The organism is Siphonobacter sp. BAB-5385 (assembly GCF_002261125.1).
Taxonomy (GTDB): Bacteria; Bacteroidota; Bacteroidia; order Cytophagales; family Spirosomataceae; genus Siphonobacter.
Genome location: NZ_NMPS01000147.1, coordinates 1 through 57,671, shown reverse-complemented (window position 1 = coordinate 57,671; position 57,671 = coordinate 1). Strand labels below are relative to the sequence as shown.

Sequence of the window (57,671 nt, the reverse complement as noted above, 5' to 3'; positions counted from 1 at the left end):
CGCCATCGACTAAATAACGGAATTGATATTCTTTGCCAGTTGTTAATTCAACAGTGCCTTTAAAAGAACCATCTTTTTGTTTTTTCAAAGGAGTAGCATCGGCATCCCATCCGTTGAATTCACCTACAACGGCAACTGCTTTAGCTCCATTGCAATGCTCAGAAGGAACAGTGAATGTGACCTTTGTAACAGGCTTACTCTTGAGTGTTTGCTTAGACAGACTCATGGTTGGATTATTCCATTTGATTTACAGAGGCAAATATGCAATTAACGACAATACAAAGCAACTGATTATCAGAAATTTAAATTACACTAAACACCGGAATATACTATTTAAAATTTTTTATTGGTAAAGTTCAATTGTCCGATCGAAGCGGTAGGCTACAAAAACCTCTCCGTTTCTTCCCTTGTTTCGTACTATTTTTCCTAATAAGCTAGTACACAAAACTTATTCAAGCCGGAACGCGATAGGTAGATTAAACCGACACTTAACCGCTCGACCCTGTTGGCGGCCGGGTTTCCAGCGGGGCATTGCCTGTAATACCCGCTGAGCCTCTTCATCACAGCCGAAACCTAATCCTTTCAGAATCTGGAGCTGCGTAATGCTTCCATCTTTTTCAACCACAAACGAGAGATACACATTGCCACTTACGTTGGCCTGCTCAGCCTGCGTGGGGTAACGAAGATTCTTTCGTAAATACTGATTGAACGCTTCCATTCCACCCGGATATTCTGGCTGGATTTCGACTGTTAGCATCACTTCATTGCTTTTCTTAGGACTGACTTCTACGATCAGATCCTCCTTTTTCCCGGAACTTTCCGTGACATCTACAATAGCAGGCAGGTCATTACCCTCCAGAAATGTCCGCGAACCAGCCTGATGGACCTGCAACTGCTCTTGGGTTGCCAGAAATGAATCGTCAGGGACCTGCTCATCAGCGACTACAACCGGGGGTTTAAGTTCATACGTGTTCGTTTGAGGAACGTCAGGAGCGGGTGGTGGAGGCAGAGTAGGTGGTGTTTGGGGAATCTCAGGCGTTTCAAGTTCTACTTTCACCGGCGTAAGATGAGCAGAAACCGAACTTTTGGAGGGAGATAAACGAGCAAAAAGTACGGGAGCTAAAGCTAGTACCAGAAACAGGCTGATACTGATTACGGTTGCCCAACGGAGGTACTGGCTTATACTCTGGCGTAGTTCATAAGCTCCGTAGGCCTGATTGCGGTTCGCAAAAACATAGTCTTCGAGGGTTTGATACGTTTCCATGGGTGTATAAGTTTAAACTAAGTTTTTAGTTATAAAAATGGAGAAAAAAGCCCGAATGAACGGGCCATAAAGGGTTTAGTGGAAAATGATTAATCGTTTTTGGTAGTATCGGCTATTACCTGAACACTATCCTGAGCCAGCGGAGCAGTAGCGTTGGGAGTTAACTTATTGAGTTCAGCCAGTCGATTTGCTGCCAGCGTTGCATACGTGCAATCTAGCATTTCCATGGGTCTGGCGTTCCGGGGATTACTCACAATGACTTTACAGGTTTTGATGAGTTCCTGATAATACGTCTTTGCCAGTTCCATATCTACCTGATAGGTATCGTGCAACTGAGCCAGTCGGTACAGAGCCTTCGGACGTTCGGACAGGTTAAAGGTTTCCTGGTAGATTTTAATAGCCCGTTTGATGGATGCAGGTTTGCCTTCCAGCTCATAGACATCTCCCAGGCCCATCTGGTAGTCAGGCACCCGGGTTTGTGCCAGTTGAATGGCCTGTTTGAAATTACGGAAGGCATTGAGATCAAAATGAGCCGAATCTTTTTTAGCCTTTAGGAGATACGCCGTACCTAAACCACCGTATACGTATTCCGTTTCTTCCCCCGCATTCAGTAATCGCCGGAACGTAAAAATGGATTGATCCAGACTATCAATTTCGTAATAGGCCCGCCCTAACATTCGCTGGTAAAAAGCCGAAGAATCACCCTGAGCCATGGTTTTCTGAAGACTGGTGACTACTTCGGCAAATCGCCCCAACCGGAAATCAACCCGGCTATTCTGTAGCAACAGCCGTATGGAATTGGGATCAATAGTCAGGCCTTTCTCAACGCATTCACCCGCTAGTTTCAGATGAGCGGCATCATTTATATCCAGATGGATCCGCGTCAACTCTCCCCAGGATTCAATATCCTGTGGGTTGAGAGCCACCGCCTTATTGTAAAAAGCAATGGCCTGACCCAATTGCTCCAGACGACTATACTGGACAGCAGCCTGTTTAAACAGATATGCATTCGTCGTGTCGAGTTGGATAAGACGTTGGTAATAGTGCAGGGCCCGGCGATACTGAGCGTTTTTTTCTGACAATATTGCCAGTTGATTCAACGCCTCGATCTGGCTCGTATCACGTCGCAGTACGGTTTCATACGTTTTACGGGCCGCTGGTAACTGGCCCAATCGCTGTTGTACGAAGCCTAATTGGAGGGCGGCTTCTACTTGCGTACTATCCGTTTCCAGAATCTTCTGCAAGACTGGAATCGACTGGACATACTCCCCGCGACGGATCTGCTCCTGGGCCTGTAACCAGGAATCATTCTGCGATTGGGCCATACCTGTCAGGCACTCCAGTAGTAACAGGAGTAGAGGTAAAAATCGGAAAATCATAGCGATAAGTGAGTTGAAGTGTTACGCTAAGGGTACCAATTACAGAAAAGAGAATAGTATTGGATGAAATCGTATGCTACGCCAAATGGTATACGTCGCGGGGAGCAAGTTTGTACTTAAGAGCGGAAATCCAGGAAGCGTCCCGTAGAAGTTGCCGCTGATCCTTTACTTGGAAGTTTTAGCTGTTTTCTTTTTGTCCAGCATAAAGGTAATCGGCAAGTTGTAGTAGCTACGAACGGCTTCTCCCTTAGCTACACCCGGTTCCCACTTCGGCATGGCGTTTAAGACCCGCATGGCTTCTTCGTCACAACCAAAACCCAGGCCTTTTGCAATCTCAATATTACTAAGCGAGCCATCTTTTTCAACCACGAATCGGGCGAACACTTTTCCCTGGACATTGGCTCGTGCCGCAGGCTTCGGATATTGAACGGTTTTAGCCAGAAAGTCATACATAGCCCTCTGACCACCCGGGAACCCAGCTGCTTTATCAACAACGGTATACACCTCAGGGTCAGGAACGGGCTGGCTGGTTTTTGCGGGCTTTTGCGAAGGAGCCGCGGGCGTAGCGGGTTTGGCTTGAGCCGTTACTTGCTCCGAAAAAGCGGTTGAAAGAAAGAGCATGGTCCCAAAGACGGGTAAAATCAATCCATACTTACCCAAAGCCGCAGTGCTGGAAGGCGTTTTCTGTAACATACTGATTCGAGGTTTAAGAAGCGATTTATTAAAAAAAGGATGAACTAAATCCGTTGTATTGACCCCAAACTGCTGGGAAAATAGCAGCATGGCGTAATCGGCCCGACTGGGTTCGCACTTACTGGCCACTTCGTCAGCCAGGTATTCGTGCAAGAGACGAATGTCCTGCTTCATTAAATAAACCAGTGGATTGAACCAGTTGATAATGGCTACTAATTCAAAAAAGATCACGTCTGCGGAGTGAAGCTGCCGTACATGGACGCGTTCGTGGGCTTCAATCGTTTGTCGGTTAGGTAAATTTTTACCGACGAAAAAGTGATTGAAAAACGCAAAAGCCGTATTCGCTTTACGGTGGTACCGGTACCGAATCAGATCGCTCAGTCGCATGAGCTGGAAGGCGAACTTGCCTAACAGAAAAAGCATCCCACACATGTAAACGACCGCCAGCACGTGTCCCCAGGCGAGTGGATGAACCGATTCGTGGTTGTCCAGGTAATCAGGCCGAATGAATACCACCCCTGGATTATAATAGGCGTAAATCGATTCATTGACCTGCTGCGTTACAAACCAGCTCCGTACCCAGTCGGACTGGATGGCGGGAATAAAGAAAGCCAGTGCTGTACCTGCCAGCAAAAAGCTGCGATTAAGCTGGTGAAAGGTTTCCCGCCGGAGCAGGATACAGTAAAACCCATAAAAACCAGCCAAATACAGATTTACTTGCAGGAGATAGTGCAACCAATTCATACCGTTGGAGTGGCCTTTCGGTCGTTTAAAGGTGGATAGAGGGTGTGGGCTGCCCTTACCTGTGTAGGGTAGAAGCGGAACGGACGCAAAGCAACGTTTACTGCTTCTTCATCTGCTCAATCATTTTCAGAATATCGTCAGCTTCGTTAAGCTCTACTTTCTTCTTCTTCACGAAAAACGAAAACAAACTGCCGATGGAATTGCCGAAATACCCTTCCATTAATTTTTCGGTGGCAAACGTCCGGTACTGTTCCTTCGTAATAAGGGGATGGTACTGGTGCGATTTGCCATAGGCCGTATGCCCTGCGAAGCCTTTCTGTTCCAGAATCCGGATAATGGTAGAAACGGTATTGTAGGCCGGTTTCGGCTCAGGTAATTGATCTAGAACGTCTTTGACAAAACCTTTTTCCAGTGTCCAGAGTACGTGCATGATCTGCTCCTCGGCCCGGGTAAGTTCTTTTTCAACCATAATTGTGCATCGTTTAATGGATACTTCAATGATCAAAACTATAGACCTTTCCGTTTTGCAGAAGTATCCTTGCTTCAAAGGTTAAACTAATATTTTAGTTTAACAACTATTTTTTTCGTTTTTTTCGATAAATAGTTTTAGGAAATCGGGTGGGGCTGAAAATGAGTGAGATCCTTCGGGGAGAGTAAGTAAAGAACTGCTTACAAAGTTCCGTCCAGCTATCCTTGAACGGATAGAAAAACTGCCAGCCTTGTGGGCTGGCAGCTGATCAGTGAAAGGCTCGTTTTTTAATCATTCCGCCTTTGGTATCCTGGATGCTGTGCTGCACGATAAAGGCTTGATTATCGATTTTGGCGACGGCATTTTTAAGTCGCGTAATTTCCAGTCGTGTAATTACGGTATACACAATGTCAATATCGCCGTCGCGTTCGCCGCGTTTGCCGAATCCCCGTTGTCCTTTGAACATGGTTACGCCGCGACCCATCTCATTCACAATCATTCGCCGGATGTACTCACTCTTTTCCGAAACGATGGTGATGGCCGTATATTCTTCCAGACCCGTAATAATGAATTCAATGGTACGGGAAGCCGAGAAGTAGGTAAGCATGGCGTAGAGAGCCGTTTCAACGTTAATCAGGATCGCTGAGACGCTAAAAATGCAGACGTTAATCGCCATGATGATGTCGCCTACCGTAAACCCTGTCTTACGGCTCAGGTACAGAGCCAGAATTTCAGTACCGTCAAGTACGCAGCCACCTCGAATAGACATACCGATACCCGCCCCGAGAAAGAATCCGCCGAAGACGGCAATCAATAGCTTATCGTGCGTGAAGACGGGCAACTGCAGAAAAGCGAGACACAAGGCCAGGCAGATAATGGCTACCAGCGTACGTATCGCAAAACCCAGAGAAATCTGTCGATAACCCAGAACGATAAACGGAATATTAAAGGCAATCAAAAGAATGGAAAGATCCCAGCCCGTCAGTGCCCGAACCAGCAGCGAAATACCCGTTACTCCGCCGTCCAGAAATTCGCTGGGAAGAAGAAAGCCGCGAAGCCCAATGGCAGCGGTGAAAATTCCCATCGCGATAAGCAGATTATCCTTAATGATTTGTCGGGGGGACGTTTGACGAAAGACCCGGATCTGACTACGTAGAAAACGTTGTACCGGGCCTCGGCTAGTCGAGGCGATAGCTGCTTGTAAAAGAGGCGGAGACGTGTGATGCATAAAGCTAGTATGAGGAAGGAATATATGTAAAATAAAAGCTACCCTGAAATGGGCAATCAGTAAATATAAGGATTTTGACTCATGTTTTCGGCAGAAACAAGAGTTATCCACATCAGATTAGTAAATTCTAATGCGGAATATTTTTTTGTAAGAAAAGTTAACGAACTAAAGGAAGGGTGGGCCTGAGTTAAGATCGTCGAAGGATGGCTTCGGCCATCCATAAATCTTCGGGTGTCGTAATTTTGATATTTTCGTACGAACCTTCCACGAGGAAAATCGGAAATCCGGCCGCTTCGGCTACGCTGGCATCGTCGGTGAACAATGGACTTTCGGATTGTTCGAAAGCCTGCTTTAGTACGGCCACCTGAAACGTTTGCGGTGTTTGTACCAGTCGTAATCGCGAACGATCGAGGGCCTGATTTTCCGTTTCGTTTTGCACCAGTCGGATTGAATCTTTCGCGGCTACGGATACTACCGCCGTACCCTTCTGAGCGGCCGTACGAAAACTTTCGGCGATGACCTCTACCGGAACGAAGGGACGTACCCCGTCGTGCACAGCTACGAGTCCTTCGCTTCCCTCAATACGCTGCAGGCCATTCCGCACGGATTGGAAGCGACTCGCTCCTCCGGGCGTTTCGATGATAGGGTGCCTAAAGGGAAGGGGGTACGCTTGTTTGAGCTCCTGCCAGTAGGCCAGCTGATCGGCCGGGAGACAAAGAATAATCTGAAGATCGGCAGAATAGGCCAGAAACCGTTCGAGCGTATGAACCAGAATAGGCTTACCCGCAACGGATAGAAATTGCTTGGGCAGGGCAACACCCATACGGCTGCCACTTCCGCCCGCCACCAGAATGGCGTATTGCTTCATGCAGAGAAAAACGCAAAAACCGGACGTATGGCTAGTACACGTCCGGTTTTGGCTATAAAATCAACATTAGATCACCGTAACTAAAGAACTTATATTTCTCCTTCATCGCAATCTCATAGGCCTGCATGACGAGATCATAACCACCGAAGGCACAAACGCCCATCAGTAGTACGGACTCGGGCAAGTGTAGATTAGTCAGCAGGGCATTACTGATTTTGAAGTCGTACGGAGGAAAAATGAACCGATCGGTCCAGCCTTCACTCGGTTTCAGGCGGGAATTCGCCGATACGGATGATTCCAGCGTTTTCAGTACGGTATTTCCAACAGAACAAACGCGTTTATTGGCGTCGAGCGAAGCATTAACCACCTCAGCCGTAACGGGTGGAATGAAATACGGCTCGGAATCCGTTTTGTGTTTAGTCAAATCTTCCACGTCAACCTGACGGAACGTACCCAATCCCACATGCAGAGTGATGGGCGTAAATTGCGTTCCGTTGATTTCCATTCGCTTGACGATGTTCTTGGTAAAGTGCAAGCCTGCCGTTGGGGCAGCTACGGCTCCTACCTTATTATCATCGGCAAAAATCGTCTGGTAACGTTCGCGATCTTCATCGGTCGTTTTACGACGGTTTTTGATTTCCTCCGGTAGCGGCGTTTCACCCAGTTCGTGGATGGCCTTCATCAGGGCACTGTGATCACCGTCGTACAGGAACCGAATGGTACGGCCCCGGGAAGTCGTGTTATCAATCACCTCGGCTACCAGATCACTGTCGCCAAAGTATAACTTATTGCCCACCCGAATTTTACGGGCTGGGTCAACGAGTACGTCCCAGAGGCGATGCTCACGGTTCAGCTCCCGCAACAGGAAAACTTCAATTTGAGCACCGGTTTTTTCCTTGCTTCCGTAGAGACGGGCCGGAAAAACTTTCGTATCGTTGACTACCATGGTATCTCCGTCGCCGAAGTATGATACAATGTCACCGAATTTTCGATGTTCAATTTGCTTGGTTTGCCGGTTAACTACCATCAGCCGGGAATCGCCGCGTTCGGCCGGGTGAAGAGCGATAAGATTTTGCGGCAAATCAAATTTAAATTCGGATAACTTCATGGAATTCAGCTAGATACCAGATAGTTTTGGCTAAATATGCAATTTCTTACTACCGAATGTCAAGCTTTTTTGGATTTTTTGTGAAAATCTTTTAAATGCTGGGTGCCGTTTAACCCAGAAAAACAGGCCTTTCCTCCACATTTTGCTTGCACCCGACGGGGCGATCGTTCTACTTTAGATTTTCCCTAATGACGAGAAGAATTCCCGGTATGAAATTTCTTCGACAAGTGTTCGAAAGTCTCCGTTTCGCCTGGCAGGCCCTGCGGTCAAACCTCCTGCGTACCATCCTTTCGCTATTGGGTGTAACGGTTGGGATTTTTTCCATCATTGCCGTTTTTACAATGGTCGATTCCCTGGAAAACAGCATCCGGGAAAGCCTGAGTTTTACGGGCAGTAATACGCTGTTTGTATCCAAATGGTCCTGGGATTACAGCGAGCCGAATTACGCCTGGTGGAAATTCTTCCGTCGCCCTGCTCCGAGTTTTTCTGAATATCGTTTTCTGGAACGTAATCTGGAGAATGCCCAGTACATCGCCATTTCGGACGGGCGGGGTGGACAAACGCTTAAACACGGGAATAATTCAATGACGGCGGGTGTGCGGGGAATCACCTATCAGTACAATCAGATTTCGGATTTACCCGTCGAAAAAGGACGTTACTTCAGCCCCATGGAAGAAGAGGCCGCCCGTAATGTGGCGGTGATCGGAGCCGACATTGCGGCTAATTTGTTTCCTTACGAAGAAGCCGTCGGTAATTACATCCAAATTAAAGGCTTGCGTTTTCAGGTAATCGGCGTCATTGAACGGATCGGTACGGGTATGTTTGAGATTGGCGGTAAGCCCGACATTCGTTGCTATATCCCGTACCTGGCCTTTTCAAAACTTTTTCATACCAAGTATTCCGAACCGAATATTTCCATCAAAGGATACGACCGCGACGAGAAACTTCAGGAACTTGAGGGCGAGCTAATGGGCCTGATGCGAACCAAACGCGGCCTTAAACCCTACCAGGAAGATAACTTTTCCATCAACCGTCCCGAAGCCATTCAGAACATTGTCGAGACGATCTTTAGTGCCTTACGCGGAGCAGGCCTCATTATTGCCTTGTTTTCGTTGCTTATTGGGGGATTCGGGATTGCCAACATCATGTTCGTATCCGTAAAAGAACGCACAAACCTGATTGGCATTCAGAAATCGCTGGGAGCGAAAACTTACTTTATACTATTTCAATTCCTGTTTGAAGCCATCTTCTTAAGCCTGATTGGCGGTCTGGTGGGGATCGTGCTCGTCTGGCTACTGACTTTTTATCCGCAGGAACCCTAACCATCGAACTTTCGCTGCGAAACATCCTGATTGGGTTGGGCGTATCCAGTACAATCGGACTCCTTTCGGGCATCGTACCCGCCTGGATTGCCGCCCGGATGGATCCGGTACTGGCGATTCGTTCCAAGTAATTTTGCTGGCAATATTTTTTAAGCCGATAGCTAGGAAAAAAACACGAAGCATAAGCAAAATTCAATAAACGTACTTTTCTTTGGCCCCGCACCAGGCCCTGAACTATCGCACAACAACCCTGCGGAGAAAAGGCTGGTAACACCCACACCTGGTGCTCCAAACGTAATTAAACAACCTATCATGAAAACCTTTGGTAAAGTTTTACTCGGCTTACTTGTCGTAACCATTCTTGTATTCTGGGTATTGACGCTCATTAATTACTCAGAAGGCGAACGAGCCGGAACGATCACTCGATTCAGCAAACGCGGTTACGTATTCAAAACCTGGGAAGGCGAGTTGCTACTGGGCGGTTTTTCTGAAGGTACAGGCCAGATGAATGCTGAAAAATGGGAATTTAGCGTAGATTCGGGCAAAGATTCAACGATCAATACCATCAATGAAGCGTTACGCTCTGGCCGCCGGGTAACGCTTTATTACGAAGAAAAACTCTTTCAGTTTGACTTTGACGGCGAAACCAAGTTCTTTGTAGTACGGGCTGCGTTCGCTGACGGACGGCCCTAGGCTGCCAGGGATGAGGGGGTTGGTACCCTGGCTCGCCGGAATCGTGTTGAATCCCCTTATCCCTATATACTCATTCGATGATGACCGCTGCTACCCACTTTCGGCAGGAAGCCCTTTCGCTGACAAGTGTCAGTTCGTATATTCTTACACTTGGACTGGGATCGCAGGAACTTCAAATCAGTATCATCGATCCTGCTCGGAATCGTTGCCTCTGGCTTGACGAATATGCTCTGATGGAAGTCAACACGGAAGAAGAGTACCTGACGGCCATTCAACGTCTGCTCAGCGAGCACGAATTGACGCAAAAGACGTTCTGGAAAGCCGTACGGGTCATTATTTCCAATCAGTCCTTTACCCTGGTGCCTACTTCGTTGTTTCGGAAGGAATATGCGGCCCGGGCTCTGTCGCTGGCACGTGGACTGGTAACCAGTCACGAATCCGTACAACACACCGTACATCCAGCGTGGGAAGCCGTCACCGTTTTTCCCTACCAGTCAGCTGGACGGAATGGCTGCTGGAAGTATACCCGTTTGAAACCATTCAGATCGTTCACCAGGTCGATATTTTACTGCAACTCAGTACAAAAATTACGGAAGAAGGCCTGTTGCTGTACGTAGAAAAACAGGCTGCTACGCTAATTTATTTACAGAACGGAAGGCTGCATTATTGCAACCGCTTTGTATACCGGGCCTCTGCTGATTTAATTTACTACATCCTGTTCGTGTTGCACGAGCTTAAAGTCAATACGGAAGTGGTACAGGCCTGGGCTTTCGGAGAGATTACCGAAGCATCCGATGTATACCAGGGCTTACTGCCCTACCTGGCTCAGTTAACGCTGGGTCTGCCGGAGTCTGTTGCTATTCCCGAGCTATCCGCCGATCAGGTCCCGTCTCACCGGATGGTTACTTTAATCAGTTAAATTTTCTTCCTGACAAGCTTAACGTCAATCGCCCGAATGCCTCGTATTGCCTTTTTCCCCGGTTCGTTTGATCCTTTTACGAAAGGACACGAAGACATTGTTCGGCGGGGTCTGAAACTGTTCGACGAAATCATCATTGGCATTGGCCACAATTCCAACAAAAAACGTCATTTCCCGCTGGAGCCCATGACTCGCTCTATCCAGCGGACGTTCATCAATGATCCGGTCCAGGTCGTGCCGTACCAGGATCTAACGGCCCGCGTTGCCCGCGACAACGGAGCCACTTTTCTGTTACGCGGCTTACGAAATACAACGGATTTTGAGTATGAAAACAGCATTGCTCAGGTAAACCGTGATTTATACGAAGGCGTAGAAACGGTTTTCCTGATCTGTTCGCCGGAACTGGCTCCCATTTCCAGTACCATCATCCGTGACCTGCACCGCTACGGGGCCAGGGTAGATCAGTATTTGCCCTATCCCGTCAGTGAATTGGAGTAAATGTATACGCGGCTTGCCGAGAGAGGAATGCTGAACCTTTTTCGGGCGTATTTTTTTTAGTGACAGATCTTTCTTCGGATTTTAAAACATTGGAAATATGTCACGTTTGTTTGCTCCATTAACGCTAAAAAAAATTACGCTTCGCAATCGGATTGCCATTTCACCCATGTGCCAGTACTCGGCCGTCGATGGTTTTGCTAACGACTGGCATTTGGTGCATCTGGGAGCCCGGGCTATCGGCGGAGCCGGATTGATTATCCAGGAAGCTACGGCCGTTTCACCCGAGGGGCGTATTTCACCCCAGGATCTGGGCATCTGGCAGGATGAGCATCTCGATAAACTTCAGCAGATTACCACTTTTATTCGCCAGCAGGGAGCAGTACCGGGGATTCAGCTGGCTCATGCCGGTCGGAAAGCCAGTGGGCGTCGTCCCTGGGAAGGAGAAGGCAAGGTCCCTGTGGAAGAGGGCGGCTGGACAACCGTAGCCCCCAGTGCTATTCCGTTTCGGGAAGAAGAACCCGTTCCCACGGTCTTGGACGAAGCGGGTATTGCGAAAGTGATCAACGATTTTAAAGAAGCCGCCGGCCGTTCTTTTCGGGCAGGGTATGAACTGATCGAGATTCACGCGGCTCACGGCTATCTGATTCATCAGTTTCTTTCGCCCTTAAGTAACCAGCGAACGGACGATTACGGTGGAAGTTTTGAAAACCGGATTCGCTTGTTACTCGAAGTACTGGAAGCCGTGCATACGGTCTGGCCGCAGGAATTACCCGTATTTGTCCGGATTTCGGCGAGTGACTGGGCCGAAGGCGGTTGGGATGTGGAGCAGTCCGTCCAACTAGCGAAAGTACTGAAAACGAAAGGAGTGGACCTAATCGATTCCTCTTCGGGCGGTTTAGTATCCTACGCCCGCATTCAGGCTGGACCGAATTATCAGGTACCTTTTGCTGAGCAAATCAAAAAAGAGTCCGGTATGCTGACCGGAGCGGTAGGCATCATTACGAAAGCGGAACAAGCCGAGGCTATTCTCGAAAACGGGCAGGCCGATCTTATTTTAATCGCCCGCGAATCGCTCCGTGATCCAAATTTCCCCCTGCATGCCGCTAAAGTGTTAGGGGACGATATAGCCTGGGTTCCACAGTATGAACGGGCCAAACGCTAAAGATGTAAATCGAGCTTATTCTCAGATAAAGAAATCGAAAAAAAAGTCCCGAAAGCCATGCTGCCTTCGGGACTTTTACCTTGTATGTGCTTCGGTACCAGTTATTAAACCGATACGCTATTCCAAAGCCGGTCAAAAACGTAGCGAATGGAGCTGTAAGAATCGACCATGGCGTTCTGGACTTCTTTTTTCGTCATCCAGGCAATTTTTTCAATGTGCTCCTCCTCCTGAGGCTGCATGTGCTGGTCGTCCAGGCAAGTCATTCGGTACCACTTCGTACGCTTTAGGATTCGGTTGCCGTTGTGCGTATAGGTATGCCAGGTGGTGCAGATTTTCTCGCCCAGTTCTGCCTGTAAGCCCGTTTCTTCTTCCACTTCGCGTAAGGAAGCTTCTTTCGATTTCTCGCCCGGATCAAGTTTTCCTTTCGGTAAGTCCCAGCGTTTGAGGCGGTAGATCAACAGCATTTTGTCGTCTTTGAAGACTACGCCACCAGCTGCCTTTACCACTTTGAAGTAATTTTTCAATCTTCCTTCGGCGGCCTTCTGATCGGCTACCTGTAACAGAATGCTTTGCAGAGCTGCCGGGTGTTCGTCGTGAAGAAGATCCATTAAACGCTCCGTAGTGGCCAGCGAAGCGTTGAGAATAAGTACATGACCGTGTAAATTTTCGGTTTTAATAACTTCAAGACGGGTGTCAATCACCACGTCAAAGTCACGTTTTTCCCGTAGTAAATCAGATCGCTGAGCATCAGTCAGCTTAACGGGACGGTCGTTGATAAACAGGACCATGCAGGAGTTCTCTAATGGTTAATGGTACAAAAGTAAGCGATGTTGCGAAAGTCTCTATCCTCGAATCTACAAAGTATCGCCTGGATACGACGAAAACCGGAGACCCGCCTACAACGCGGAAGGAATAGTCTGCGTTCCGGTATGGATTATTTTTAGAAGCCAACGCTGGTTGCTGGAACCCCGCAACTTCCTTTTATTTTTGTGCCATGGAATCAACTGTAGCGGCCCGCGTGGCTGAAATGCTTTTGGAAGTAAAAGCTGTACGTCTAAGTCCTGAATCGCCTTTTACCTGGGCTTCGGGCTGGAAATCACCCATTTATTGCGACAACCGGGTTACGCTTTCTTCGGCTCCGGTTCGTACGTACATCAAAGAAGCACTCGCTGAGGCAATCAAAACCCAGTTTGCGGGTGTCGAAGCCATTGCTGGGGTTGCCACAGCGGGTATTCCGCAGGGAGCTTTGGTGGCTGATGTGCTGGGCTTACCCTTTCTATACGTTCGTCCGAAACCGAAAGAACATGGCATGGGCAATCAGATTGAAGGTCGTCTGGAAGCGGGTCAGAAAGTCGTCGTGATTGAAGATTTGATTTCGACGGGTGGAAGTTCGCTGAAAGCCGTAGATGCGTTACGAAACGCCGGAGCTGAAATCGTGGGTATGGCGGCTATTTTCACCTACGGTTTTCCCGTTGCCGAACAAAATTTCCAGCAGGCAGGCGTTACGCTTCACTGTTTGAGTAACTATAATGCCCTAGTAGAAGCTGCCGTACCTCTGGGTTATATTACCGACGATCAGGTAGATACACTCAAGGAGTGGCGACAATCGCCTGATACGTGGCGGCAGTAATGATCGTTTATTTCTATCTATTTACGTTTTCCTAGACAGTGTAGAATTCGGTCCTAGTAAACACGGAGAGCTAGTAACCTCTTTCTATTTAACGATCTGTGGCTCCTTTGGAAGGTCGTTATTCACCTAGACGAAGTTTGGGGCCGCATACACGGCTATTCGGTAGCCTATCAGCCACTCCACGACTAACGATAGCCTGCTTCAGCCCACCGCATTGCAGCTATCGTAGGTCGTTACGCGGTGATAGGCGGGAGGGGTTTTCATCTTCTGATATTTATTAGTGTATTATCATAGTCGACGACATAAACCGATCCCCGTCCTATCCCATTCCATGGCGGGCTCAAGCCGCCTACTTCCTTAGCAGTGCGGTGGCCCGAGCAAAAGGAAGTGAGCGGTGTTCGCGATACGGACTAAAAGACCAGCCATCTCAGCGGGCCGAAAAACGCCCCTAATGAGGTATAAAATAAACGATGGATACAATGAAAAAGCGTTTTCCCTGATCATATAGAAAAGGAAAAACGCTTTTTAAATTATGATATCATCGTAGGTTACAATAGTCATGAACCAAAGTTTTCGCTTCCGTTTCGCCCAAACTGGCAGCTTTTTGCCAATCTTCACAGGCTTGCAAGGAATCTTTTTCCAGCCAGAAGTTGGTTCCCCGCATGGTCAGAGCTTTGCCATTTTGAGGGGATAGCGTCAGTACCTTGTTGAGATGCGAGCGGCTCTGGGCGTACTTCTTCAGGTAATAGCTACAGGTAGCCAAATTAAAGTACAAGTCTTCATCGAAAGGATCTTCCTGCGAGGCTCGCAACAAATCCGGATAGGCCGTCTGAAATTCTCGTAACCGCAATAATACCTGTCCTCGCAGACGATAAGCCGAAGTAAGGGTTTCGTCGTGGTGAATGGCCTCGTTAAGTTTCCCCATCGCTGCGGTCGTATCTTCATCGACCAGCAACCGGGTGGCATCCGCTACTTCGGTTACGGCTTGTTTCTGTTCGTATTGCTGAAAAGCAACCACCCCCAACGCCACGAATACAACCAGTAAGCCAATGCCCGGAATCAGCCAGCGATGAACCGTAGGTCGTGGTGGCTGCACCGGAGTAGGGCGGGGTCTGGGCGGCGGTGGCGGCGTAACGGGGGGCTGAGTTCCGTAGGTAAGCTTTAGATCGTACGAAGCTCGGAGAGCCGGATCAGAAAGTACCCGGTAGGCTTCATTGATAGCCTTGAAACGCTCTTCTGCCTGGGTTTGACCGGGATTTTTGTCCGGATGCCAGGTTACGGCCAGCTTTCGGTACGCTCGCTTGATCTCTTCAATGGATGCCCGGGAAGAAACGCCAAGTTGTTCGTAATGAGTCAAAGTTTTAATAGATTCTGAGCTTTACAGTGGTATGAATAGCCAGTTGAGTAGTTCTGGAAAAGATAAATCGGTTAGACCAGACCTTGCTAATCGGATGGGGATGTTGTGCTTTCAAACTTCAAACCTACTCAAACTTTCAACTGACTTCTCAGGCCAAACCGTATACTTTTCCCGGCAAACTTTTAATGAAGCCCTGAAATTCCAGGTTGAGCAGCAAGGAAGCCAGCTTGGACATCGACAATTGCGATTTCCAGGCCAGATCGTCTACGTGCATGGCTCCTGAATCACGAAAAAGGCGAATAATCTGACTTTCTTCCTGCGAAAATCGGCTTAAATCCAGGGTTGGCATTTTCAATGGCTCCCCATTTTCTTGCCAGCCTAATGTCTCAATCATCTGTGGTACACTGGTAAAAATAGTGGCCTTATTGCGGGCAATCAGGGAGTTGCAGCCTTCTGAATTGGGGCTGGTCAGGTTGCCCGGTACCGCAAAAACATCACGGTTGTAGTTATTGGCGTATTCGGCAGTACCCATTGCCCCGCCTCTAACCGCCGATTCAATGACAATGACTACGTCCGAAAGTCCGGCAATGATGCGATTACGGTCCAGAAAAAAGCGGCGATCTGGTTGCGTACCCAGGGTTTGCTCCGAAAAAAGACCACCCTTTTCCTGCATTTGTAAAGCCGTTTTCTGATGAGCAACGGGATAAACCAGATCCAGGCCATTTGCCATGACTCCGAACGTAGGCAAATCGTGTTTCAGAGCCGCCTTATGAGCGGTAATGTCAATTCCGTAGGCCAGTCCACTAATAATAGCCGCCTGATAGGGAACGAGTTGTTCAACAATTTCTTCTGTAATTTTTTTTCCATACTCACTGGCTCGCCGTGTACCCACAATGCCTACGCTTCGTACGGGATTGACCGAGCCTTTTCCTTTTGAAAAAAGCAGAGCGGGTGCGTCGTAAACGGATTTGAGCCGTTGCGGATATTCCTCTTCATTGAAAGCGGTAATCTCAACAGCCTCCCGTAAGGCCTGTTCGAGTAGCTGCTCGGCCTGGACAAAAGTGCTTTTGGCGGCGATGTTTCGCGAGAGCAAATCACCAATACCCCGTATTTTCTGAAGTTTTCCGGGAGGAAGTTTAAAAACCGCTTCTGCCGAGCCGCAATGGGCCATCAGCAAGCGGGTAAGCATATCGCCTACGCCCGGCGTAAGCCAGAGGGCCAGTTGATATAAACGATCCGAATGCATGCCTAAAAAGAGGTTGAATACCCCGGAAATGTGGCGAAAATCTAGGAATTAACTACTAAAAATGATCGGGAAATTCCTGAGCGGTAGGATACTTTTGAATGAAAGTCCCACCAGAAAAAGGAAGAAAATCCTGAAAAAGAGCGGTACTTTTGAGTGAAAAACCTGGTAATCCTTCCCAAACCCCTTGTCTCTATGTCCCGTTGGTGGATTATTCTGATTGGAATCGTACTCTTACCGACTTTGCCCGCCTGGCACAGTCAGACCCGTGTGGAAGATGTTAAAACGCGTTTTCAACAACGTTTGATTGAATTTGAACGAACAGCCGAACGCCTCGAACTGAGTTACCCGCTGGATACGGTCAATTCCCGCCAGTCGTTTCTGAATGCTCGTTTAGCTTATAAACGAATTGAGTGGCTGGTGGAAGGCTACGATCCCGTCATGGCTCGTCAGATCAATGGTCCGCCCGTCGATGAAGTGGAAATGGAAGATCAGCTCCTGATTGAACCCCAGGGGTTTCAGGTGATCGAATCGATCATTTTTCCACGATTAGATACCACTCGACTGGATGAATTACAGCAGGAATGCGAGCAATTAACGATCAATGCCGGACTCTTACGGAAACATCCCTGGCTCAACGAACTTAAAGAGGTTAATTTCTGGGATGCGATGCGGCTTGAACTAGCCCGCATCGCGACGCTGGGTATGACAGGCTACGATTCGCCGACGGTACGGTATTCGCTGCCGGAAGCAATTGCTTCGCTGGAAGGCTGTGAGGATTTGCTGAAAGAATACGAGGATGTGCCGGATATTCAGAAGTTACTAGCAGAGACCAAACAAAGCTTACAGACTGAATTTGATAACCTGGATCGTTCGGCTTTTCTGACGCAGCGACTGCGACCGTTGTGTAAAGCCCTGGAAAAGTACCAGCAGGAATTGGGGATTAAATCGCTGGAAGATGACGGTCGATTCCTGATACCCACGGCCTGGTGGATTTTTGACGAACAGCTTTTCCGGCCCGAGCTGTACAGTCCTCATCCCGAATGGACGGCTACGGAAGAACGGATTGCTCTGGGACAGAAACTGTTTTCAGAACCCCTGCTTTCCGGAAACGGACAGCGGAGCTGTGCCACCTGCCATCAGCCGGGGCGAGCGTTCACCGATGGGTTGCCGAAGAGTATGGCCATGGGTAATCATGGATCCGTACCACGAAATGCTCCTACGCTTTGGAATGCTGCATTACAGGCTACGCTGTTTCAGGATGCCCGCTCGGCTTCCCTGGAAATGCAGATTGCGGATGTACTACGGAATCCGCTGGAAATGGATGCTTCGCTGGCCTCGGCGGTTGACAAGCTTTCAAAAAATAAAGCCTATCAGGAAGCTTTTCAGAAAGCGTACGGAGAATTAAATCCGCCGCAGGTAATGAATGCTCTGGCCGCCTACTTGCGGTCTCTGGAACGGCTCAACTCCCGCTTTGATCAGTACATGCGGGGAAACGACGCAGCCCTGAATCCGGAAGAAAAACGCGGACTGAACCTGTTTGCCGGAAAAGCAAAGTGTGCCACCTGCCATTTTTTGCCCCTGACCAACAGCATGTTACCGCCTTCGTATGAGCATTCGGATGTGGAAGTACTGGGCGTTCCTGCCAACGCGGATTTATCAAACCCTCGGCTGGATACGGATCGGGGAGCGGGTGTCATCGCTAATTTCGACGTTGTCCGTTATGCCTTCAAAACGCCGACGCTCCGTAATGTCGAGCATACGGGTCCGTACATGCACAATGGCGTATTTCAAACTCTGGAGGAAGTTGTTGAGTTTTATGATCGGGGCGGAGGCCTGGGTATTGGACTGAACGTACCCAATCAGACCCTTTCGCCTGAGCCTTTGCACCTGAGTGCTCAGGAAAAATCCGATCTGGTTGCGTTCATGAAAACGTTGACGGATTTGCCTTAACTAGAAATTTCGGAGCCTGTCGGGAATAAATACTGAGAAAAGAGAGTTTGCCGAGGGGGAGTAGCCGGCCCATGTCCGGCCTTTTAGCTGACCGTATGATCAACCGTAACCTTAGCGATGGACTGAATTTCGCCTCCAAACTCACCGCCCGGCGAGTCTGGAACGGACTCAAAGTCGTATCAAGTTATATCGAATCGAAGATTACCCAAAAGCCCGTGCATCGGGGTTTGCCCATTGCTTTATCCTTTGAGCCTACGACCTCCTGTAACCTGCGTTGCCCGGAATGTCCGAGTGGCCTGCGGTCGTTTACCCGGCCCACGGGTATGCTCGAAGGGGATCTGTTCAAGCGTACGATCGATGAAATTGGAGCCGAATTGCTGTACCTGATTTTTTATTTCCAGGGCGAACCCTACCTGCATCCGCAATTTCTGGAGATGGTGCAGTATGCTTCCCAGAAGGGAATTTATACGGCGACTTCCACCAACGCTCATTATCTGACCGACGCTAACGCAAAGAAAACGGTCGAAAGCGGTCTCGACCGACTCATCATTTCCATCGACGGTACCACCCAGGATGTGTATCAGCAGTACCGCGTAGGCGGGAAGCTGCATAAAGTCATCGAGGGGACGAAGCATATTCTCAAGTGGAAAAAAGAACTGAAGTCGCAGACGCCCCACGTCATTTTTCAGTTTCTGGTCGTGCAGCCCAATGAGCACCAGATTGAGGACGTGAAAAAGCTGGCAGCTGAACTTGGCGTAGATGCAGTCGGATTGAAAACGGCCCAGATCTACGATTACGAAGGAGGGGATCCACTAATTCCGACCATTGACAAATACTCCCGCTACGCCAAACAAACGGATGGTACGTACCGCATCAAAAACAAATTCGTGGATCACTGCTGGAAAATGTGGCACAGCTGCGTGATTACCTGGGACGGGCTGGTAGTACCCTGCTGTTTTGATAAAGATGCCGAGTACCGACTGGGCGACCTCAAGCAGGATTCCTTCAAGCAATTATGGAAGTCCAAGCCTTACGAACAATTTCGGGCTTCCCTAATTCGAAGCCGTTCGGAAATCGAGATGTGTAAGAACTGTACGGAAGGCACCAAAGTATGGGGTTAAGGAGGCCCAAAGCCCGACAAATCGCCTGATTACTTATTTTTTTAGGGTACTTTGCTTAATAAGACACTGACAATCAATAAGACTTTCTACGCCTGCTTCAAGAAAAACTTTTAGCGTGAAACTTTCGTGGAACATTTGCTAGGCAATCCGGTGGTTTGTTCGCATCTTTGAAATTCTAACGCACTGAGTTTACTTATGGCCAAAGTCATTGCCATTGCCAACCAGAAGGGGGGAGTCGGGAAAACCACCACTACGATCAACCTCGCCGCTAGTTTGGCAACCCTGGAGTACCGCACGTTGATTGTAGACGCTGACCCACAGGCTAACTCTACGTCGGGACTCGGGTTCAATCCGAAAGAAATTGAAAATTCCATCTACGAATGCATGGTCGATGGAATTAACGTATCCGATATCATCATTCAGACCGAAATTGATTACCTCGATCTGATTCCCTCGCACATTGATCTGGTTGGGGCGGAAATTGAAATGATCAATCTGAAAACCCGCGAAGAAAAAATGAAAGAAGCCCTGGCTTCTGTTCGCGATGAGTATGATTTCGTCATTATCGACTGTTCGCCTTCGCTGGGCTTAATTACGATCAACAGCCTCGTGGCTTCTGATTCCGTCATTATTCCCGTACAGTGTGAATACTTCGCTCTGGAAGGCTTAGGGAAGTTGCTCAACACGATCAAGATCATTCAGACGCGACTGAACACCAACCTGAGTATCGAGGGAATTCTGTTGACGATGTACGATCTGCGGGTACGGTTATCCAATCAGGTGGTGAATGAAGTAACGGCTCACTTCCAGAATATGGTTTTTAATACCATCATTCCCCGGAACATCCGTCTTTCCGAATCGCCCAGCTTTGGGGTGCCTGCCATTGCTCACGACGCAGATTCCAAAGGAGCCATCAGTTACCTGAACCTGGCCCGTGAAATTCTGACCAAAAACGGCTTAGTAACCATAGATTGAGAAGAGTTGGGCGTTTAGGTACTCGCCTGAACCCTAAGCAGTGACGACATGAATAACACCAATAAAAAAAGGGTTGGGTTAGGACGCGGTCTGGGAGCCTTATTGCAGGATTCGGACTCGGTGAACAACAGCCGACCCAGTGCAACCCCGTTGTCGGCTCTGGAGCACATTAGCTCCATGAACGAGATCAATGTTAACTTTATCGAAACGAATCCTTTTCAGCCCCGTACGCATTTCGACGAAGAGTCGCTGGCGGAACTGGCCGAATCCATTCGTATTCAGGGAATTATTCAGCCCATTACGGTTCGTCAATTGGGCCGTGAGCAGTATCAGCTCATCTCGGGTGAACGTCGCTTGCAGGCTTCGAAACGGGCCGGTCTGACGCACATTCCGGCGTACGTTCGCACGGCCAACGACCAGCAGATGCTGGAAATGGCTCTGATCGAGAACATTCAACGGGAAAACCTGAACGCCATCGAAATTGCTCTGAGTTACCAACGATTGATTTCGGAGTGTAACCTGCGACAGGAAGAACTCGGCGATCGCGTAGGTAAAAACCGGACGACGGTCAATAACTACATTCGTCTACTGAAATTACCACCGGTGATTCAGGCGGCTTTGCGGGATAATAAAATCTCCATGGGGCACGCCCGGGCTATCATCAACATCGACGATGTGGATACGCAGCTGAGCCTGTTCAAACGCATTGTTGACGAAGACTGGTCGGTACGGCGGGTAGAAGAAGAGGTCCGGAAAATCCAGAATCCGGAACTGGCTCAGGATAAAACCAAAAAAGTGCCTTTAAAGCAGGAAATCCGTAATCTTCAGTTTCGGCTTTCCTCGTACTTCGGATCAAAGGTTTCCATTAAGTCCGACGAAAAAGACAAAGGTGAAATCCGTATTCCTTTTACCAATCAGGAAGATCTGGATCGAATCCTGGGTGTATTGGGTGAGTTATCCTAAGAATATTTAACAGTTTTTAGAAGTGATACGAAGTAAATCAGAGCGTTCTTTGGCCTTTCATTTATCAATCGCCATGAGGTTTCTGATTTATTTCGTATTGTTTTTAGGACTGGTAAGACCCGCATTAGCTCAGAAAGCCGATTCGGTACAGATTGCCCGCGTAGGCGTTGATTCGCTGACGAAATCAATTCCCGAGCCGAAAGGAAAGCTTAGAAAACCCCTGAACATTGTTCCCAAGTACGCCACGTATCGTTCGCTGGCGTTACCAGGTTGGGGGCAGGCTTACGTACGGCAGTACTGGACCATTCCCATCATATACGGGGGATTTGGTGCATTGGGGTACGCCATTCACTGGAATCAGGTCCGATACAAACAGTCCATAACGGCCTGGCAAAGTCTCATTGATCAAAAGGTTACAACGGTGCCTGTCACTATTGGAGGTACGTACTACAATGCTTTGAATCAAGACCAGCTAAGGCAAAGAACATCTTTTTACCGTCGACAACGGGATTTATCCATTATCGGCTGCGTAGTGCTTTACGCTTTTCAGCTTGTAGAAGCAAACGTTACGGCTCACCTGAAAACCTTTGACAATACCGACGATATTTCATTCCGGCTAAAACCAGGCGTGCAGACCGATTACGTGAGCACGCCTATGGGGGTCACGGCTGTTTTTACGTTGAAATAATCCATCGTTTATAAGGTTTGAACGGGTTTGAAGTTTAAGGGTTGAGTTTTACACAGACCTTAAACTTTTAAACCTAAAACGCTTCAAACCAAAAACCACCTGAAAGCAAACCTGAAATTCATTTCCATGCGAATAGTACTCCTGGGCTACGGAAAAATGGGCAAAGTCATTGAAGGCATTGCCCTAGAACGTGGCCACGAAATTGTAGGTCGGATCGACGAAACTAATCGGGCTGATTTTGCCAGCTTTTCGCCCGCTACGGCCGATGTCGTGATAGAATTCAGTCACCCCACGGCTGCCTTACAAAACCTGAAGGATTCGATCGGACAGGGCTTGCCCACCGTATGCGGTACCACGGGCTGGCTAGAACATCGTTCGGAAATCGAAGCTCTGACGGCCAAAACGAGCGGAGCTTTTTTCTACGCTTCCAACTACAGCATCGGTGTCAACCTGTTTTTTCGTTTGAATCAGCAGTTGGCTAAACTGATTAGTCCGTATTCGGAATATCAGGTGGAGATGACTGAAATTCACCACATCCATAAAAAAGACGCCCCGAGTGGTACGGCCATTACCCTGGCTGAAGGCATTTTAGAGGTAAATAACCGTCTATCCCAATGGGCATTGGAAGAAGGCGATGGACGTAGTACCTTGCCCATCAAAGCGTTGCGGGAAGGGGAAGTGCCGGGTACCCACGTCGTAACCTACGAATCTGCTGTCGATTCCATTGAGATCAAACATACCGCTCACAACCGCCAGGGCTTTGCATTAGGGGCCGTCGTTGCCGCTGAGTGGCTGGTAGGCAAAGTAGGCGTATTTGGTATGGATGATTTACTGGGCGTATAAGAAATCAAACGCGTTTGACGTTGGAGAAAGGTTGAGAATACGGGGATTGGCCCATCAAAGTACTACCAACTGAAAATAGAAACTGTATACTGAAAAAATGGAAGTAAAAACTGTACATCAGGAGCAACCCAAAAAGAAGAAGTCGGCATTTCGGGAGTGGCTGGATTCTATCGTATTTGCGGTAGTAGCCGCCACGCTGATTCGCTGGTTGTTTCTGGAAGCCTATACGATTCCCACGCCTTCGATGGAAAATAGCCTGCTGGTGGGGGATTTCCTGTTTGTAAGCAAACTGCATTACGGTACCCGTACGCCCCAGACGCCGTTGCAGGTGCCCCTTACACACCAGAAAATCTGGGGTACGAATATCGATTCATACCTGGATTGGGTGAAACTTCCCATGTACCGCCTGCCCGGTTTCTCGCAAGTGAAAAATGGAGATGTGGTTGTTTTCAACTACCCCGATTCGCTGCATTTGCCTGCAGATTTACGGCCGAACTACATTAAGCGTTGCATCGGTATTCCGGGAGACGTAGTAGAGGTACGAGCTACGCAGGTTTTCATTAATGGCAAAGCCATGGAAAATCCGCAGAAAATGCTTCAGCCTTACCGGGTGTATACCAACGAACCCCTGGATGAGAAGTTTTTCCTGAAATACGACATCTGGAATCGTCGCAATGAAAGCCCAAATGTATTTCCTCTCACGGAGCTTGATTCCGTACGTAGAGAAATGATTACCGTTGGCTATGAAGTAAATACGAGTGCCGAGGTAGCCCAAAAATTCAAGGAAATGGGCATGCGGGTAGAACCTAAAATCTACGAGAAAGGCGAACGGAGTGAGTTTATTTATCCCAACTCTCCTTTATTTGACTGGAATCAGGATAATTTCGGTCCGCTTCAGGTTCCCAAGAAAGGGGAAACCATTCAGCTCACGACTGAAAATATTGCGAAGTACCGGGACGTCATTGAAAATTACGAGTACAATGACAAAGTAGAAATCGATGGCACGACGGTGAAAATCAACGGTACAGCCGTTTCAACGTATACGTTCAAACAGGATTATTACTTCATGATGGGGGATAATCGCAGCAACTCGGCCGATTCGCGGTACTGGGGTTTTGTCCCTTCCGATCATATCGTCGGAAAAGCCGTCTTTATCTGGATGTCGCTGGATCCCGAAGGAAGTTTCCTCAACAAAATTCGCTGGAAACGTCTGTTTCACTTGATCGACTAACTAGTAAGTCTTGTCTTTTTATAAGGCCCGTGTTCGGAAGAATACGGGCTTTTTTGTTTATGAGTAATAAAAACAATTTTTTAAGGAAATAATCATAATTTAGAGCTTCTTGGATGATTTGATTGCCTGCTGAACTGATTCGTTCATTTAATCTCTAAACCCCTATGCAAGGCTTGCAACGTATTGATTACGGTGTCTTTCTGATTTATTTCCTCCTTGTTTCTTCCTATGGTTACTGGATTTACCGCCGCAAGAAGTCCAGTGAAACCAATACCAAAGATTTCTTTCTGGCGGAGGGCTCGTTAACCTGGTGGGCGATTGGGGCTTCGCTGATTGCGTCCAACATTTCTGCCGAGCACTTTATCGGCATGTCGGGCTCGGGTTTCGCAATGGGACTGGCCATTTCTTCGTACGAATGGATGTCGGCGGCTACGCTGATTATTGTGGCTATTTTCTTCATTCCCATTTATCTGAAGAACAAGATTTATACGATGCCGCAGTTTCTGTCGCAACGGTACAACGATACCGTGGCAACGATCATGGCCGTATTCTGGCTGTTGCTGTACGTGTTTGTAAATCTTACCTCCATTCTGTACCTCGGGGCCCTGGCCGTTGAAACCATTTCCGGCGTACCCTTCACCACCTGTATGCTTGGACTGGCCGCTTTTGCCATTTTTATTACCCTTGGTGGTATGAAGGTAATTGGCTATACGGATTTGATTCAGGTGGTAGTACTGATCATGGGTGGCGTTGCAGTAACGTTCTTAGCCCTGCAAATGGTGTCAGATCAATGGGGCGGAAACGGCGTAATCGATGGCCTGAGTTTGCTGCATACGCACGCCAATGGCCATTTCCACATGATCTTTTCCGAAGGACATACCTACTACTACGAATTACCCGGCATGGCCGTACTCTTTGGTGGCATGTGGATCAATAACCTGAATTACTGGGGCTGTAATCAGTACATCGTGCAACGGGCTTTAGGAGCTGATCTGCCGACGGCCCGGAGCGGTATCCTGTTTGCGGCGTTTCTCAAACTCGTCATTCCGCTCATCTGTGTGATTCCCGGTATTGCGGCGTACGTGCTTTATCAGAACGGGGCTTTTCAACAGGAAATGGTTGACGCTGCCGGAAAGGTAAAACCCGATCACGCGTACCCAACGCTGATGAATCTCCTGCCGAGTGGCTTAAAGGGACTGGCGTTTGCAGCCCTGACGGCGGCAATTGTAGCGTCACTGGCGGGAAAGTGTAACAGTATCTCGACGATTTTTAGTCTGGATATTTACAAGAAATTCCTCAATAAAGATGCTTCTGAAAAACAGACCGTTTTAATTGGAAGAATAGCGGTGTGGGTGGCCTTTGCCATCGCCTTACTCATCACGCCGCAATTACGTCACCTCGAACAGGCGTATCAGTTCATTCAGGAATACTCCAATTACCTGACGCCCGGGGCCTTCGCCCTGTTTTTCCTGGGGTTGTTCTGGAAGCGTACGACCTCCACGGCAGCTCTCGTGGCGGCGAGTGTATCCATTCCGCTGGCGTTGCTGTTCAAGTGGCTACCCGATACGCCCATTCCTTTTCTGCACCGTACGGGCTGGTGTTTCCTGATTCTGGCGGGACTGATGATTATCATTTCCTTGCTCGATACGTCCAGTAAATTCAATCCTAAGGGCTTAGTACTGACGCGATCCATGTTTCGGATTTCACCTTCGTTTGTCGTTTTTTCGGCCCTGGTTTGGGGGATTATTGCGGCGTTGTACACTGTTTTCTGGTAAAAAAAGAATATACGTTCTGAGATTAGTTCAAAAAATACTGTTTATTGTCTAAGCATTTTTGAAAATTAAATTACCTTTGAAAAAACGGTAACGAATTCAATTTCAACGGCATAAACGATTTTTCTGTCCTGTTAAACCAAGAAGTAATGAAAACCGACTTCAGTCCTCAAGAAAAAGCTCCGCTATCGAGTCTCGACGTTTGGGAAGATGATTTGCTGGAACGTTATCCCGAACCGGAAACGACGGCCAAGGCCAAGGAAGAGTTCCGGAATTACGATAATCCGGAGCGGGATACCGTACGGGAGTTCTATCGCCTCAATCACACGTACCAAACTTATGATTTCGTTCAGCAGAAAAAAGCGGACTTTCTGAAGTTTGACCGGAAAGAAATGCCCATTTGGGAGGCTTTCAATTTCCTCAATACGCTGGTGGATGATTCCGATCCGGACATTGAACTCGACCAGTTGCAACATCTGCTCCAGACCTCGGAAGCCATTCGGGCCGACGGTCATCCCGACTGGTTTGTCCTGACGGGCCTCTTGCACGATATGGGAAAAGTACTGTGTCTGTTCGGAGAACCGCAGTGGGCGGTCGTAGGGGATACGTTCCCGGTGGGCTGTAAACCTTCGGATAAAATTGTCTATCCTGAATTCTTTGAAGCCAATCCAGATAGCAAAGACGAACGCTACAATACCAAATATGGAGTTTACGAACCCAATTGTGGTCTGAACAACGTGCATCTATCCTGGGGTCACGACGAATATCTGTACCACATGATGAAAGATCACATGCCCGAGTCGGCTCTGTACATGATGCGGTACCACTCGTTTTACGCCCAGCATCGGGAAGGAGCCTACGATCACTTGATGGACGATCACGACCGCGAAATGTTCAAATGGGTGAAGCTCTTCAATCCGTATGACTTGTATTCGAAAGCTCCCGTACCACCCAATGTGAAGGAGCTCAAACCGTATTACGAAGATCTGATTGCGAAATATCTGCCCTCAACGATTAAATTCTAGTCGAAGAGGTATACTCCGCGTTAGAGGCGGGGCTATTATGATTGAAGCTCTTTGGGTCGGGTATCACTAACCCCGAAGGGGTTCAATTTCATTAGCCATGGGTGCAACCCATGGAAGAAATGGGAGCCAAGGTCATAGATACAAGTCACAACTGGAATAAAAAGAAACCCCCGACTTGTGATGAGTCGGGGGTTTCTTTTTATTCCACGTACAAAACCAATCCTTTCAGGTAATGACCTTCGGGATGGAAGAAGTTGACGGGGTGATCGGGTCCCTGCGACAGGTGATGCAGGACGCGTACCTGCCGGCCAGCTTCAATGGCGGCGGCGACGATCGTATTATAAAACAATTCCCGGTCTACCACCTGTGAACAGGAAAACGTAAACAGAATACCACCGGGAGCGAGTCGCTTGAGCCCTTCAATATTCAGTCGTTTATACCCCTGAACGGCCCGGTGACGGGCGTCCATGCTCTTCGCGTACGCGGGTGGATCGAGTACCACCACATCGTACTGCTGATCGTGCGTTTTGAGGTATTTTACCACGTCTTCGGCGTACGAAGCGTGCGTGGCTTCAGGACCAAACGCATTGGCTTCAACGTTCGCTTCCACTAGCTTAATAGCCTTTTCCGACACATCTACTGAATGGACCAGCGAGGCTTCCGCCGACAAGGCATAAATCGAAAAGCCACCCGAATAGCAGAAGGCATTCAGCACACGTTTGCCTTTTACGTATTTGGTCAGCAACTGCCGATTTTCGCGTTGATCCAGGAAAAAGCCTGTCTTCTGTCCGGTTTGCCAGTCAATCAAAAAGGTATGACCATTTTCCAGTACCGGGTGTGGTAACGTAATCGTATCCTTTTGCCAGAGATAGCCGTTTTGTACCGATTGAGCGTAGCGATCCGGTAAGGTTTCGTGACTCTTATCGTAAATGCCTTTCAGAGCATCGCCGTATAGTTTTTGCAGAGCCTGGGCAATGGCTTCCCGTTCCCGGTGCATGCCTACGCTGTGGGCCTGAAAGACAACTACGCCGTTGTACCAGTCGAGAATAAGACCGGGAAATCCGTCCCCTTCGCCGTGTACCAGTCGGTAGCAGGTCGTGGTCGTAAACTGTAAGGCTTGCCGAACGCGAAGGGCATTTTCCAGTTTTTGTAACCAGAAATCTGCATCGGGCGTTAACGGCTCAAACGAGAATAATTTTACGGTAATTGAACCTTCGTGGTAGTGACCCGTCGCCAGATAATTTTTCTGATGATCAAGTACTTCTACCACTTCGCCATCCTTCGGCTTACCGAGGGTTTTGGCAATAGCTCCCGAAAACACCCAAGGGTGGAAACGACGAACGGGAGCGTCCTTTCCGGGCTTCAATATAATCTGTACCACTGATTCCATTCCACAAAGATAACAGGGGATGGGGCAATCGTTGTCAGTAGATTGTTGATAGTTAACGGAGGAAAGCTAAGATTACCAAGCCACTGGTGCAGGTTTCCAAACCTGTACCAGTGGCTTGGAACGAATACCCAACCCCGAACGGGTTCAATATCAATAGCCCCGCATGCAATGCGGGGTAACAACCACCAAACCCTTACTCCTCCGGCCGCACCCGAAACAAACGCTGCAACCACGAACGTTTCTCTACCTCGTCCACCTGTTTGTCTTTTTCACTGAGTGTAGGAAGTTGATTCAGATCTGGCTGACCCGCGTCAATCCAGCAGGTATACCAGAAATCGCCGATCATTTTTATGGAAGCCCGCATCTGTCGCTCAACCTGATGATTGAGTAACTGATGATACCGTTCGGAAAATTCACGGGAGTAGGTCTTTTGAATGACGTTACCTCGTTCTTCCAGCGAATACTTCCGGGATTGACCTAGTTCTTGAGTCACCTGCGTTTCCAGCGAAAACAGCGAATCCAGGCAATGATGAGCCTGACGTACCGCTTCCCAGGAGCGGCGGGCGGGCGAGCGAACATACGCGGCTGTACCGACGAAAAAATCGTACTGCTCGGCGTAAAGCTCGGGCAGACGACTTTCCCAGAAAGCGTGAATCCCTTCCTGTCCAGTCAGTTGGCCGTTGTAGTTACGCGTGGTGTGTAGGGGTACATTCCCATCAGCAATGTAATGGCCCATTTCCGCCGAAAGTTTTAGAATACGAGCGATGTTTCGTTGCTGAAAAGCCTCGGTCAGTTGAAACTTCATGCGTTGAATGTGCCAGGGTACGATGCCATGCGTATTAAGCGTATCCTCGCCCCAGTATGCCACGGCATCCTTCCAGTACGGTTTGTTCCATACACTGTCACCATAAGCTTCTACGTCGAGGTAATGGCGGGCGGCTTCACCCACGACAGCATAGCGACGCTTATCTGGATTGACGGAATTTTCCATCAGATACATCAGGTTCTTTTTGTAAAAGCGACCCATTTCAGGGGGAAGCGTAAAGATCGCCAGGCGGTTAATTCGCTGGTGAGCATAAAAGCCCCAGCTAAAAGCCGGATACAGAGGAATTTGCAGAAAAATCAGCAAGAAGAACCGTTTCATGGGTTGGAGTAATAGAAAAAGGAGCGAATGGCTATCAATCAAATCGTTAGCCATCAGCTAATTTGAAGGGATTCACGTATTTAGTAAAGAATTTTTGAGCGAACGGCTGGTAATCTGAGAAGGAAGTCTTACTTTTGCATTCCTATTCCGAAAATCCATAGATTCTCAGTAATATAAAGACATGGCAAACCACAAATCAGCTCTGAAGCGGATCCGGGCAAACGAGACGAAACGCCTTCGTAACCGTTTCCAGCATAAAACGACTCGTACGTTCATCAAGAAACTGCGTGCTACTACCGATAAAGTAGAAGCTCAGGACCTGTACAAAAAAGTTGCTTCTATGTTGGATAAATTGGCGAAGAAAAACGTCATCCACAAAAACAAAGCGGCTAACAACAAGTCGAAGCTGGCAAGATTTGTCAACAAACTGCAAGCTGCTGCTTAATTGCCGGATAGCCCATTGATTGAACGGTAGCCTTCCGTTCAGTTAGAAGCCTTACTTTCGCTAGTAAGGCTTTTTCGCTATTCCCCTATGACTCCTGTTTACCAGCCGCTAAGTACGATCAAGACCTGGGCCGAAGAAGATCGCCCCCGGGAAAAGTTAATGCTGAAAGGCAAAGCCGCGTTGAGTGATGCCGAATTACTGGGCATCCTGATCAATTCGGGTATTCAGCATTATACGGCAGTCGACTTGGCCAAGATGATCCTGAGTAGCGTGGGCAATGACCTCAATCAACTGGCTAAACTGAGTATCAAGGAGCTTTCTAAATTTAAAGGCATCGGCGAAGCCCGGGCTATTACGATTGTATCCGCTCTGGAACTGGGTCGCCGCCGGAAAGAATCGGAACCGATCGTACGCTCAATCATCACGAGTTCAGAAACGGCATATCAGGCGTTACGACCGCATCTGATGGATTTACTGCACGAGGAATTCTGGATTCTGCTACTTAACCGGGCTAATCAGATCATACGACCTATGCAAGTTTCAGCGGGCGGCGTTTCGGGTACAGTAGCCGATCCTAAGCTGATTTTTAAACACGCCATCGAGCATTTAGCCAGTGGTATGATTCTGGCTCACAACCACCCTTCAGGAAACCTGCAACCCAGTCAGGCGGATAGAGACCTGACCCGAAAGTTAAAGGAAGCCGGAAAGCTACTCGACATCCCCATTCTGGACCACCTCATCCTGTGCGATCATAAGTATTTGAGCTTCGCAGACGAAGGCTTACTTTAAAGGTGTCTCTTTCTTCGCTGCCACCAAAGGCCTAAACCAATCAATACCAAACCACCCGCAATGCCCGCCGTAGTAGGAAGGGCTGCATCGTCGTACAAGGGAGTCGTTTCGCCCATCTGGATGAGGCCCGACCAGTAATACGGAAGTTGCTGATCCTGCGTTTGTAACCATTGAAGCTGAGCCTTTTGTAAGGCCAGATCCTGTGGTAAACCCTGGGAAAGAAAGTGGTAAAAATCTTCAATCAAGGTGTACGTAGCCTTGTTTTCGACACTCCACAAGGTCGTAATGGTACTGGGAATACCCAAAGCCGCAAATCCCCGCGACAAACTGAATACACCTTCTCCTTTCTGATTAACCCCCACCCCCGTTTTACAGGCTGACAAAACGAGTAAACGCGTACGAAAAGGAGGAGCGTTCTCCAGTTCAGAAAGTTTCAGAGCCGAATCTGCGAAGTACAGGACCGGTTCGTGGGTAGCGGTACTATCGGCGTCGGCATGGGTGAACAGGTGTAGAATCCGGTAATCGGCAGCCTGCTCCAGAAAGGCCCGTTTGGTAGCCGCCTCGTGTACCAGCGTTTTCGGGAAAAAGACCTGCTTTTCAATCCGGTTTAAGGTCTGGACCGAACCCGGCAAAGGCTGTTGATGCAGAGCCGGAGCAAAGGCTTCGGGAGCCAGGCCCAGAAAATTTTTACTCCATCCCATCGGCGGACGTTTTCGCAGTAGAAATCCCGCGGAGTACGTGTAACTAAAGGCATGCGTATGGATAAGATAATCGGAAGGACGGTCAGGTGAAAAACGGAAGGCATCGAAGGGAAGCACGACGCCGTCCGAGGAAATGATGAAGCGAGTCGAAGTCAGACCTAAAGGAGCCAGTAATCGCTGATATAATTCATAACCCAGCCGGTTGAACTGCTGTACTTCCGTGACAGTGAGTTGGGCAGTGGAGCAGTACTTGAGGAATTGCTGGGCCTTGCCTGGCAGACCAGTTAGGGGCAGACGTTTACAAACCGTTTTAGTTGAGGTGACGCCCAATGCGTACAGGGCTCGTTCGCCGATAAAGTAACTAATCAGGGCCTGATCTTTGGCCAGCAACGATTTCTGTACGGTTTGCAACGAAGGTACCTGATTTTCGTACTTGTACTGATAGTACGTCGGGTGGGTTTTTTCAAGGGAACGGATAAAAGCCTGTTGAGCCTGCGTCACGCTATCCAGGCGGATACGGGTGGCTCGTTGTTCCGCCAATGAGCCGAGCGGGGAGAGTTCCTGCAACTGCTCGATAGCCTGACGATAGGCCCGTTCCTGCTCGGCCAGCTGAGCGGGTAATTGCCGACTGGCATTCCACTCGTTGAGACGGTCGGCCAGCAGTACGGCCCGGCTTTTCTCGAAAAAGTAAAAGGATCGACTGCTATTTTTTTCCCAGTAACACACCTGAATGGCATCTTCGTAAAAAGACCGGGTGGTATTTCGCCAGTATAGCTTGGATTTCATCCCCTGATGACTCCACCGCATGCGGTCAATCATCTGATCGGTAACCGTGATGGTTTGCTGAGCGAGGGTGAGGTACTGCGGATCGTGCGTTTGCTGGTATCGCATTCGTAAGGCCTGCACTTTTTGCTTGAGTAACAGCAGCAGATATTCCTTCCGGGATACACTTTGCAACTGGCTCGTATGCGGATTGGCACTCAGACGATGGGGCGTACAGGAACGCACTAATTGATGAATACCCCGCTGGAAATAAGCCAAAGCCACCGTTGGACGGATACTGTTCAGTTCACCCAGGTTGCTGTATACAATCGCTCGTACATCGGGTTCCTGAAAATACGTCAAGGCTAGCAGGTAGGCTCTCTGAGCCTGTACGGGTTGCCTTAGATGTTTGAAAAGTATTCCTTGTTCGTTGTAGAGTTTTCCCTGTGAAACGCTGTCAGTAAACGTGCGTAATGCCTGTTTGAGTAATTCCTGAGCCCGGGGCAACTGTCGTAGTTGCAAATAAATGTCAATGGCCAGTAACGAGTGGTCTGGATTGAGGGGGTCGTGTTTAGAATCGATGACCGATTCCATTAACTGGGCCGCCTCGGGCAACTGATTCAACCCAATGAGGCCTTCTACTTTCTGATTCAGATTATACAATTCGCGGGAAGAACTATGGGCCAGACGGGCGTAGTCAATCCCCTTGTCGGCATATTCAACGGCCTGATGAAAATCACCTTTGGCGTTGGCCAGATACGCGTACTGGGCACAGGCTGCGGCCACCCGTTCGTGAAACTGGTAACGTTCGCTATGCGTAATGACCTGGAGTAAGGTACTTTCGGCTTCTTCCCAACGGTTGTTTCCGATGAGATAGGCCCCGTAGCGGTACATACTCTGCGTGTACAAATCGGGGGGAAGGGCAGGCAGACGAACGGCTTCCTGCAACTGTTCCAGGGCTTTTTTCTTATTCCCCGCCAGCCAGTACAGATTGCCCAGAGCGTTTAGCAACCGACCGTAGGAAGAATCCCTGGCTATTCCACAATGCTTCCAGTCGCGTTTCAGGTTCTCCCAGTCAGCGATGGATTCCGACGGCAGCAGGCGACTGACTTGGGAGGCAAACGTAGTGGAGGGTCGGCATTGGGCATAGGCCGACCCTCCACTCAGGAACAGAATACCCGCGAGTAGTTTAGGGACGATATGGGATATACTGGCCGTCAACGACGTAGGCTTTCAACGACTCATTGACTTGTAGGGGCAGGTGTTTCAGGTACGCGGCTTTCAGCGAAAGGTTGCCCGACTCGTAATCGGCCCGAATGGCGGCGTAATGGCGGGCGGCCAATCCCAAGGCATACGGCGTGGCAAAAGACGAACCTTCAATGGTACCAGACTCCTGTTTGCAGGAACGATACGGGTTGCGGAAACTACCCTCTTCCGTTAGCACGCCAAGCGTAACGTATCGGTTCGAGTAGTTTTCGTAAGGTACCAGCTGCTTTTTAGCAATCACGGTAGGCTTTGGCAAAATCTCAAGGGGGCGGGGTAGGGGCCTCCGGATCGGACCTGGTTTTACGGTCGTAACGGTAATGATATTGTCAAGCCCCAAACAGGCCGGATAAAACGAAGTACTGGAAATGTCTTTCGGCGTACCGTCTATATCCCCGTGATTACCCGCCGCACAGAATACCATCACCCCAGCCTTATCAAGCGTTTTGAAAAATCGTTCCAGCAACGGAATTTTCGCTCCGTAATACCCGAAACTCGCGTTGACAATGTTCGCTTTGTTTCGTACCACGTAAGCTAACGCACACAACAGATCGGAAAGCGAGCCAATGCCCTCCTGATCGAAAACTTTCAGAATCATCAGTCGCGTGCGGGGCGAGAGTTGATGAATGATGTGAGCCACTTTAGTACCGTGTCGGTACAGGTTGTTATCAATCGGCAGGTGCTCGGAGGAAGGCGGTGCGAGGTCGGGGTACGCAAAATTCCAGCCAATTTGTTCCACCGCTACGGTACCTTTCGAGCAAGGATCAATTGCTTGCTGGTACCAGCACGGAATCTGATAATCCCGGTCTTCCAGCCCCGTATCGATGATGGCTACGGTCGTATCGTCGGACGATTGATTATATTTTTCCAGGGAATACTGATCCGGATCGACCCGCGTAGATTCAATGACCTCGCAGGCGGAAGGATCCCAGGTTACGGCGGAGGTGCAATAGTCCAGTTCTGTCTCCATCCTCCCTACCGGTGGTTGTGTCGAAGCGTGTTTGGGGGGAACGCCTTCTACCTGACTAATGCCCCGAAGCTCGTGCAGGTTTTCACCTTCCAGTAAAAAAGTGAGCGGTCCCAGACAATCACATTCAACCGTCCGCTGAATCTGATACCGTTTATGATTTAAATCGTAGAGGTACGCCGAGCAACTAGCCCGTTCGACTTCCGTCAGCGTTCGGTTGAACAAAATCTCGTAATTCCTGCCGTTGAAGAAGTCGAGTAATTGCTGGCGGGTCGTCAGTTTAAACCGATTCCCTTTTTCATCGAACAATTCCAGGGATTCAATCTGTACAATCTGACGGTTCCGATAGGCGAAACCCGTTCCCGATTCTACTTCTACAATATCCCGGTACTTGGCATTCCCCCGGAACAAACGCAGGAAATCATCTTTGGTACGAAAAGAACTGACCATAGGTTTGCCCCGGCGAAGGGGCTCTTCCCGATGGGGGTCGGGCTCTTGATTTTGCATAGAAGATAGGAGTTAAGGTTAAACGAATCAAAGGGGTTACTTCATCCATTCGACAGCCTCGGCCTTACCCGGTAAGCCTTCCTGCACCACACGCTTCAGTAAAGACTCTACGGCTTCCGCATCTTCCGGACGATTACGTTGGATACGGGCCAGTGCTTCGTAAAAAGGACCCGGATTCGCGTACAGATCGGTTCGCCGACTCAGTTGCTGAAAGTGTTCAATGGCCTGATCATAGTGTTTCTGTCGCAGAGCCGTAAGGCCCGCCAGTCGTTGAGCGTCGCTGTCGGTAGCATGTTGTACCAGCCAGGCGTCAAAGAGCTGAGCGGCCTGGGGTAGCTTACCCTGATTGTACAGGCCAATCCCCTGCTGAAGGGTATCGCTGCGACTACTCATGGCCGTACCCAGGGTTTGTAACTCCTGGCTTACGTACGCATCGGCCAGCTCCCGCCGCGAAGGTTCCTGCATTCGCCAGAACCACAGGCCCAGTACCACCAGCAATACGGCTGCCAGCCCTGCCGCGTATCCGAGCCAGGAACGCTGTGCGATGGGTCGAGGGGGTTGCCCTTCCCATTGTTTCCGTTTTTCAGCCAGTACTTCCAGTCGGGCCGCCTGGCGGGCTTGCAGATAAAAAGCTGCCGCCGAAGCAAGTTCGGGGTCGGTTTTCAGGGCTTCTGCAAATTTTCTTCGCTCGGTCTCGGGCATTTCACCCTGGAAAAACCGATCCACTTGTTCTAATTCATTCATCACCTACGATCTTCTGCTTTTGGATTCCGCGTATAAGGCCCGTAATCGCTCCAGACAACGTAAGCGGCTGGTTTTGGCTACGGCTGCCGTCTGGTATTGTAAGTGCTGGGCGATCTCCTCGTCGGAATACCCTTCTCCCCAGGCTAGCACCATCTGTCGGCATTTATCGCCTAAACTGGCCAATCGTTCCCGAAGTAGCGTCAGGTCACTTTCCGTCATCAGATTCTGTAGTACCGTTCGGGTTTCGTCGGGTAGTACCAAATCCTCCAGCGATACGCCCTGATGGACACTTTCCCGATTAGTCGAATTTTTTCGAACCAGGTCAACACATTTGTTATAAAAAATTTGATAGAGGTAGGTTTTCAGACCTGAGCGGCCTTCAAAACGATTGGAAGTAAGGTGTTCGATGACGGTAAGTACGGCATCGGAATAGGCACTGGCACATTCATCGGGACTCAGTTTGTGCTTAAACGTCGCTTCCCGAATCAGGTACTGATACTGCTCGTAGAGGCGATTTTCACAGTTACGACGCAAATTCCCGCCGGCTTTGATTCCCGCGATAAGATCCGAATCCGAAAGAGCTCGTTTTAATAAAATCATGGAGGAACAGGCCAGGAAAGCGGCTGTAAATTAAACAGTTAGTAGTAAAATAATCGAACGATGTATTTTTTTATCGAAAGATGTTTCCACTCTACAGGCGAAGTGCGACCAAACCATCAGAACGCACTAACAGCTACCATCATGTCTAGCTTACCTCAGTCTCGCCGCTTTTATCTGTCGCCCCGCGAACTCCAGTTACCTGATACGGCCTTAACCCTCCGCGAACGTGAAGTGCTGGGGCTACTGGCTCAGGGAATGAGTTACAAAATGATTGCTTGTGAATGTGGAATCACCTTTAATACGGTTCAAACGCACATCAAACGCGTGTATATGAAATTAGGCGTCAACTCCGCTACCGAGGCCATTTTACTGGGCTTCCGGAAGGGTATCATTTCTTTATAGTTCGACCCGTTCAACCTTCAATTGCTTTTGATCAAAGGCTGGCTTTCCCGAAAGTCAGCCTTATCTGTTTACAGGAATTGAATTCCTCGCTGAACCGCCGCCAGACGATCTTTCCGAATATAAATGCGTACGCCCTCCACGCAACTCAGAAACTGGTAGTGTCGCTGGATGTAGCGTCGAATGGCAGGGATACTTTCATGAATGGCCGAGGTATGCACAAACGGGAAGTTGTGCCGGGAACCAACGGCGTCCACGAAAACGGCGGGAGTATTGGTTTTCAGGTTGTGTAAATACCGTTGCTGATAATCCACCATGAGCGGACTTTCCGTAGTGCAACGGACGGAATGATTTTCGGCGACGGCCTGCGGCATCTGAGCCATGACGTACCCTTCGGTCCACCAGCCCCAGATGGCTAAACTTTCACCCGGTCCGGAATACTGATGAATCGTAGTAATGATTCGGTTGGAAGCCAGGTCTTTGCTTTCTTCCGCATTGGTATAAGAAGTGTTCCGAATCAGGGAAGTCCACCAAACGGAAGATCCCACGACAACGAGAGCGACGGTATAACTGAATTGAACCGTGCGGTAGGAGAAATTTCGCGTAATCGAATGGAGTGAAAACGTATTGATGAACGTCAGAAAGGGAATGAAATACAGTAAATAATGATGGAAAAACATACCCGGTTTCACAATGGTGTAAGCCGTAATCAGCAACCAGCTAAACAGAAAAACAAGCAGGGATTTTTCGAGTTTCCAGAACCAGCGAAAGGCAAACAGAAAGAGCAGAATACTAATCATCAGGAAATCACGGAACGGGAATACTTTCACCAGCATGGCTACCAAATGATGGAACCGTCGGTACAGACTAACTTCCTGTCCATACACTAGGTTACCTTCAATGTAATACCGGTAAAAATCGCCGAGAACTTGGTAATAGAGCAGTAAGCCAAAAATCAGTACTGTGACGGAAGTCGCTCCCAGCACAAGGTTAAGGATGCCTTTGTACGCTCGAATCTGAAAACATAGGTACAGACCATAGCCAGTAAAAACCAGGGCTATGGGTAAGCTTTGAATCTTGGCCCAGGGCACTAAAGCCAGTACAAAACCCAGCAAAAATCCGAACGCCCCCGGAGATTTCTGAATCGAAGCCAGTATGTACAAGCTGATACTGAAGAGAAAAATCGACAGGATTTCGCTTGAGTAATGAATGAAATCGTGGGTCTGATTATACGCGTAAAAGAGCAGGGTCAGCGTAAGCGATAAACGAGCCGACTGGGAATCGAAAAAAGACTGAAGAGCCTTATATAAAGCTATGAGCGTACCGATGATGAGAAGCAAGCAAACCATGCGGCAGGACGTATAATCAAAAGTACCCGTGAGGAGTTTTCCCAGAAAGAGTACGTAACTATTCAGAGGGCCGGAAGTGGTCCCATCCACCGACTGCCAGAAAATCGGCCGCTCCCATAACGTCATGGCTTGGGTAATGACCGAACTTTCATCAATGTTGATCTGCTGGTTATAAAGAATAAAAGGTAAGCGTAAGACGGTGAGAATCAGAATCAACGTACTTAGAAACACCGTATCGGATTGATGTTTCTGCCAGTTCAACTGGATGAGGATAAACAGAAATCCCAGCGACAGGATAAAAAAGTAGATGGGATTGCTATCAAACAAAACGAGTTCCTTCATCATTCGTAGTTAAGAATGACACTAATGCCTGATGGAAAAGCAATGAATAGGGGAACGCGGGGTGCTGAAACGCAGGGATGAGCGGATTCCCTCTAAAAAAGCAGCTTCAGCGAAATACTACCTGGCGGAGTAGCGTATGGATGCATACTGAAATGCGGCGGAACAGTTGGCAAGATCAGCGATACCCGCTGAAATAGCAAATAAATTCGGAAAGTTTGCGTACAGAAAAGGCTGGTCTCCGCTGGACCAGCCTTGGGGTTATCGTCTTCTTTTTTTCTGGGCCGGAGCCTTACGTTTGACCGGGGCCTTGGCTTTTGTAGCTTTTGCCCCCCGCTTGGTCACGACGTGTTGCTTTCCTTTGCGGTGAACCACCTTATGTTTGACCACCGGAGCGACAGGTAGCATTTTGTAGAGATCGGAAAGGGAAAGCTCCGGCGTTACGTCGCCTCCGCCCTGCATCCCTTCGCCCGCCAGCATTTGATCACCCGTTTCGGGATCTACGTTTTCACCCCGCAGGAAGAACCGGGCTTTGTCCGGATACAGAATGGCCTGTACCATTTTTACCTGCGAAAGGTAGCTGTTGGCTACGTTGGAAAGCATAATGATGCTACTCTGATCGGGGCGGTTTCGCATGAAATAATTCTTGAAACCATGCCACCAGCCGGTATGAAACGTCAGCCACTGATCGTTGGGGATTTTCTGTAAACGCCAGCCGAAGCCGTAGTTCCGCGTAACGAGCCGGGCGTCGTCATTGGCTGGTCGAAAGGCTTCTTCCAGTGTCTTCTGGCTAATGAGCTGTTCGGAATATAAACCCCGATCCCACTTAAACATATCTTCCGCAGTGGAATACAAACTCTTATCGCCCGTTACGCTGTCGAGGTAGTCAATAGCCAGCGATCGTCTCCCGCCCGTATAACCCGTCGCGGCAGCCATGAGCAGGTTGGTATTGGTGCCGTCATACACGAAGGTGTTGTTCATGCCCAGGGGTTTGAACAGGTTTTGTTCGGCGTATTTGCTAAAGGGCTTGCCGCTCAGTTTTTCGACGATGTAGGAGAGGAGAACATAGTTCGTGTTGTTGTAGTGAAACCGTACATCCGGCCGACCGTAGGGAACGGGCTTGTACAGACAAAGCTTATCAACTACCTCCTGGTTACTGAGTGGTTGGGATTTGTCACAGTACTTTTCCAGTCCGTACTGATAGCTGGGCAGACCCGAACGGTGCGTCAGTAGCAGGCGAATGGTGATGGACGAATCGTACGGAAAAGTAGGAATGAATTTATAAACCGGATCGTCGTAGTTAAGCAGTCCTTTTTCCTTCATCTGCATGATCGCCACGGCCGTAAACTGCTTGGAAACGGAAGCGAGCTGAAAGGGCGTCGTCGTGGTAAGCGTATCCCGCAGGGTCAGGTTCTTGTAGCCGAATGCACCTTTGTAAATTACTTTACCGTACTGAGCAACCAATACGGTTCCGTTGAAACCGTACCTGTTGTGCAGATTATGAAAAAACGTGTCGAGCTGACCGGCTTTCCGGCTGGCTTCGGCCGGATTGAATCGTTTGGCGATACTGTCGTTAAGGATCGCTACGGCTGGGTTACTGACGGCAACGCTCGAAGCCGCTTCTTTGGGGCTTTGCGAGCAACCGAGCAATGAAAATAAACCCCAAATAATAGCAACGGAACAAAAACGAGCAACGGACACGGTAATTGGGAGTTTAGTTACGGTACAAAACAAAATTAGTCCTTAATCCTGGCATAAGGAACAAGCAGTTAACGAAAATGTCGAAGGGAATTTACAAATGTAACGACACAAACAAGCGATCATATATACGGGAAAGCTGAGAATAAGGCCTGCCTTGTCTGCTTTTGCCAAATTATCCTAGTAGTATTGAGTCCGCCTTTCCCGGTACTACGCTGATGCTGGATTTTCTTTTCTGATTGTGTTAACCTTTGCTCACTTCCGGTGTTGTCTCCATAGGGGCACTGTAAGGGCGTAACTAGCTTTTAACACCCGCCCGATACCCATCAAAAACCACTCTATGAAACTATTTTTTACCTGGATATTCAGTATAGCGAGTCTGGGGACCGTATTAGGTCAGGTAACCTTCTCCAAACTTCCAGCGGATAATCAGCTTTTTCCCCGTAATGAGCAATCGGAAGGAACGGTGGCCATCGCTGGTACGGTGACCGACGCCAGCGTTACTAAAATCTCCGTTCAGATTTTTCGCGGATCGAATCTGTACCGCTACGCTTCGCAAAACCTGAGTTTTCAGAACGGACGAGCTTTCTTTGCTCTCAACCCAACCATCAAAGCCGAAACGGTTCAATACCAGGCTAAAATTTACCTTGTCAAAACCGGGACTCAACCTTGTATGCCACCCGCGTCAATCTGGTCGCGGGCGATGTGTACCTGATCAGCGGGCAGTCGAATGCCGTAGCCGGGGGTGAAGGGCCCGAATACATTTTATACGATCCCCAGCAGAATGAATTTTGTCGAACCTATACCACCAATTACGGTTCGGAAGGTCCCAAGTGGGTAGTGGCCAATGGTCTGAGTGTAAACGTTGGCGTGTGGGGTACGGAATTACAACGCCTGATCCGGCAGAATAATCAAATCCCCACCTGTATTCTCAATAATGGTTCAGGGGGGCAGCCTATTACGTTTTTCAATGATCGTAACGCCGCTAATCCATCCGATCTGACTACCGATTACGGGAGGGCTTTGCACCGGAGTATGATGGCAGGCGTTCAGAATCAGGTCAAGGCTATTTTCTGGCGGCAGGGTGAGGCGGAAATTGGGGGTTTATCTTCGCAAATGCTGGAGTATCCCGCTCAATTTGATAAACTGTACCGCAGCTGGAAACAGGATTACCCCGGTTTGCAAAAGGTATACGTTACGCAAACCGGGATTCAGCCCGCCGGGGTGGGGGATCGATCGGCCTTTGTCCGGGATTTCCAGCGTCGGACGCCCAGCTGTACCCCGATGTACGAACCATTACGACCATGGGATTACTGGGCCACGATGGCATTCATTACCGGGCTCAGGATAACGTCATTTTCGCCCATAATCTGTATCGCATGGTCAATCGGGATTTTTACGGATCCACGGATACGCTGCAAATCAACTCCCCCGATCCACGTAAAATCTATTATTCCAATACCCAACAGACCCAGCTAACCATCGAATTTGATATAGACCAGGAGCTGGTAGCACAAAAATCATTCGTTGGTACTTCCGTGCTTAATGGGCAGCAATTCACGCTGTATCTGAAAGATTATATCTATTTGGACGGACAGAGCGGCAGCGTAGATTCCCTGCGGGCTGAAGGTAATAAAGTGCATGTGTACCTCAATAAACCCGCTACGGCCACCCGGCTGACGTATCTGCCACCGGTCGTTCCGACGGGGCACGCCATTGCGTATACAGGTCCGTATCTGCTCAACAAGCGAGAGCAGTATGCGTTTTGTTTCGAAAACGTAGCCATTGGTCCCTACCAGCCTAATCAGACGCTTCAGGCTACCAGCGTGGATTTATTTGAAGTTGCTCTCCGCTGGAGTCTGTTGCCGAATACCCGGGAAATGAAACTTGAGCGGCAGGAGAATCAGGGTACATTCACGACTCTGGCTACACTGCCCGCAAACAGTACTACGTATACGGATAAGTCCGTCGCTCCCGGTTCCCGTTACGTTTACCGACTGCGTACTACCTTGCAGTTAGCAGCAGAGGTTACGACGCTGTTGTTGGTGATGATGCCCTTGCCTACGGGGGTTGAAGAACCGCAACCTTGGTCGGTGCAACTAAGCCCCAATCCGGCCGCTCAGGAGGTACTCATCCAGCTTTCGGAGGCTCAGCCCGCTCAGATTACGCTATTCGATCAGACAGGTCGGGTACATCGGCAACAATCGACGAGCCAGCGTGAGAGTCGACTCGTTGTAGGAAACCTCGCCAATGGCCTGTATCTGCTCCGCGTGCAAACCAATCGGGGAACACTCACCCGGCGACTACTGATTCGCCATTAAGAAATCACCAGAAATTTTCAGAAAAATCCATTACCCGTTCCATTCACTTGGTAGCTTTGCGGCGAATTGCGTAAGCCCCTGGCGGAACGTTTTCTGTTCGCGGCCAGGCGTTCTCGCGGAACCGTTAAACGATAAATCATGGAATACCGTATTGAGAAAGACACCATGGGTGAAGTGCAAGTGCCCGCTCATGTGTATTGGGGAGCTCAAACCCAACGTTCCATCCTGAATTTTCCGATTGCTCAGGACATTAATAAAATGCCGAAAGAAATCATCGCGGCATTTGCGTACCTGAAAAAAGCAGCGGCCATTACCAACTTCGAACTGGGCGTATTGCCCGAAGATAAAAAGAACCTGATTGCTCAGGTGTGCGACGAAATCCTGGACCGTAAACTCGACGATCAGTTTCCGCTGGTGGTGTGGCAAACGGGTTCGGGTACGCAATCAAACATGAACGTGAACGAGGTTGTTGCGTACCGGGCTCACGTCGTCAATGGCGGCGATCTGGCGGACAAGCAAAAATTCGTTCACCCGAATGATGACGTGAACAAGTCGCAGTCGTCGAACGATACGTTCCCGACGGCCATGCACATCGCGGCGTATAAAATTCTGATCGAGATTACGATCCCCGGCATCGAAAAACTGCGGGATACGCTGCAAGCCAAGGCGGAAGCGTTCAAAAACGTCGTGAAAATCGGTCGTACGCACTTCATGGATGCAACGCCGCTGACATTAGGTCAGGAATTCTCCGGCTACGTATCGCAGTTGAATCACGGCCTTAAAGCGATCAAAAATACGCTGGAACACTTGTCCGAACTGGCTTTGGGTGGAACGGCTGTAGGTACGGGAATCAACACGCCCGAAGGGTATTCCGAGTTAGTAGCCAAGCACATTGCTGATCTGACGGGTCTGCCTTTCGTAACGGCTGAAAACAAATTCGAAGCTCTGGCGGCTCACGACGCCATCGTGGAAGCTCACGGTGCCCTGAAAACGGTTGCCGTAAGCCTGATGAAAATCGGTAACGATATTCGGATGCTGTCGTCTGGCCCACGGGCGGGAATTGGCGAAATCTTCATTCCGGATAACGAACCTGGCAGCTCGATCATGCCCGGTAAAGTAAACCCGACGCAGTGCGAAGCCATGACCATGGTGGCGGCTCAGGTGCTGGGTAATGACGTAGCCATCAACATTGGTGGTTCAAACGGTCACTTCGAGCTAAATGTATTCAAGCCCGTGATGATCTACAACTTCCTGCACTCGGCTCGTCTGATTGGCGACGTTTGCGTAGCCTTCAATGACAAGTGTGCCGTGGGCATCGAACCGTTGACGGAAAACATCAGGAAGCACGTCAACAACTCCCTGATGCTGGTAACGGCTCTGAACCCGAAAATCGGTTACTACAAAGCTGCCGAAATCGCTCAGACCGCCCACAAAAATGGCTCTACGCTGAAAGAAACGGCTATTGCTCTAGGTTACCTTACCTCCGAAGAATTCGACGAGTGGGTGAAACCTGAAAATATGGTGGGTAAAATCTAGTATTGAAGAGAATTTACTTGCAAAAGGACCCCGAAAACGCGACGTTTCCGGGGTCCTTTTTGTTGGCTTACGCTTCGATCCATTCGCAACCGGCTTCCCGATACTGTTGCACCAGATTTTCATCCAGCCCAGTACGGGTAATGATGTGATGAATGGCCGAAAGCGGGGCAAATTTCAGATAGCTGTCCTGCTCGAACTTACTGAGATCGGCCAGTAAAAAGTTTTTTTCGGCGTTGGCCAGTAAGGCCTTGGTAAAGGAAGCTTCCGTTTCGCTGCGGGCCGTCAAGCCATTTTTGAGTGAAATACCGTCTACTCCAATGAACGCCTTGTCGGCATGATACCGAGCCACGTGTTCCAGGGCTACAGAACCGTGTACGGCCTGCCGCTGTACATCCAGCTCTCCACCAATGAGATTGATGGAGAGCCGAGGAGCTTCCCGCAATTCCCAAATTAAAGGCAGAGAGTTAGTAATAATCTTCAGGTTCCGGAAGGTTTTGAGGTACGGAGCCATCGCCAGCACGGTACTGCCGCAATCCAGAAAGAGTACGTCGTTTTCCTCTACTAATGTAGCCGCCCGCTGTCCAATCTGCTTTTTGGCCTGCGTATGGATGACCGATTTGTGAGTAAAGGGCACAAAGGGCAAGTCATTCCGGGTGGCTCCGCCGTGCGTACGAATCAGTTTGCCCCGTTCGGCCAGCGTATTCAGATCCCGGCGAATCGTAATCTCAGACGTTTGTAACTGTTCGGCCAGGAAACTCACACTCCGTTCGTTTCCGTCGGCCAGAAATTCAAGTATCTGTTTCTGTCTGGTAATGTTCATAGTTGATCGAATATGAACAAATATAATTTATTTTTGATCGAAATAATTTGGTTTTGATCAATAATGATCGAATTTTGTTGGTGTCATTCGTTCAACCATCAAAAATGACCCATTATGAACACCGTTCAAGTAGTTAGTACAGAAGTTCTTTCCGACAACTGGTATACCCTACGTAAAGTCACCTTCGATTACCCTAAGAAAGACGGTTCCTGGCAGCGACAGTCGCGGGAATGTTATGACCGGGGAAACGGAGCGGTAATTCTGCTGTATAATCGCGAAAAGAATACGGTCATTCTGACGGAACAATTCCGTATGCCCACCTACGTGAATGGCAATGCCAGCGGTATGCTCATCGAAGCCTGTGCGGGTTTACTCGATGCCGATAGCCCGGAAGACTGCATCCGCCGGGAAACGGAGGAAGAAACGGGGTACCGCATCACGCAACCCGAGCGGGTGTTTGAGTTATACATGAGTCCGGGTTCGGTTACCGAGATCCTGTATTTTTTCATTGCGGAATACGAGGATACACACCGGATCAACCAAGGGGGTGGGGTAGTGGAAGAAGAAGACATTCGGGTACTGGAGTTGCCTTTCCCCCAGGCTTTGCAAATGATGGGAAGTGGCGAAATCAAAGATGCGAAGACCGTCTTGTTGCTTCAGTTTCTCCAATTGAACAGTCGAATGAAAATGTGAGTAGATGTAATTAGTTGTAGTCTGTTTTTTAAGCTTTGTTTTCTATACGGGTAACAGGAATACTAGTATATTTAAGGCTAATAGCTTACTGAGACTATGAAAAAATCGTTCGTACGCTTTGTCTTATCTTCCCGCTTCTATCCTTTATCCATTGTGAAAAGGAAACAGAAGGCGTACGCATTAGCCAGGCGGTACTTTTTGAAGTAACGTACACCAATCAGGCCTGGGGAAAACAGCAAAAAGGGTTCCTGATTGACAGGTCCGGAAACATACAGGTTTTTCAAAATCCTAGCCGCTGGCATTGGGCCGAACCAAATAAAGGCCTGACGGTAAGTGAGGTGCAGGAAAATATGGAGCAAACTACTCCAATGGGCGAACCTATTTCGGCGGTAGTGCTACAAACGTACGCTTCTAAAATTAATGCATTAGACGCCGAACATTTTAGTAAACGTACAAACCGGGGGAATGACCAGGGATCGAGGCAGTATTACGCCTATCGATACGACGCAGAAAAGCAAATGTACTGGCCGATTCTGTTGCAGGAAACGGGGGACTGGGAAACGAAAAATACGGATGCCGCCGCTGAGGAACTAACTACCTGGCTCATGAGTGTTGAAAAAGAACTTAAGTAACAGGAAAAGATCTAATAAAAGAAAACCTCCCGAGTGCAGGCTCGGGAGGTTTTCTTTTTGTACGTTGGGGAGGCAGGAAATGGCTTCACCAGCGGGTGTTGTTTGGACGATTTATGCCCATCAGTATTTGATGATGGAAAGCGTATAGCGATCGACTTCATCCTGGAGGATGATCCGGTATACTCCCGGAGGAAGCTGACTCAGGTCTGTCTGGAGGGTACCCTCTTTCAACTGGGTATATTGCTGGTGCAGTACCTGCTGGCCTACGGCGTTTACCACGATTAAATCGACTGCTTCGGTTTTAACATCGGGCAGTTTGATGGTCAGCCAGGCGTGGACGGGGTTGGGTGAACCCACCAGATTACGTAGCACACGCGAGTCTACTGAAATCACTTTGCTATAGGTCGAGGCACCGTTAAAATCGACTTGTTTGAGTCGGTAATACTGAATGCCGCTGGAAACCTTACGATCCACATACTGGTACCTCTGAAGCGTGTTGGCATTGCCAGCTCCCTGGATTCGGGCAATTGCTTCAAAAGCCTGGCCCTTCGTAGCACGTTCCAGAATAAAAGAATCATTTTGTGATTCCTTTGCTGTACTCCACTGAAGCAGGTTTCCTTCAGGAATAGACTTGCCCTGGAATTCAACCAGCGTGACGGGAAGGGCACCTTCGAACGGAGCATCCGACATGCCAAATCCAGAAAAGCCGGACTGAAACCGAGATTTGAACGCATAATGGCCGTAGAAGGCGGAACTGGCAAATTTCTGAGTCGAAGAATTAGACGCATTATTCGTATTGCCAATCGAACCCGTGCTTTTGCCCATGGACTTAATCTGGTCACCGTTGAAAGAAGGCAACTCATCCGATTGGTAGTAGAGCGTGATTTCGTATTCGCCCGAGGGATTGTTAGTCGTCGGTGTTATTTTAAAAGTTTTATTCGTGATTTTATAGGTATCAAACCAGGGAGTCGCATCCGTACCTTGACGATCCACCGCTACGGTGGTACAGCCGTAATCATGATCCGTCAGGTTTTTAATTTTAGTAACCACTCGCCCTGAAGTAGGATCGTAGAAGTAAACGGTTGCTTTAGGGCCCAGGTACTTTTGATCCGGTGCTGATGTATTGACGGAGGTCTGAATTTGTGGCGTACCGGTCACTTTTACATTATCAATCGCCCAGTAATAGTCAAACTTCGCCAGGTACCGGAATCGGATCTTCATCGCTGCATTGGCGTAGGCAGTAGGAATCGTGAGCGTTCTCGTATTCGGAGAGCCAAAAGATCCTTTCGATCCGGTAGTTTCCGTTTGTACATCTAACGTTTGCCAGGAATTCCCATCCCATATTTCGGTTATCCCTTGTTCATCGTAATCAGTTGAACCCCTGTAAACGCGGAAATACTGATCGAAAGAAAGTTTCAGGTCTGAGAATCCGAGGGTATTGAATGGGGGTGATTCCACGATCTCATCCATCATATCGCCCCTCGTGGCGTTGCTATTCACGAACAAAAATGGGGTGTTGTACAGGGCTTGATAATAGCGAGTGCCCCCCGTACTGTATGTATAATAAGGTACGCGTTCCCAGGTTGGGCTGGAATTTCCCCCATTGGTGATGGTCCAGTTTTCAAGGCTATTATTAAAGTTGGCCGAATAGAGGGTGCCTCCAAAGTTCTCCGGATCAATTTCCTTATCGTGGATGGTTAACGTGTGGGTTTGGAGTGTTCCTCCCGCAAAGCCATCCCCTCCATTTGCATGGACCGTATACCGCCACTGAATTGTTTCATCGCCCTCCACATTACCATCGCTGTACATTCGGACCGTAATTTGTTTGGAGAGCTGGCCAGCCTGCAAGGTGACCGAAGTCGGGGAAAACGTATAATCTATTCCCTGAGTAGCGGTACCGCCAGGGTTCTGAAGCGTAACCGTTACGGGTTGAGAGGGGGCTTTGTCAATGACGATTTCAATCGTTTTTTCCACGTATTTACGACAGTTATCGGGAGTCGTCGCTTCCGCTTCATTGATCTGCGATTCTGCCAGGGCAAAGTGAACGGCTGGTAGGGCACAGGAATACACACTGACGTCGTCAATGTACCATCCGTACCAACCCACGCCACAGTCGGTACCCATGTCCCAACGGAGTTGAATGGTTTGTCCGGCAGCCAGCCCTAGTGCTGTTAAGTCAATGCGGCTTTCAATCCAGCCACTTGAATTGCTCGATCGGTCTCCCCCCGTAAAGGCGAACTGGCCCTGCAGCGGATTTGTATTGTCCTGGGCACTGGTAAACAATTGGGAAGGATACGCATTCACCAGGAAGGCATCGGATGGAACCAGTGTCCACGACCCATCACCAATCTTGTATTTGATGTTCCCTCCGTCGTAATCTGGTTCCAGTGCAATGTAGTGCTTGAAAGCCAGGTTGAAAGGGCCAGAAGCGTTCGCCGGAATGGTAATGGTGGGGCTATACAAACGAAGAACGCCCCTTTCTGATACCGTTGAGCAGTCGCCCGAATTAGGGTCGGTTGCAAACGCGGCATGTCCGGGGCGATTTACTAGTGAAGTGGATTTTACCTCCCATTGACGCGGCGTGAAAGTACCGTTTGTGTCGAGGGTAGCGACCGTCCAGCCGTCCATACCACTTTCAAAATCCTCGTAGAAAAACGCTTTACCGGGCAGGGAGCCGTCGCAATTATCGGCAACGGGCTTGTACAGGCTGGTGAAGTCGCAGTCAGTATTCGCGAGTCGTAATTCAACGGCTTTAATAACCTTACCGAGCTCCTCCACATCGTTCGAGGTAATCGTTTGTCCGGAGAAGCCAGGATCATTCGAAGCCGTAGAAAGGGCTTTTAGATTGATGCCAATCAGATCATTAGCCGAGGCTTCCAGGGCATTAGCCTGGACCGTAAAATCGCTCGTTCGGGTCAGGTATACCCTTTGTGTCCGCCAGAAAATATGAGCGGCCTTGGTTAGGCCAATGCCGTTAATCGTATAGCCATTATAGGTACCTCCGTCAACAAGCAGGGCGTAGGCGTGATTGAGTACGCCTGAGTTTGCGTGTACACCTCCTCTGTCGGAGGGAATGCAGCGGTATTGTGGATCGGAAACTTTTCCCGGATCTCCGTGACAGGTAGGATCCCACATATCGCGGAGGGCCCCGCCAAAAGCCGTGGCTTTTTCTCCCACCTGCCATCGGCTGGAACTCCCGCAACTCGTTCGTACGGAAAGATTCTCATCCTCATCCATGTAGCCGTTAAGCAAATCGACGGTTTCGCCCCAAATATCGGAATAGGATTCATTCAGAGCCCCCGATTGCCAGGCGTAAATCAGACCACTCGTGTATTGGGTGTAGGCATGACCCCATTCGTGGGCCACGACGTCGTCAGCGGCTGTGCCGTCGCAATAGTTAGTCGTGCTGCCATTCCAGCTCGCATTGGGGCAGGCAATTTGCGGGTCGTTGTTGACCGTTCGCATGGGTGCATCTTTGTTATCGTATGAAACGTAGCCGAAGGCATTTTTCATCAGATTGTAGATATTCCCAGCGGATTCGATTTCGGATTGTTGCCATTTATTCAGCGAACCCGGGAAAGGATCGCCTTCTTTCCAAATGACGTTAGACCGGTTGTTTTCTGATAACTCGCGATGAATCCCGTGAATGCCCGTAAATTGCTCTACGACTTCACCCGTATGGGCATCGACGAAGACAAATTCCCGTACATTGACATCATTAGTAACTTCCACCTCATACACCAGATGGATCGCTCCGGGATAGCCCTGCAGCAACCCTTTCTGAAAAATATATAAGGTTGACTGACGCACTTTCAATGGCGACTGGGTGCCTGTCGGTAACTCAATATTTTTCAATGCCCGCTCCTCAACGATTTGTTGCGAAAGCGTGGGCTTCGGATTTACTTTAATACCCGGAATAAAATTTCCATTGACGGAAGTTAATGCCCCTCCCTGATCATAATGGAATCTTAAAACGCCGTCGAAGATGGGTACACCCGCGTACAACTGTTGGAGGCTAATGTGTTCGATTCCGTAAAGGTCCTTTTGCGATTGCTGCGGACTGAATAAATCCATACCCGAACGAATACCGTAGAGTTTGGCCTGTTGAGTTAAGAATGCCAGTGATTTATCCTGAACGTCGCTACCTGGGAGTACTAAAGCCCGTGCGGAGGGGAGACGGATAAAGTTCACGTTTTGATTAACCGGGCTGATGGATACAAAAGAACCCGTTTGACTGGTAAACGCCTGAATGGTTTCCTTAGCTACGCGTTGAGCAAAGGTTGTGGCATGAAAGAAGATGAGAAAAAACAGAAGTAATACGTGCTTCATACAGGGAGCCCAAAGGTTAGATAAAAAGTCTTATTCAATATAATGTCGACAAGTAAGTAATATCCTAATAAAGGTGCAAAAGCGGAGTATAAATAGCTATGACGTATAGTTTTAAACTGTGTATTTATATGCAAAAAGGCTGGTGAATAAGATTTTGAGGAAGTAAAATCTTATTCATGTATAGGGGATGGTTAGATCGGATTTAGATGAAGCAGGAGACAGGACAAGGCTGTTATTCGGTGACTGATCTGGTTCATACTGCAGAATACGGCGTACCTTTATCCACTAAACTTTCTTCACATGCTTAAATATCTTTCTCTAATCCTAATGCTGTTCTTTTGTACGGCAGGGGCCTTCGGGCAATCCAAAAAATACGTAGTAATCGGTTACGTGACGGGCGGTGGCTGGACCAGGGAAAGCCTGGAAGCGGATGCAAAAAAAATGACGCACATCAATTTTGCCTTTGCCGTACCTAACGAGGCAGGTGTACTGGCTCCTTTGAACCAACGCGACGTAAAAACGCTCAAAGCTCTGGATGCTCTGCGTAGCGTCAATAAAGACTTGAAACTGCTCATTTCCATTGGGGGCTGGGGCGGTTGCAAGTACTTTTCGGACGTTTCGGTGAATGAACCGGCCCGTCAGAAATTTGCCAAAAGCTGTATGCAACTCCTGAATGAGTATCACCTCGATGGCGTGGATATTGACTGGGAGTACCCCGCTCAGGTCGGAGCCGGAAACATTTTTCGTCCGGAAGACAAGCAGAATTATACGTTGTTGTTGAAGACCCTACGCGAACACCTGGATGCCCAGGAAAAGAAAAACAAGCGACTGAAATCCAATCCGTATTTGCTGACTTCGGCCACCGGTGGTGATACAGCTTTCGTCAGTCATACGGAGCTGGGCAAGGCGGCGAAATACCTCGATTACGTGAACATCATGACCTACGATCTGTACCATGGCAATGATGTAGTAACGGGGCATCACAGTCCACTGTACCAGTCTAAGTTAGGGGATCATTCGCGGAACAGTTCGGACGATGCGGTCAAAGGTCACGTAAAAGCAGGGGTACCCATCAGCAAAATTGTACTGGGTGTACCCTTCTACGGTCGCGGCTGGACGAACGTGAAGCCCGAGCAAAACGGGCTGTTTCAACCGACAACCAATACCAAACATTCCTTCACCAGCTACACGGAGTTGACGGACCAATACATCAATAGAAACGGCTATATCCGTCACTGGGACGAGGCTGCGAAAGTGCCTTACCTCTGGAATCCGGAAACCAAATCCTTCATTTCCTACTGCGATGAAGAGTCCATGCAATACAAAATGGACTATATCAAAAAGCAGGGGATGGCGGGCGTCATGTACTGGGAATACCAGCTCGACATGCCCGGCAAGAAACTACTCAACGAAGTAGTGGAAGGGTTGAAGTAAGAAAACATAAAGCAACAGAAAAGGGTACGTCCATAAAGACGTACCCTTTTCTGTATGAAGCCGTAGCTGCTTTTACTGATTATCTTCAATCAGTTCTTTCTGAATTTTATCATCCGAGAATCGTGGAGCTTCACTGTATACAAAGCGGTAGAAAATTCCCGCTACGATAGCTCCAGCAATAGGAGCCACGATGAATAGCCATAATTGAGACATCGCCCAATCCCCCACAAAAAGAGCCTGACTAATACTACGGGCCGGATTTACGGAGGTATTCGTTACCGGAATACTGATCAGGTGAACCAGCGTCAGTCCTAAACCAATGGCCAGACCGGCAAAACCCTTCGCTGCTTTTACGTCGGTAGCTCCCAAAATGATGATGAGAAACAGGAACGTCATGACAAATTCAGTTACAAACGCAGCCTGTAAAGAGTAGCCTCCGGGCGAATGTGTACCATAACCATTGGCGGCAAATCCGCCGCTTAGATCAAACCCGGCTTTACCACTGGCGATCAGATACAGAATGCCCGCTCCAGCAATGGCACCCAGGATTTGAGCCAGTAAATAAGGAATGAGTTCGCTGGCTTTGAATCGGCCACTGGCGAGAAATCCGAACGTAACGGCAGGATTAAGGTGAGCCCCTGAAATGTGACCTAAAGCGTAGGCAATTGTAACTACCGTAAGACCAAAGGCCAGGGATACGCCCACCAAACCAATGCCCACTTCAGGAAAAGCGGCCGCCAGTACTGCACTGCCGCAACCGCCCAGAACCAGCCATAAGGTGCCTACAAACTCAGCTGCAAATTTCTTTGTCATAAAAAAGATAAGTTAAAAGGTTAAAATGCTTAAGTATATTTTTGGTAGATACTGTAAGAAATACGTTAATATTTGGGTTTATTAAACTAATTGATGTGAAGGTAAAATGAGTCATAAGTAGGTAGGTATATTTTAGACGTATGGCAGGTATTTTACTTAGTATGACAGAAATCAGGCGATATAGCTTTTACCATTGGCGAAAGCGGTGGTTGTTCGACTCGCTTTTCAGCCGTACCTTGCTTCTTTTTTCAGCATCAACAACGCGTTACGAATGAAACTTCTGCTCCCGCTCATGGTGACTGCAACACTGGCGTTCGGACAGCCTCGTCCGGCTACGGACAATCCCTTTCTGGCGGCTTATACGACGCCCTTTGGTGTTCCCCCTTTTGACAAAATTCGTACGGAACATTTCCAGCCAGCTTTTGAAGAAGGCATGCGGCAACAGGCCGCTCAAATTCAGGCTCTGGTACGCCGTCGGGATATGCCCACGTTCGAGAATACCATCGTAGCCATGGATAACAGTGGCGAAATCCTGGATCGGGTTAGTACCGTATTTTACAATCTGAATTCGGCCAACACGAACGATGAAATTCAGAAGATCGCTCAGCAACTGGCTCCCCAATTGTCGAAGCACCGGGATGATATTCAGTTAAATCCCGATCTGTTCAAGCGGGTGAAAGCCGTATACGATCAGCGGAAATCCTTGAAACTGACGCCCGAGCAACTCATGTTGTTGGAAAAAACGTACAAGAATTTCGTACGGAGTGGAGCGGCTCTTTCGCCCGATAAACAGGCTCGTCTGCGGGAAATCAACCAGGAGCAATCCCTGCTGACGCTGAAATACGGTCAGAATTTGCTGGGTGAAAACAACGCCTACACGCTGGTGATCGATCAGCAATCCGATTTAAGCGGTTTACCCCAATCACTGATTGCCTCCGCTGCCGACGAAGCTAAAAAGCGGAATATGGCCGGCAAATGGGTTTTTACGCTGCAAAATCCGAGCGTTATGCCTTTTCTGCAATACGCGGATAATCGTTCGCTGCGGGAAAAAATCTTCAAGGCGTATATCGAACGGGCCAATCATAATGACGACCGCGATAACAAAGCCATCATTGCCAAGCTCGTCGCTCTACGGGCCGAACGGGCTCAGTTGCTGGGTTACGAAAACCACGCGGCGTACGTGCTGGAAGAAAGCATGGCCAAAACGCCCGCGAAAGTGAACGAACTGCTGAACCAGCTGTGGACGGCTACCGTACCCGTGACTAAAAAAGAAGCCGCTGACTTACAGGCTTTGATGGACAAAGAGGGTAAAAACGAAAAACTCGCGGGCTGGGACTGGCGGTACTACGCCGAGAAACTTCGCAAGGAAAAATACAACCTCGATGAAGAAGAATTACGTCCGTATTTCTCGCTGGAAAATGTGAAGCAGGGTATTTTTACACTCTGTGAAAAATTGTACGGCTTGAAGTTCACGCCTCTTGCCAATCTGCCGGTATATCACCCCGAAGCGATGGCGTACGAAGTGAAGGAAGCCAATGGCAAGCACGTGGGTATCATGTACATGGATTTCTTCCCCCGGGCCAGCAAACGCGGTGGAGCCTGGATGACCAGCTACCGGAAGCAGGAAGTGCAAAACGGGAAGTTTATCGCTCCCGTTGTATCCATCGTTTGTAACTTTTCGAAACCCGTAGGCAACGCTCCGGCTCTGTTGAGTATGGATGAGACGACGACCTTCTTCCACGAATTTGGTCACGCCCTGCACGGCTTACTGTCGAACGTCAATTACGGGAGTCTGTCCGGAACGTCGGTGCCGCGTGACTTTGTGGAGCTACCTTCGCAAATCATGGAAAACTGGGCTACTGAGCCAGAAATGCTGAAGCTTTACGCCAAACATTACCAAACGGGCGAAGTCATTCCGGACGCTTTGGTCGAGAAACTTAAGAAGAGTAGCCTGTTCAATCAGGGCTTCCTGACCAGCGAATACCTGGCGGCTTCCATCCTTGACATGGCGTATCACACGCTGGCTCCCGGACAAACACCCAGCGACGTACTGACGTTCGAGAAGAATGCCATGGATAAAATCGGCCTGATCGAGCAGATTCCGCCTCGCTACCGGAGTACGTACTTCCAGCACTCGTTCTCGGGCGGCTACTCAGCGGGGTATTACAGCTACATCTGGTCGGCAGTACTGGATGCGGATGCGTTTGAGGTTTTCAAACAAAAAGGTCTGTTTGACAAAAAATCGGCGGAATCGTTCCGGAAAAACGTACTCGAACGCGGCGGTACGGACGAGCCCATGAAGTTGTACAAAAACTTCCGGGGAGCCGAACCCGACATCAAACCACTACTGCGTCGTCGGGGCTTACTGACGAATATGTAGAAACCAATAAAGGTAAAGTACTGAAAAGCAGGATGCGGCTAGAATCGCATCCTGCTTTTATTTTTAGATTTCTGCTTCACAAATGGTTAGCTGAACGCTTATTTGTAGCTAATTCTGAATGACTGGATCGCAACCGAAGTTTCGTCGGTATGATCTTATTGAAAAGAATCGGATACTAAATCAGGAAAAGTATCCCACAAACTGCTCTGTTATGTCGAATGTATCCGCGTCTTCCCGTTCGTTCAATCCCTTGAAACTGCTCAGTAAAATTGGCCTGGACGGGTTCATTCTGGCCCTGCTGGGAATGATTCTCCTGGCGTATCTCTGGCCCGAAGGTGGACTGGGAGAAGGAACCTTTTCGTTATCCAATCTGGCTAACTACGGTGTTTCGCTGATCTTCTTTTTTTACGGATTACGACTGAGTAAGGAAAAACTAAAGGCTGGTCTTACCAATTGGCGGTTACATATTGTCGTCCACGTTAGTACCTTTATCCTGTTCCCGGTGCTGGTCTTAATCGCCAAAACCTTTCTGGAAAATGCCGACAACCAAATGGTGTGGATGGGCGTATTTTTTCTGTCTACCTTACCCTCAACAGTATCTTCTTCCGTAGTGATGGTCTCCATTGCGGAGGGAAACATTCCGGCGGCGATTTTCAACGCCAGCATTTCCAGTATCATGGGTGTGTTTATTACGCCGCTCTGGATGCAGGTTGTGAATACGGCAGGGGAAGGGGGCGAAAATCACCTGGGCGACATTATGGGTAAACTGATGTTACAGGTACTGTTACCCGTGATTGTGGGAATTGTACTCAACAAATACGGTGGAGCCTGGGCCGAGAGTAAGAAGAAGTTTCTTCGTTATTTCGATCAGACGACCATTCTGATCATTGTCTATACGGCTTTCTGTGAATCATTCGATCAGCACTTGTTTAGTAACCTCAGCTGGGGTGATTTGTTGATGCTGAGTGGAGGAATGTTAGCTTTGTTTTTTACGGGTTATTTCATCATTACGGGTATCTGTAATCTACTGGGATTCAATCGGGAAGATCGCATTACGGCGGTTTTTTGTGGCTCGAAAAAGTCATTGGTGCACGGTACCGTAATGTCTAAAGTTCTCTTTACCAATAGTGCGGCGTTAGGGATTCTGTTATTACCGCTGATGTTGTACCATGCCCTGCAATTGATCGTAGTGAGTGTGATGGCCCAACGAATGGCGGCCCAGCACCATTTGTCGGAAGGAACTACTTTAACGAATTGAGAATTACGTCGTCTGGAAAGCGTTGGACTTTCACTATTCCCCCATGAAAAAATTTAAAAAAGGCATGATTATTCTGCTGAGTACCCTTGTGTTTTTAGGTTTGATTACGGTACTCGTCTTGCAGTTGCCCACCTTCGGAGGGACGGCTTCGGGAGCCCGGCTCGAACGAATTAAGCATTCGCCGAATTACAAAAATGGCACGTTTCAGTATCCGCTCGAAACGCCGATGATGAACCCGGAATCTTCCTGGTTTAAGCTCATCGCCGCCTATTTCAAACCCACCGAAGGGCGGGAGCCGGAACGGCCTTTACCGTCGGTGAAAACCAATCTGAAAACGCTAACCGGTACGGAACCCGTGCTGGTCTGGTTTGGACATTCGTCGTACTTCCTTCGCGTTAACGGAAAAAATCTGTTGGTAGATCCGGTTTTCAGCGGCCGAACCTCACCCTTTCAATTTGTGGGTTCGAAGGCCTATCCCTGTACGGAAATGTACGGAGCAGACGATTTCCCGGAGCTGGATGCCATCATTATTTCCCACGATCACTACGATCACCTGGATTATGATACGATTCTCAAACTGGTTTCCCGAACCAAACATTTTCACGTGGCTCTGGGCGTAGGTTCACACCTGGAACGCTGGGGCGTGAAACCGGAAGCCATTACTGAATATGACTGGTACGAAGCCGGGAAAATCTCGGATGATCTTCAGTTGACCGCTACGCCGGGAAGACACTTTTCCGGTCGGGGACTCAAACGCGGACAGACGCTCTGGAATTCATACGTGTTAAAAACACCTACGCAGACTATTTTCCTGGGGGGAGATTCGGGATACGGCCCTCACTTTAAGGAAATTGGTGAAAAATACGGTCCTTTTGATCTGGCTTTGCTGGAATGCGGGCAGTATAACCTGATGTGGCATTACATCCATATGATGCCCGAGGAAACGGTTCAGGCCGCCAAGGATTTAAAGGCCGAAGTACTGATGCCCGTACACTGGGGCAAGTTTACGCTGGCCTTACACCCCTGGAAAGAGCCCATCGAGCGGATGACAAAAAAAGCGAAAGAGGTTCAACAACTGGTTACCACGCCCCGAATCGGTGAGCTAGTGCCGATTGGAGGTAACTATTCTACCGAACGTTGGTGGGAGGGATATTAGGGGTTGTGAGCGCGGCCGCAGCAGTTTCCAGTTTCCAGTTTCCAGTTTCCAGTT

48 protein-coding genes and 2 pseudogenes (1 of these 50 running past the window's edge) are annotated in these 57,671 nt (G+C 48.9%); 28 read left to right on the top strand and 22 right to left on the bottom strand.

Features of this window, described 5'->3' with window-relative positions:
• From BWI93_RS14170 to queA, 8 genes are all read right to left on the bottom strand, one after another.
• On the bottom strand, positions 1–226 hold the 5' portion of the coding sequence (locus tag BWI93_RS14170; RefSeq protein WP_094812385.1) for an isoamylase early set domain-containing protein. It extends 83 nt beyond the left edge of the window; the window shows 226 of its 309 coding nt (coding positions 1–226); its start codon is at positions 224–226; the stop codon falls past the left edge of the window.
• 222 nt (positions 227–448) lie between these two features.
• Positions 449–1,264, bottom strand: coding sequence for an energy transducer TonB (locus BWI93_RS14165; protein WP_094812383.1), 816 nt, complete (start codon positions 1,262–1,264; stop codon positions 449–451).
• Between the two features lie 89 nt (positions 1,265–1,353).
• Complete coding sequence (locus BWI93_RS14160; protein ID WP_094812381.1) at positions 1,354–2,643, bottom strand: tetratricopeptide repeat protein; 1,290 nt, start codon at positions 2,641–2,643, stop codon at positions 1,354–1,356.
• A gap of 165 nt (positions 2,644–2,808) precedes the next feature.
• Positions 2,809–4,080 carry a M56 family metallopeptidase gene (locus BWI93_RS14155; protein ID WP_094812379.1) on the bottom strand — a complete coding sequence of 424 codons (1,272 nt, stop codon included), beginning with the start codon at positions 4,078–4,080 and terminating at the stop codon, positions 2,809–2,811.
• Positions 4,081–4,177: 97 nt separating this feature from the next.
• Complete coding sequence (locus BWI93_RS14150) at positions 4,178–4,549, bottom strand: BlaI/MecI/CopY family transcriptional regulator (protein WP_094812377.1); 372 nt, start codon at positions 4,547–4,549, stop codon at positions 4,178–4,180.
• 268 nt (positions 4,550–4,817) lie between these two features.
• A complete protein-coding gene (locus BWI93_RS14145; RefSeq protein ID WP_094812375.1) occupies positions 4,818–5,777 on the bottom strand; it encodes a YitT family protein in 960 nt (319 codons plus the stop codon).
• Positions 5,778–5,964: 187 nt separating this feature from the next.
• The gene (locus BWI93_RS14140; RefSeq protein WP_094812373.1) at positions 5,965–6,645 is read right to left on the bottom strand and encodes a 2-C-methyl-D-erythritol 4-phosphate cytidylyltransferase; all 681 of its coding nucleotides are present in this window, start codon (positions 6,643–6,645) and stop codon (positions 5,965–5,967) included.
• A 52-nt stretch (positions 6,646–6,697) separates the two neighbouring features.
• Complete coding sequence (gene queA / locus BWI93_RS14135; protein WP_094812371.1) at positions 6,698–7,753, bottom strand: tRNA preQ1(34) S-adenosylmethionine ribosyltransferase-isomerase QueA; 1,056 nt, start codon at positions 7,751–7,753, stop codon at positions 6,698–6,700.
• A 209-nt stretch (positions 7,754–7,962) separates the two neighbouring features.
• Between queA and BWI93_RS14130 the strand changes: the two are divergent.
• From BWI93_RS14130 to BWI93_RS14110, 5 genes and pseudogenes are all read left to right on the top strand, one after another.
• Positions 7,963–9,206: pseudogene (locus BWI93_RS14130) on the top strand (ABC transporter permease).
• A 181-nt stretch (positions 9,207–9,387) separates the two neighbouring features.
• Positions 9,388–9,768 carry a hypothetical protein gene (locus BWI93_RS14125; protein ID WP_094812368.1) on the top strand — a complete coding sequence of 127 codons (381 nt, stop codon included), beginning with the start codon at positions 9,388–9,390 and terminating at the stop codon, positions 9,766–9,768.
• A 77-nt stretch (positions 9,769–9,845) separates the two neighbouring features.
• A pseudogene (locus BWI93_RS29595) lies at positions 9,846–10,687 on the top strand (DUF3822 family protein).
• Positions 10,688–10,723: 36 nt separating this feature from the next.
• Positions 10,724–11,185, top strand: a complete 462-nt coding sequence (coaD, locus tag BWI93_RS14115; RefSeq protein ID WP_094812364.1) for a pantetheine-phosphate adenylyltransferase — start codon at positions 10,724–10,726, stop codon at positions 11,183–11,185.
• Between the two features lie 97 nt (positions 11,186–11,282).
• Complete coding sequence (locus tag BWI93_RS14110; protein WP_094812362.1) at positions 11,283–12,347, top strand: NADH:flavin oxidoreductase/NADH oxidase; 1,065 nt, start codon at positions 11,283–11,285, stop codon at positions 12,345–12,347.
• Positions 12,348–12,451: 104 nt separating this feature from the next.
• Here the strand turns inward: BWI93_RS14110 and BWI93_RS14105 are convergent, their stop codons facing one another.
• Positions 12,452–13,135, bottom strand: coding sequence for an NUDIX hydrolase (locus BWI93_RS14105; RefSeq protein WP_094812360.1), 684 nt, complete (start codon positions 13,133–13,135; stop codon positions 12,452–12,454).
• A 206-nt stretch (positions 13,136–13,341) separates the two neighbouring features.
• Between BWI93_RS14105 and pyrE the strand changes: the two genes are divergently transcribed.
• Entirely contained in the window at positions 13,342–13,977 is a 636-nt protein-coding gene (gene pyrE / locus BWI93_RS14100; protein ID WP_094812358.1) for an orotate phosphoribosyltransferase, read from the top strand.
• Positions 13,978–14,515: 538 nt separating this feature from the next.
• Here the strand turns inward: pyrE and BWI93_RS29590 are convergent.
• Positions 14,516–15,334, bottom strand: a complete 819-nt coding sequence (locus tag BWI93_RS29590; protein ID WP_094812356.1) for a DnaJ domain-containing protein — start codon at positions 15,332–15,334, stop codon at positions 14,516–14,518.
• A gap of 148 nt (positions 15,335–15,482) precedes the next feature.
• The gene (gene dprA / locus BWI93_RS14090) at positions 15,483–16,580 is read right to left on the bottom strand and encodes a DNA-processing protein DprA (RefSeq protein ID WP_094812354.1); all 1,098 of its coding nucleotides are present in this window, start codon (positions 16,578–16,580) and stop codon (positions 15,483–15,485) included.
• A gap of 192 nt (positions 16,581–16,772) precedes the next feature.
• Between dprA and BWI93_RS14085 the strand changes: the two genes are divergently transcribed.
• The 9 genes from BWI93_RS14085 to BWI93_RS14045 all read left to right on the top strand — a co-directional run bounded on the left by BWI93_RS14085 (position 16,773) and on the right by BWI93_RS14045 (position 27,148).
• Positions 16,773–18,530, top strand: a complete 1,758-nt coding sequence (locus BWI93_RS14085; protein ID WP_094812352.1) for a cytochrome c peroxidase — start codon at positions 16,773–16,775, stop codon at positions 18,528–18,530.
• Positions 18,531–18,628: 98 nt separating this feature from the next.
• Positions 18,629–19,651 carry an SPASM domain-containing protein gene (locus tag BWI93_RS14080; RefSeq protein ID WP_094812552.1) on the top strand — a complete coding sequence of 341 codons (1,023 nt, stop codon included), beginning with the start codon at positions 18,629–18,631 and terminating at the stop codon, positions 19,649–19,651.
• Positions 19,652–19,846: 195 nt separating this feature from the next.
• Complete coding sequence (locus tag BWI93_RS14075; RefSeq protein WP_094812349.1) at positions 19,847–20,626, top strand: ParA family protein; 780 nt, start codon at positions 19,847–19,849, stop codon at positions 20,624–20,626.
• A gap of 48 nt (positions 20,627–20,674) precedes the next feature.
• Positions 20,675–21,589: a ParB/RepB/Spo0J family partition protein gene (locus BWI93_RS14070; protein ID WP_094812347.1), complete on the top strand. Its 915-nt coding sequence runs from the start codon at positions 20,675–20,677 to the stop codon at positions 21,587–21,589.
• A 73-nt stretch (positions 21,590–21,662) separates the two neighbouring features.
• Positions 21,663–22,277 (top strand): DUF5683 domain-containing protein, encoded by a 615-nt coding sequence (locus BWI93_RS14065; RefSeq protein ID WP_094812345.1) that lies wholly within the window; start codon positions 21,663–21,665, stop codon positions 22,275–22,277.
• A 126-nt stretch (positions 22,278–22,403) separates the two neighbouring features.
• Positions 22,404–23,120, top strand: a complete 717-nt coding sequence (dapB, locus tag BWI93_RS14060) for a 4-hydroxy-tetrahydrodipicolinate reductase (protein WP_094812343.1) — start codon at positions 22,404–22,406, stop codon at positions 23,118–23,120.
• A 97-nt stretch (positions 23,121–23,217) separates the two neighbouring features.
• Complete coding sequence (lepB, locus tag BWI93_RS14055; RefSeq protein ID WP_094812341.1) at positions 23,218–24,351, top strand: signal peptidase I; 1,134 nt, start codon at positions 23,218–23,220, stop codon at positions 24,349–24,351.
• Positions 24,352–24,515: 164 nt separating this feature from the next.
• Positions 24,516–26,126: a sodium/sugar symporter gene (locus BWI93_RS14050; RefSeq protein ID WP_094812339.1), complete on the top strand. Its 1,611-nt coding sequence runs from the start codon at positions 24,516–24,518 to the stop codon at positions 26,124–26,126.
• A 146-nt stretch (positions 26,127–26,272) separates the two neighbouring features.
• A complete protein-coding gene (locus tag BWI93_RS14045) occupies positions 26,273–27,148 on the top strand; it encodes an inositol oxygenase family protein (protein WP_094812337.1) in 876 nt (291 codons plus the stop codon).
• Between the two features lie 199 nt (positions 27,149–27,347).
• On the opposite strand, the gene BWI93_RS14040 is transcribed toward BWI93_RS14045, so the two are convergent.
• Entirely contained in the window at positions 27,348–28,538 is a 1,191-nt protein-coding gene (locus BWI93_RS14040) for a class I SAM-dependent rRNA methyltransferase (protein ID WP_094812335.1), read from the bottom strand.
• A 193-nt stretch (positions 28,539–28,731) separates the two neighbouring features.
• A complete protein-coding gene (locus tag BWI93_RS14035; protein ID WP_141217465.1) occupies positions 28,732–29,682 on the bottom strand; it encodes a zinc dependent phospholipase C family protein in 951 nt (316 codons plus the stop codon).
• A gap of 181 nt (positions 29,683–29,863) precedes the next feature.
• On the opposite strand from BWI93_RS14035, the gene rpsT reads away from it, so the two are divergent.
• A complete protein-coding gene (gene rpsT, locus BWI93_RS14030; RefSeq protein WP_094812331.1) occupies positions 29,864–30,127 on the top strand; it encodes a 30S ribosomal protein S20 in 264 nt (87 codons plus the stop codon).
• 87 nt (positions 30,128–30,214) lie between these two features.
• Complete coding sequence (gene radC / locus BWI93_RS14025; protein WP_094812329.1) at positions 30,215–30,916, top strand: DNA repair protein RadC; 702 nt, start codon at positions 30,215–30,217, stop codon at positions 30,914–30,916.
• Here the strand turns inward: radC and BWI93_RS14020 are convergent.
• From BWI93_RS14020 to BWI93_RS14005, 4 genes are read right to left on the bottom strand one after another with little or no spacing between them, the layout of a single operon-like run.
• A complete protein-coding gene (locus BWI93_RS14020; protein ID WP_094812327.1) occupies positions 30,913–33,600 on the bottom strand; it encodes a CHAT domain-containing tetratricopeptide repeat protein in 2,688 nt (895 codons plus the stop codon). The two genes, radC and BWI93_RS14020, sit on opposite strands and share 4 nt — an antisense overlap.
• Positions 33,569–35,116: a S8 family serine peptidase gene (locus tag BWI93_RS14015; protein WP_094812325.1), complete on the bottom strand. Its 1,548-nt coding sequence runs from the start codon at positions 35,114–35,116 to the stop codon at positions 33,569–33,571. The genes BWI93_RS14020 and BWI93_RS14015 overlap by 32 nt, the downstream gene beginning before the upstream one ends.
• Positions 35,117–35,152: 36 nt before the next feature.
• Positions 35,153–35,860 carry a hypothetical protein gene (locus BWI93_RS14010; protein ID WP_094812323.1) on the bottom strand — a complete coding sequence of 236 codons (708 nt, stop codon included), beginning with the start codon at positions 35,858–35,860 and terminating at the stop codon, positions 35,153–35,155.
• A 3-nt stretch (positions 35,861–35,863) separates the two neighbouring features.
• Complete coding sequence (locus BWI93_RS14005; RefSeq protein ID WP_094812321.1) at positions 35,864–36,460, bottom strand: RNA polymerase sigma factor; 597 nt, start codon at positions 36,458–36,460, stop codon at positions 35,864–35,866.
• A 141-nt stretch (positions 36,461–36,601) separates the two neighbouring features.
• On the opposite strand from BWI93_RS14005, the gene BWI93_RS14000 reads away from it, so the two are divergent.
• A complete protein-coding gene (locus BWI93_RS14000) occupies positions 36,602–36,862 on the top strand; it encodes a response regulator transcription factor (protein ID WP_176454224.1) in 261 nt (86 codons plus the stop codon).
• 68 nt (positions 36,863–36,930) lie between these two features.
• On the opposite strand, the gene BWI93_RS13995 is transcribed toward BWI93_RS14000, so the two are convergent.
• Together BWI93_RS13995 and BWI93_RS13990 are read right to left on the bottom strand one after the other, a co-directional pair.
• Positions 36,931–38,553, bottom strand: a complete 1,623-nt coding sequence (locus BWI93_RS13995; RefSeq protein WP_094812317.1) for a hypothetical protein — start codon at positions 38,551–38,553, stop codon at positions 36,931–36,933.
• Between the two features lie 255 nt (positions 38,554–38,808).
• Positions 38,809–40,248, bottom strand: coding sequence for a serine hydrolase (locus BWI93_RS13990; protein WP_176454223.1), 1,440 nt, complete (start codon positions 40,246–40,248; stop codon positions 38,809–38,811).
• Between the two features lie 337 nt (positions 40,249–40,585).
• Between BWI93_RS13990 and BWI93_RS27460 the strand changes: the two genes are divergently transcribed.
• The 4 genes from BWI93_RS27460 (at position 40,586) to fumC (ending at position 44,102) form a co-directional block, all read left to right on the top strand.
• On the top strand, positions 40,586–40,960 hold the full coding sequence (locus BWI93_RS27460) for a hypothetical protein (RefSeq protein ID WP_141217464.1): 375 nt from the start codon (positions 40,586–40,588) through the stop codon (positions 40,958–40,960).
• On the top strand, positions 40,915–41,724 hold the full coding sequence (locus BWI93_RS28860) for a sialate O-acetylesterase (RefSeq protein ID WP_094812312.1): 810 nt from the start codon (positions 40,915–40,917) through the stop codon (positions 41,722–41,724). Before BWI93_RS27460 ends, BWI93_RS28860 begins: the two co-directional genes overlap by 46 nt.
• A complete protein-coding gene (locus tag BWI93_RS29585; RefSeq protein WP_369679159.1) occupies positions 41,625–42,566 on the top strand; it encodes a T9SS type A sorting domain-containing protein in 942 nt (313 codons plus the stop codon). The genes BWI93_RS28860 and BWI93_RS29585 overlap by 100 nt, the downstream gene beginning before the upstream one ends.
• Positions 42,567–42,704: 138 nt before the next feature.
• Complete coding sequence (gene fumC, locus BWI93_RS13970; protein WP_094812308.1) at positions 42,705–44,102, top strand: class II fumarate hydratase; 1,398 nt, start codon at positions 42,705–42,707, stop codon at positions 44,100–44,102.
• A gap of 67 nt (positions 44,103–44,169) precedes the next feature.
• Here fumC and BWI93_RS13965 read toward each other — a convergent pair whose 3' ends face one another.
• Positions 44,170–44,922: a DeoR/GlpR family DNA-binding transcription regulator gene (locus tag BWI93_RS13965; RefSeq protein ID WP_094812306.1), complete on the bottom strand. Its 753-nt coding sequence runs from the start codon at positions 44,920–44,922 to the stop codon at positions 44,170–44,172.
• A gap of 114 nt (positions 44,923–45,036) precedes the next feature.
• Here BWI93_RS13965 and nudK point away from each other — a divergent pair, with 114 nt between their 5' ends.
• Entirely contained in the window at positions 45,037–45,615 is a 579-nt protein-coding gene (gene nudK, locus BWI93_RS13960; RefSeq protein WP_176454222.1) for a GDP-mannose pyrophosphatase NudK, read from the top strand.
• A 368-nt stretch (positions 45,616–45,983) separates the two neighbouring features.
• A complete protein-coding gene (locus BWI93_RS13955; protein WP_094812302.1) occupies positions 45,984–46,247 on the top strand; it encodes a hypothetical protein in 264 nt (87 codons plus the stop codon).
• A gap of 120 nt (positions 46,248–46,367) precedes the next feature.
• Here BWI93_RS13955 and BWI93_RS13950 read toward each other — a convergent pair whose 3' ends face one another.
• On the bottom strand, positions 46,368–50,576 hold the full coding sequence (locus BWI93_RS13950; protein WP_094812300.1) for a M4 family metallopeptidase: 4,209 nt from the start codon (positions 50,574–50,576) through the stop codon (positions 46,368–46,370).
• 300 nt (positions 50,577–50,876) lie between these two features.
• Here BWI93_RS13950 and BWI93_RS13945 point away from each other — a divergent pair, with 300 nt between their 5' ends.
• Entirely contained in the window at positions 50,877–52,010 is a 1,134-nt protein-coding gene (locus tag BWI93_RS13945) for a glycoside hydrolase family 18 protein (RefSeq protein WP_094812298.1), read from the top strand.
• Positions 52,011–52,082: 72 nt separating this feature from the next.
• Here BWI93_RS13945 and aqpZ read toward each other — a convergent pair whose 3' ends face one another.
• A complete protein-coding gene (aqpZ, locus tag BWI93_RS13940) occupies positions 52,083–52,823 on the bottom strand; it encodes an aquaporin Z (RefSeq protein WP_094812295.1) in 741 nt (246 codons plus the stop codon).
• Between the two features lie 271 nt (positions 52,824–53,094).
• On the opposite strand from aqpZ, the gene BWI93_RS13935 reads away from it, so the two are divergent.
• The 3 genes from BWI93_RS13935 (at position 53,095) to BWI93_RS13925 (ending at position 57,617) form a co-directional block, all read left to right on the top strand.
• A complete protein-coding gene (locus BWI93_RS13935) occupies positions 53,095–55,203 on the top strand; it encodes a M3 family metallopeptidase (RefSeq protein WP_094812550.1) in 2,109 nt (702 codons plus the stop codon).
• 211 nt (positions 55,204–55,414) lie between these two features.
• The gene (locus tag BWI93_RS13930; protein ID WP_094812293.1) at positions 55,415–56,461 is read left to right on the top strand and encodes a bile acid:sodium symporter family protein; all 1,047 of its coding nucleotides are present in this window, start codon (positions 55,415–55,417) and stop codon (positions 56,459–56,461) included.
• A 43-nt stretch (positions 56,462–56,504) separates the two neighbouring features.
• Positions 56,505–57,617 (top strand): MBL fold metallo-hydrolase, encoded by a 1,113-nt coding sequence (locus BWI93_RS13925; protein ID WP_094812291.1) that lies wholly within the window; start codon positions 56,505–56,507, stop codon positions 57,615–57,617.
• The last annotated feature ends 54 nt before the right edge of the window (positions 57,618–57,671 follow it).

Coding starts and splice junctions, on each gene's coding strand:
- BWI93_RS14165 (WP_094812383.1), bottom strand. CDS start 1,264: ATGGAAACGTATCAAACCCTCGAAGACTATGTTTTTGCGAACCGCAAT.
- BWI93_RS14160 (WP_094812381.1), bottom strand. CDS start 2,643: ATGATTTTCCGATTTTTACCTCTACTCCTGTTACTACTGGAGTGCCTG.
- BWI93_RS14155 (WP_094812379.1), bottom strand. CDS start 4,080: ATGAATTGGTTGCACTATCTCCTGCAAGTAAATCTGTATTTGGCTGGT.
- BWI93_RS14150 (WP_094812377.1), bottom strand. CDS start 4,549: ATGGTTGAAAAAGAACTTACCCGGGCCGAGGAGCAGATCATGCACGTA.
- BWI93_RS14145 (WP_094812375.1), bottom strand. CDS start 5,777: ATGCATCACACGTCTCCGCCTCTTTTACAAGCAGCTATCGCCTCGACT.
- BWI93_RS14140 (WP_094812373.1), bottom strand. CDS start 6,645: ATGAAGCAATACGCCATTCTGGTGGCGGGCGGAAGTGGCAGCCGTATG.
- queA (WP_094812371.1), bottom strand. CDS start 7,753: ATGAAGTTATCCGAATTTAAATTTGATTTGCCGCAAAATCTTATCGCT.
- BWI93_RS14125 (WP_094812368.1), top strand. CDS start 9,388: ATGAAAACCTTTGGTAAAGTTTTACTCGGCTTACTTGTCGTAACCATT.
- coaD (WP_094812364.1), top strand. CDS start 10,724: ATGCCTCGTATTGCCTTTTTCCCCGGTTCGTTTGATCCTTTTACGAAA.
- BWI93_RS14110 (WP_094812362.1), top strand. CDS start 11,283: ATGTCACGTTTGTTTGCTCCATTAACGCTAAAAAAAATTACGCTTCGC.
- BWI93_RS14105 (WP_094812360.1), bottom strand. CDS start 13,135: ATGGTCCTGTTTATCAACGACCGTCCCGTTAAGCTGACTGATGCTCAG.
- pyrE (WP_094812358.1), top strand. CDS start 13,342: ATGGAATCAACTGTAGCGGCCCGCGTGGCTGAAATGCTTTTGGAAGTA.
- dprA (WP_094812354.1), bottom strand. CDS start 16,580: ATGCATTCGGATCGTTTATATCAACTGGCCCTCTGGCTTACGCCGGGC.
- BWI93_RS14085 (WP_094812352.1), top strand. CDS start 16,773: ATGTCCCGTTGGTGGATTATTCTGATTGGAATCGTACTCTTACCGACT.
- BWI93_RS14075 (WP_094812349.1), top strand. CDS start 19,847: ATGGCCAAAGTCATTGCCATTGCCAACCAGAAGGGGGGAGTCGGGAAA.
- BWI93_RS14070 (WP_094812347.1), top strand. CDS start 20,675: ATGAATAACACCAATAAAAAAAGGGTTGGGTTAGGACGCGGTCTGGGA.
- BWI93_RS14065 (WP_094812345.1), top strand. CDS start 21,663: ATGAGGTTTCTGATTTATTTCGTATTGTTTTTAGGACTGGTAAGACCC.
- dapB (WP_094812343.1), top strand. CDS start 22,404: ATGCGAATAGTACTCCTGGGCTACGGAAAAATGGGCAAAGTCATTGAA.
- lepB (WP_094812341.1), top strand. CDS start 23,218: ATGGAAGTAAAAACTGTACATCAGGAGCAACCCAAAAAGAAGAAGTCG.
- BWI93_RS14050 (WP_094812339.1), top strand. CDS start 24,516: ATGCAAGGCTTGCAACGTATTGATTACGGTGTCTTTCTGATTTATTTC.
- BWI93_RS14045 (WP_094812337.1), top strand. CDS start 26,273: ATGAAAACCGACTTCAGTCCTCAAGAAAAAGCTCCGCTATCGAGTCTC.
- BWI93_RS14040 (WP_094812335.1), bottom strand. CDS start 28,538: ATGGAATCAGTGGTACAGATTATATTGAAGCCCGGAAAGGACGCTCCC.
- BWI93_RS14035 (WP_141217465.1), bottom strand. CDS start 29,682: ATGAAACGGTTCTTCTTGCTGATTTTTCTGCAAATTCCTCTGTATCCG.
- rpsT (WP_094812331.1), top strand. CDS start 29,864: ATGGCAAACCACAAATCAGCTCTGAAGCGGATCCGGGCAAACGAGACG.
- radC (WP_094812329.1), top strand. CDS start 30,215: ATGACTCCTGTTTACCAGCCGCTAAGTACGATCAAGACCTGGGCCGAA.
- BWI93_RS14015 (WP_094812325.1), bottom strand. CDS start 35,116: ATGCAAAATCAAGAGCCCGACCCCCATCGGGAAGAGCCCCTTCGCCGG.
- BWI93_RS14010 (WP_094812323.1), bottom strand. CDS start 35,860: ATGAATGAATTAGAACAAGTGGATCGGTTTTTCCAGGGTGAAATGCCC.
- BWI93_RS14005 (WP_094812321.1), bottom strand. CDS start 36,460: ATGATTTTATTAAAACGAGCTCTTTCGGATTCGGATCTTATCGCGGGA.
- BWI93_RS14000 (WP_176454224.1), top strand. CDS start 36,602: ATGTCTAGCTTACCTCAGTCTCGCCGCTTTTATCTGTCGCCCCGCGAA.
- BWI93_RS13995 (WP_094812317.1), bottom strand. CDS start 38,553: ATGATGAAGGAACTCGTTTTGTTTGATAGCAATCCCATCTACTTTTTT.
- BWI93_RS27460 (WP_141217464.1), top strand. CDS start 40,586: ATGAAACTATTTTTTACCTGGATATTCAGTATAGCGAGTCTGGGGACC.
- BWI93_RS29585 (WP_369679159.1), top strand. CDS start 41,625: ATGGTCAATCGGGATTTTTACGGATCCACGGATACGCTGCAAATCAAC.
- fumC (WP_094812308.1), top strand. CDS start 42,705: ATGGAATACCGTATTGAGAAAGACACCATGGGTGAAGTGCAAGTGCCC.
- BWI93_RS13965 (WP_094812306.1), bottom strand. CDS start 44,922: ATGAACATTACCAGACAGAAACAGATACTTGAATTTCTGGCCGACGGA.
- nudK (WP_176454222.1), top strand. CDS start 45,037: ATGAACACCGTTCAAGTAGTTAGTACAGAAGTTCTTTCCGACAACTGG.
- BWI93_RS13955 (WP_094812302.1), top strand. CDS start 45,984: ATGGGCGAACCTATTTCGGCGGTAGTGCTACAAACGTACGCTTCTAAA.
- BWI93_RS13950 (WP_094812300.1), bottom strand. CDS start 50,576: ATGAAGCACGTATTACTTCTGTTTTTTCTCATCTTCTTTCATGCCACA.
- BWI93_RS13945 (WP_094812298.1), top strand. CDS start 50,877: ATGCTTAAATATCTTTCTCTAATCCTAATGCTGTTCTTTTGTACGGCA.
- aqpZ (WP_094812295.1), bottom strand. CDS start 52,823: ATGACAAAGAAATTTGCAGCTGAGTTTGTAGGCACCTTATGGCTGGTT.
- BWI93_RS13935 (WP_094812550.1), top strand. CDS start 53,095: ATGAAACTTCTGCTCCCGCTCATGGTGACTGCAACACTGGCGTTCGGA.
- BWI93_RS13930 (WP_094812293.1), top strand. CDS start 55,415: ATGTCGAATGTATCCGCGTCTTCCCGTTCGTTCAATCCCTTGAAACTG.
- BWI93_RS13925 (WP_094812291.1), top strand. CDS start 56,505: ATGAAAAAATTTAAAAAAGGCATGATTATTCTGCTGAGTACCCTTGTG.